The organism is Suttonella sp. R2A3, assembly GCF_021513215.1.
Classification (GTDB): domain Bacteria; phylum Pseudomonadota; class Gammaproteobacteria; order Cardiobacteriales; family Cardiobacteriaceae; genus JAHUUI01.
Genome location: NZ_CP090975.1, coordinates 57,672 through 112,500, shown reverse-complemented (window position 1 = coordinate 112,500; position 54,829 = coordinate 57,672). Strand labels below are relative to the sequence as shown.

The 54,829-nt window shown below is 48.8% G+C and carries 51 protein-coding genes and 2 pseudogenes (2 of these 53 only partly in view); 8 read left to right on the top strand and 45 right to left on the bottom strand.

Features of this window, described 5'->3' with window-relative positions; translation table 11 throughout:
• Together ftsH and rlmE are read right to left on the bottom strand one after the other, a co-directional pair.
• Positions 1 to 1,756, bottom strand: partial view of an ATP-dependent zinc metalloprotease FtsH gene (gene ftsH / locus L0B52_RS00560; protein ID WP_311195357.1) — the 5' portion only. 203 nt of this gene lie to the left of the window's left edge; only the first 1,756 of its 1,959 coding nucleotides appear in the window; the start codon lies at positions 1,754 to 1,756; its stop codon lies beyond the left edge, outside the window.
• A 39-nt stretch (positions 1,757 to 1,795) separates the two neighbouring features.
• A complete protein-coding gene (rlmE, locus tag L0B52_RS00555; protein ID WP_235064600.1) occupies positions 1,796 to 2,422 on the bottom strand; it encodes a 23S rRNA (uridine(2552)-2'-O)-methyltransferase RlmE in 627 nt (208 codons plus the stop codon).
• Positions 2,423 to 2,472: 50 nt separating this feature from the next.
• Between rlmE and L0B52_RS00550 the strand changes: the two genes are divergently transcribed.
• Positions 2,473 to 2,769: a YhbY family RNA-binding protein gene (locus L0B52_RS00550; protein WP_235064599.1), complete on the top strand. Its 297-nt coding sequence runs from the start codon at positions 2,473 to 2,475 to the stop codon at positions 2,767 to 2,769.
• 35 nt (positions 2,770 to 2,804) lie between these two features.
• Here the strand turns inward: L0B52_RS00550 and L0B52_RS00545 are convergent, their stop codons facing one another.
• From L0B52_RS00545 to folE2, 9 genes are all read right to left on the bottom strand, one after another.
• The gene (locus L0B52_RS00545) at positions 2,805 to 4,061 is read right to left on the bottom strand and encodes an aminotransferase class I/II-fold pyridoxal phosphate-dependent enzyme (RefSeq protein WP_235064598.1); all 1,257 of its coding nucleotides are present in this window, start codon (positions 4,059 to 4,061) and stop codon (positions 2,805 to 2,807) included.
• 62 nt (positions 4,062 to 4,123) lie between these two features.
• Entirely contained in the window at positions 4,124 to 4,645 is a 522-nt protein-coding gene (locus L0B52_RS00540; protein WP_235064597.1) for a GNAT family N-acetyltransferase, read from the bottom strand.
• Entirely contained in the window at positions 4,638 to 5,570 is a 933-nt protein-coding gene (locus tag L0B52_RS00535; RefSeq protein WP_235064596.1) for a DUF808 domain-containing protein, read from the bottom strand. Before L0B52_RS00535 ends, L0B52_RS00540 begins: the two co-directional genes overlap by 8 nt.
• Before the next feature lie 13 nt (positions 5,571 to 5,583).
• Complete coding sequence (gene ybeY / locus L0B52_RS00530) at positions 5,584 to 6,066, bottom strand: rRNA maturation RNase YbeY (protein ID WP_235064595.1); 483 nt, start codon at positions 6,064 to 6,066, stop codon at positions 5,584 to 5,586.
• Positions 6,066 to 7,046, bottom strand: coding sequence for a PhoH family protein (locus L0B52_RS00525; protein ID WP_235064594.1), 981 nt, complete (start codon positions 7,044 to 7,046; stop codon positions 6,066 to 6,068). Before L0B52_RS00525 ends, ybeY begins: the two co-directional genes overlap by 1 nt.
• Positions 7,047 to 7,126: 80 nt before the next feature.
• The gene (gene miaB / locus L0B52_RS00520) at positions 7,127 to 8,500 is read right to left on the bottom strand and encodes a tRNA (N6-isopentenyl adenosine(37)-C2)-methylthiotransferase MiaB (RefSeq protein ID WP_235064593.1); all 1,374 of its coding nucleotides are present in this window, start codon (positions 8,498 to 8,500) and stop codon (positions 7,127 to 7,129) included.
• A gap of 102 nt (positions 8,501 to 8,602) precedes the next feature.
• Positions 8,603 to 9,148, bottom strand: coding sequence for a tetratricopeptide repeat protein (locus tag L0B52_RS00515; RefSeq protein WP_235064592.1), 546 nt, complete (start codon positions 9,146 to 9,148; stop codon positions 8,603 to 8,605).
• A 2-nt stretch (positions 9,149 to 9,150) separates the two neighbouring features.
• Positions 9,151 to 9,831: a tRNA (guanosine(46)-N7)-methyltransferase TrmB gene (trmB, locus tag L0B52_RS00510; protein ID WP_235064591.1), complete on the bottom strand. Its 681-nt coding sequence runs from the start codon at positions 9,829 to 9,831 to the stop codon at positions 9,151 to 9,153.
• Complete coding sequence (folE2, locus tag L0B52_RS00505) at positions 9,828 to 10,625, bottom strand: GTP cyclohydrolase FolE2 (protein ID WP_235064590.1); 798 nt, start codon at positions 10,623 to 10,625, stop codon at positions 9,828 to 9,830. The genes trmB and folE2 overlap by 4 nt, the downstream gene beginning before the upstream one ends.
• A gap of 194 nt (positions 10,626 to 10,819) precedes the next feature.
• Here folE2 and L0B52_RS00500 point away from each other — a divergent pair, with 194 nt between their 5' ends.
• Positions 10,820 to 12,859 carry an FAD-dependent oxidoreductase gene (locus L0B52_RS00500; RefSeq protein WP_409202352.1) on the top strand — a complete coding sequence of 680 codons (2,040 nt, stop codon included), beginning with the start codon at positions 10,820 to 10,822 and terminating at the stop codon, positions 12,857 to 12,859.
• A gap of 24 nt (positions 12,860 to 12,883) precedes the next feature.
• A complete protein-coding gene (locus L0B52_RS00495) occupies positions 12,884 to 13,678 on the top strand; it encodes a crotonase/enoyl-CoA hydratase family protein (RefSeq protein ID WP_235064588.1) in 795 nt (264 codons plus the stop codon).
• Position 13,679: 1 nt separating this feature from the next.
• Here the strand turns inward: L0B52_RS00495 and L0B52_RS00490 are convergent, their stop codons facing one another.
• From L0B52_RS00490 to plsY, 4 genes are read right to left on the bottom strand one after another with little or no spacing between them, the layout of a single operon-like run.
• Positions 13,680 to 14,621, bottom strand: coding sequence for a MoxR family ATPase (locus L0B52_RS00490; protein WP_235064587.1), 942 nt, complete (start codon positions 14,619 to 14,621; stop codon positions 13,680 to 13,682).
• Positions 14,622 to 15,326 (bottom strand): glycerophosphodiester phosphodiesterase family protein, encoded by a 705-nt coding sequence (locus L0B52_RS00485; protein WP_235064586.1) that lies wholly within the window; start codon positions 15,324 to 15,326, stop codon positions 14,622 to 14,624.
• Positions 15,323 to 16,312: a tetraacyldisaccharide 4'-kinase gene (lpxK, locus tag L0B52_RS00480; protein WP_235064585.1), complete on the bottom strand. Its 990-nt coding sequence runs from the start codon at positions 16,310 to 16,312 to the stop codon at positions 15,323 to 15,325. The genes L0B52_RS00485 and lpxK overlap by 4 nt, the downstream gene beginning before the upstream one ends.
• Positions 16,312 to 16,914, bottom strand: a complete 603-nt coding sequence (plsY, locus tag L0B52_RS00475) for a glycerol-3-phosphate 1-O-acyltransferase PlsY (RefSeq protein ID WP_235064584.1) — start codon at positions 16,912 to 16,914, stop codon at positions 16,312 to 16,314. The genes lpxK and plsY overlap by 1 nt, the downstream gene beginning before the upstream one ends.
• A 91-nt stretch (positions 16,915 to 17,005) precedes the next feature.
• On the opposite strand from plsY, the gene folB reads away from it, so the two are divergent.
• On the top strand, positions 17,006 to 17,362 hold the full coding sequence (folB, locus tag L0B52_RS00470) for a dihydroneopterin aldolase (RefSeq protein WP_235064583.1): 357 nt from the start codon (positions 17,006 to 17,008) through the stop codon (positions 17,360 to 17,362).
• 6 nt (positions 17,363 to 17,368) lie between these two features.
• Here folB and L0B52_RS00465 read toward each other — a convergent pair whose 3' ends face one another.
• The 19 genes and pseudogenes from L0B52_RS00465 to rpsB all read right to left on the bottom strand — a co-directional run bounded on the left by L0B52_RS00465 (position 17,369) and on the right by rpsB (position 37,268).
• The gene (locus L0B52_RS00465; protein WP_235064582.1) at positions 17,369 to 18,166 is read right to left on the bottom strand and encodes a TatD family hydrolase; all 798 of its coding nucleotides are present in this window, start codon (positions 18,164 to 18,166) and stop codon (positions 17,369 to 17,371) included.
• 6 nt (positions 18,167 to 18,172) lie between these two features.
• Positions 18,173 to 19,675, bottom strand: a complete 1,503-nt coding sequence (gene lysS, locus L0B52_RS00460; RefSeq protein WP_235064581.1) for a lysine--tRNA ligase — start codon at positions 19,673 to 19,675, stop codon at positions 18,173 to 18,175.
• Positions 19,672 to 20,773 (bottom strand): peptide chain release factor 2 gene (gene prfB, locus L0B52_RS00455; protein WP_235064580.1). Its coding sequence is split into 2 segments (ribosomal slippage): positions 19,672 to 20,700 and positions 20,702 to 20,773, totalling 1,101 coding nucleotides; the frame shifts between segments, so codons are not numbered across the junction. Before prfB ends, lysS begins: the two co-directional genes overlap by 4 nt.
• Positions 20,774 to 20,842: 69 nt before the next feature.
• Positions 20,843 to 22,237, bottom strand: a complete 1,395-nt coding sequence (gene nhaC / locus L0B52_RS00450; RefSeq protein ID WP_235064579.1) for a Na+/H+ antiporter NhaC — start codon at positions 22,235 to 22,237, stop codon at positions 20,843 to 20,845.
• 11 nt (positions 22,238 to 22,248) lie between these two features.
• On the bottom strand, positions 22,249 to 23,097 hold the full coding sequence (locus L0B52_RS00445) for a metal ABC transporter permease (protein ID WP_235064578.1): 849 nt from the start codon (positions 23,095 to 23,097) through the stop codon (positions 22,249 to 22,251).
• Positions 23,090 to 23,947, bottom strand: coding sequence for a metal ABC transporter permease (locus L0B52_RS00440; RefSeq protein WP_235064577.1), 858 nt, complete (start codon positions 23,945 to 23,947; stop codon positions 23,090 to 23,092). The genes L0B52_RS00445 and L0B52_RS00440 overlap by 8 nt, the downstream gene beginning before the upstream one ends.
• A pseudogene (locus L0B52_RS00435) lies at positions 23,940 to 24,804 on the bottom strand (ATP-binding cassette domain-containing protein). Before L0B52_RS00435 ends, L0B52_RS00440 begins: the two are co-directional and overlap by 8 nt.
• Positions 24,805 to 24,920: 116 nt before the next feature.
• Positions 24,921 to 25,820 (bottom strand): metal ABC transporter substrate-binding protein, encoded by a 900-nt coding sequence (locus L0B52_RS00430; RefSeq protein ID WP_311195339.1) that lies wholly within the window; start codon positions 25,818 to 25,820, stop codon positions 24,921 to 24,923.
• Between the two features lie 72 nt (positions 25,821 to 25,892).
• A complete protein-coding gene (gene argE / locus L0B52_RS00425; protein WP_235064575.1) occupies positions 25,893 to 27,056 on the bottom strand; it encodes an acetylornithine deacetylase in 1,164 nt (387 codons plus the stop codon).
• Positions 27,056 to 27,862 (bottom strand): alpha/beta hydrolase, encoded by an 807-nt coding sequence (locus L0B52_RS00420; RefSeq protein WP_235064574.1) that lies wholly within the window; start codon positions 27,860 to 27,862, stop codon positions 27,056 to 27,058. The genes argE and L0B52_RS00420 overlap by 1 nt, the downstream gene beginning before the upstream one ends.
• Positions 27,859 to 28,665: an alpha/beta hydrolase gene (locus tag L0B52_RS00415; RefSeq protein WP_235064573.1), complete on the bottom strand. Its 807-nt coding sequence runs from the start codon at positions 28,663 to 28,665 to the stop codon at positions 27,859 to 27,861. Before L0B52_RS00415 ends, L0B52_RS00420 begins: the two co-directional genes overlap by 4 nt.
• Positions 28,662 to 30,833: a DNA helicase II gene (gene uvrD / locus L0B52_RS00410; RefSeq protein ID WP_235064572.1), complete on the bottom strand. Its 2,172-nt coding sequence runs from the start codon at positions 30,831 to 30,833 to the stop codon at positions 28,662 to 28,664. The genes L0B52_RS00415 and uvrD overlap by 4 nt, the downstream gene beginning before the upstream one ends.
• Positions 30,834 to 30,994: 161 nt before the next feature.
• Positions 30,995 to 32,344: an RIP metalloprotease RseP gene (rseP, locus tag L0B52_RS00405; protein WP_235064571.1), complete on the bottom strand. Its 1,350-nt coding sequence runs from the start codon at positions 32,342 to 32,344 to the stop codon at positions 30,995 to 30,997.
• A pseudogene (locus tag L0B52_RS00400) lies at positions 32,344 to 33,185 on the bottom strand (phosphatidate cytidylyltransferase). The gene rseP and the pseudogene L0B52_RS00400 overlap by 1 nt, the downstream one beginning before the upstream one ends.
• Positions 33,186 to 33,911, bottom strand: coding sequence for a polyprenyl diphosphate synthase (gene uppS, locus L0B52_RS00395; RefSeq protein ID WP_235064569.1), 726 nt, complete (start codon positions 33,909 to 33,911; stop codon positions 33,186 to 33,188).
• Positions 33,911 to 34,468, bottom strand: coding sequence for a ribosome recycling factor (gene frr / locus L0B52_RS00390; RefSeq protein ID WP_235064568.1), 558 nt, complete (start codon positions 34,466 to 34,468; stop codon positions 33,911 to 33,913). The genes uppS and frr overlap by 1 nt, the downstream gene beginning before the upstream one ends.
• A 9-nt stretch (positions 34,469 to 34,477) precedes the next feature.
• Positions 34,478 to 35,200: a UMP kinase gene (gene pyrH, locus L0B52_RS00385; RefSeq protein WP_260088642.1), complete on the bottom strand. Its 723-nt coding sequence runs from the start codon at positions 35,198 to 35,200 to the stop codon at positions 34,478 to 34,480.
• A gap of 279 nt (positions 35,201 to 35,479) precedes the next feature.
• Positions 35,480 to 36,361, bottom strand: coding sequence for a translation elongation factor Ts (tsf, locus tag L0B52_RS00380; protein ID WP_235064567.1), 882 nt, complete (start codon positions 36,359 to 36,361; stop codon positions 35,480 to 35,482).
• Positions 36,362 to 36,455: 94 nt separating this feature from the next.
• A complete protein-coding gene (gene rpsB, locus L0B52_RS00375; RefSeq protein ID WP_235064566.1) occupies positions 36,456 to 37,268 on the bottom strand; it encodes a 30S ribosomal protein S2 in 813 nt (270 codons plus the stop codon).
• A 234-nt stretch (positions 37,269 to 37,502) separates the two neighbouring features.
• Here rpsB and map point away from each other — a divergent pair, with 234 nt between their 5' ends.
• The 4 genes from map to L0B52_RS00355 all read left to right on the top strand — a co-directional run bounded on the left by map (position 37,503) and on the right by L0B52_RS00355 (position 42,093).
• A complete protein-coding gene (gene map / locus L0B52_RS00370) occupies positions 37,503 to 38,297 on the top strand; it encodes a type I methionyl aminopeptidase (RefSeq protein WP_235064565.1) in 795 nt (264 codons plus the stop codon).
• The gene (glnD, locus tag L0B52_RS00365) at positions 38,272 to 40,827 is read left to right on the top strand and encodes a [protein-PII] uridylyltransferase (protein WP_235064564.1); all 2,556 of its coding nucleotides are present in this window, start codon (positions 38,272 to 38,274) and stop codon (positions 40,825 to 40,827) included. Before map ends, glnD begins: the two co-directional genes overlap by 26 nt.
• A gap of 140 nt (positions 40,828 to 40,967) precedes the next feature.
• Positions 40,968 to 41,150: a hypothetical protein gene (locus tag L0B52_RS00360; protein ID WP_235064563.1), complete on the top strand. Its 183-nt coding sequence runs from the start codon at positions 40,968 to 40,970 to the stop codon at positions 41,148 to 41,150.
• Between the two features lie 13 nt (positions 41,151 to 41,163).
• Positions 41,164 to 42,093: an AEC family transporter gene (locus L0B52_RS00355; protein WP_235064562.1), complete on the top strand. Its 930-nt coding sequence runs from the start codon at positions 41,164 to 41,166 to the stop codon at positions 42,091 to 42,093.
• Positions 42,094 to 42,114: 21 nt separating this feature from the next.
• Here L0B52_RS00355 and L0B52_RS00350 read toward each other — a convergent pair whose 3' ends face one another.
• The 11 genes from L0B52_RS00350 to ftsA all read right to left on the bottom strand — a co-directional run.
• On the bottom strand, positions 42,115 to 45,762 hold the full coding sequence (locus tag L0B52_RS00350) for a UvrD-helicase domain-containing protein (RefSeq protein WP_235064561.1): 3,648 nt from the start codon (positions 45,760 to 45,762) through the stop codon (positions 42,115 to 42,117).
• A gap of 140 nt (positions 45,763 to 45,902) precedes the next feature.
• A complete protein-coding gene (locus L0B52_RS00345) occupies positions 45,903 to 46,496 on the bottom strand; it encodes a thermonuclease family protein (RefSeq protein ID WP_235064560.1) in 594 nt (197 codons plus the stop codon).
• A complete protein-coding gene (locus L0B52_RS00340) occupies positions 46,496 to 46,774 on the bottom strand; it encodes an integration host factor subunit beta (protein ID WP_235064559.1) in 279 nt (92 codons plus the stop codon). Before L0B52_RS00340 ends, L0B52_RS00345 begins: the two co-directional genes overlap by 1 nt.
• A 55-nt stretch (positions 46,775 to 46,829) precedes the next feature.
• Complete coding sequence (gene rpsA, locus L0B52_RS00335; protein WP_235064558.1) at positions 46,830 to 48,500, bottom strand: 30S ribosomal protein S1; 1,671 nt, start codon at positions 48,498 to 48,500, stop codon at positions 46,830 to 46,832.
• A 29-nt stretch (positions 48,501 to 48,529) separates the two neighbouring features.
• Positions 48,530 to 49,198, bottom strand: a complete 669-nt coding sequence (gene cmk, locus L0B52_RS00330) for a (d)CMP kinase (protein WP_311195356.1) — start codon at positions 49,196 to 49,198, stop codon at positions 48,530 to 48,532.
• Positions 49,191 to 50,507, bottom strand: a complete 1,317-nt coding sequence (gene aroA, locus L0B52_RS00325; protein WP_235064556.1) for a 3-phosphoshikimate 1-carboxyvinyltransferase — start codon at positions 50,505 to 50,507, stop codon at positions 49,191 to 49,193. The genes cmk and aroA overlap by 8 nt, the downstream gene beginning before the upstream one ends.
• 10 nt (positions 50,508 to 50,517) lie before the next feature.
• Positions 50,518 to 51,402 carry a prephenate dehydrogenase/arogenate dehydrogenase family protein gene (locus L0B52_RS00320; protein ID WP_235064555.1) on the bottom strand — a complete coding sequence of 295 codons (885 nt, stop codon included), beginning with the start codon at positions 51,400 to 51,402 and terminating at the stop codon, positions 50,518 to 50,520.
• A 62-nt stretch (positions 51,403 to 51,464) separates the two neighbouring features.
• A complete protein-coding gene (gene pheA / locus L0B52_RS00315) occupies positions 51,465 to 52,562 on the bottom strand; it encodes a prephenate dehydratase (RefSeq protein WP_235064554.1) in 1,098 nt (365 codons plus the stop codon).
• Positions 52,563 to 52,658: 96 nt separating this feature from the next.
• Positions 52,659 to 53,588 (bottom strand): UDP-3-O-acyl-N-acetylglucosamine deacetylase, encoded by a 930-nt coding sequence (gene lpxC, locus L0B52_RS00310; RefSeq protein ID WP_235064553.1) that lies wholly within the window; start codon positions 53,586 to 53,588, stop codon positions 52,659 to 52,661.
• 4 nt (positions 53,589 to 53,592) lie between these two features.
• Positions 53,593 to 54,663 (bottom strand): cell division protein FtsZ, encoded by a 1,071-nt coding sequence (gene ftsZ / locus L0B52_RS00305; protein WP_235064552.1) that lies wholly within the window; start codon positions 54,661 to 54,663, stop codon positions 53,593 to 53,595.
• A 21-nt stretch (positions 54,664 to 54,684) separates the two neighbouring features.
• A protein-coding gene (gene ftsA, locus L0B52_RS00300; RefSeq protein WP_235064551.1) for a cell division protein FtsA crosses the window boundary here: on the bottom strand, positions 54,685 to 54,829 show its final stretch. 1,064 nt of this gene lie beyond the right edge of the window; the window shows 145 of its 1,209 coding nt (coding positions 1,065-1,209); its start codon lies off the right edge, out of view; its stop codon occupies positions 54,685 to 54,687.

The following is a 54,829-nucleotide window of genomic DNA, read 5'->3' as shown; positions in this document are numbered from 1 at the left end:
TGACCAACGCTTTGGTCATGTCATGCAGAATATCGATATTGTCTTTAAGGATCTGCTCTGCACGATCGTAGTTGCGATCAATAATCGCGCGAATTTCTGTATCAATCAGGTTCGCGGTTTCATCAGACACATTTTTATGCTGAGTGACCGAGCGTCCTAAAAAGACTTCGTTCTCTTCTTCGCCATAGGCAAGTGGACCAAGCTTATCGGAGAGCCCCCATTGGGTGACCATATTGCGTGCGATAGCGGTTGCACGTTCGATATCATTCGAGGCACCAGTTGATACATGGTCGCGACCATAGATCAAATCTTCGGCGATTCGCCCACCGTACAGACTAGAAATCTGACTTTCCAAGCGCTCACGCGAATAACTATAGCGGTCTTGCTCAGGCAAGAACATAGTGACCCCTAGCGCGCGTCCACGTGGAATAATCGTGACTTTATAAACCGGATCATGCGAAGGTACCAAGCGGCCAACAATACAGTGCCCTGCTTCATGGTATGCGGTCATTTCTTTTTCCGCATCGCTCATCACCATCGAGCGGCGCTCTGCGCCCATCATAATTTTATCTTTGGCATCTTCCATATCTTGCATGGTGATTGTTTTACCGTCACGGCGTGCAGCAAACAGCGCCGCTTCGTTGACTAAGTTGGCTAAATCAGCGCCTGAAAAGCCCGGTGTACCACGCGCGATATCACGCGGCTTCACATCCTCATCAATTGGTTTTTTGCGCATATGCACTTTAAGAATCTGCTCACGGCCTTTGAGGTCTGGCAAACCGACCACGACCTGACGGTCGAAACGTCCTGGGCGAAGCAAAGCTGGATCAAGCACATCCGGACGGTTGGTTGCCGCAATGACAATCACCCCTTCATTGCCTTCAAAACCGTCCATTTCAACCAGCAACTGGTTCAAGGTTTGCTCGCGCTCATCGTGCCCACCACCTAAACCTGCGCCACGTTGGCGACCAACCGCGTCAATTTCATCGATAAAGATAATACATGGGGCGTGTTTTTTCGCTTGTTCAAACATATCACGAACCCGTGAAGCGCCAACCCCTACAAACATCTCAACAAAATCAGAACCGGAAATAGTGAAAAATGGCACTTTAGCTTCACCAGCAATCGCACGAGCAAGCAGTGTTTTACCAGTACCCGGAGGACCAACCATCAACACACCGCGTGGGATTTGCCCACCTAAATGGCTGAATTTCGTTGGGTCACGCAGGAACTCAACCATCTCGACAACATCTTCTTTAGCTTCTTCAGCACCAGCAACATCGGCAAACGTCACTTTGATTTTATCTTCAGGGATCAGCTTTGCCTTACTCTTACCAAAAGAGAATGCACCGCCTTTTCCGCCGCCACCCTGCATTTGTCGGCTGACGAATAAGAACAGCGCAATCAGGATAATGATCGGTAAAATATTGATCAAAATGCGCCCGAGCAAGCTTTCTTTTTCAATCGGGTTCGCTGTGATATTAACCCCATTTTTACGCAAATCACCAATCAACGCCATGGTGTTTGGCTCAGGGTTGTTTGTGATATAGCTCTTACCGGACTTATCGGTAAACTGGATCGTCATTTCCTGCAAATCAATTTTGGCCGAACGCACATCGCCATTTTCCACTTCATCGAGGAATTGCGAATAGCTGACGCTATTGGCACCATTATTCATTCCAAGATTATCGACTTCGCCGACTAAGAACAGGAACAGCAGAATCAGACCGCCCCAAATTAAAATCGATTTTCGCATATCGTTCAAAACACTTTCCTCTTCATAAAATCGTCAGGTTTAACGCTTTATCAAACCTTTTGCCAATAAATACGTTTCCTGGCTACGCTGGCGTGATGCGCTCGGTTTGCGCGTCAACACTTGCGTAAAATCATTCTTCAGTGAACGCATTAGTTTATCAAAACCTGGGCCGTGAAAAACTTTAGTTAATAAATTGCCATGCTCTTGTAAATGCTGCAAGGCAAAATCTACCGCCAATTCGACCAAGTACATGCTCTTCGCTTGATCAACGGATTTAATCCCTGAAGTATTGGGGGCCATATCAGAAATTACAAGGTCAATACCTGCATTCTCACCAATCAAGTCTTCTAATTGCGCTAAAACACTTTCTTCGCGAAAATCCCCCTGAATAAAGGTGACATCCGGCAAAGCGTCCATCGGCAAAATATCAAGGGCGAAAATATGACCTCGCCCCTGCAAACACTCAGCGGCATACTGCGACCAGCCACCAGGTGCGGCACCAAGCTCAACAATCGTCATGCCCGGCTTAATCAGCTTATCTTTAGCCTGAATTTCTTTGAGTTTATACACCGCACGCGAGCGATAGCCTTCTTCGCGCGCCTGCTGCACATACTTATCGTTGTGATGTTCTTTGAGCCACCGGTGTGAGCTTTTACTGCGAGCCATGAGTGATTTCTGCTATGCTATTTACAACTGAAACAATTAAGGATAACGCAATGTTAAGCAAAGCCCAAGTGCGATTTTTGAAATCTGCCGCCCATCACCTACAACCTGTTGTCTTGATTGGCGCTAATGGAATTACCAGTGGGGTCGATAAAGAGCTCGATTTAGCGCTCAATGTTCATGAGTTGATTAAAGTAAAACTCGGCAATCTTGACGATGACACACAACAGACGATGATTGAGCACATTAAGACCATACATAGCGCCGAATGCGTGCAAAAAATAGGCCATACCGCTATTTTCTTCCGTCGCAACCCCGAACAACCAAAAGTCGATTTACCAAAAAAATAATGCTTCGCGCCGTTGTCTAACAACGGCGCTTTTCTTTAAGCGCTCAGCTTGCGTTCGCCGCACACTTTTTGCACGACAGCCACTAACACATCCGCTGCCTTCTCTACATCTTCCAAGGTAGGAAAAGATGGTGCAATACGGATATTGGTATCGTACTCATCACGACCGTAAGGATAAGCCGATCCTGCCGGAGTGAGCTTCAAGCCTAAGCGCGCGCATTCGGCAACGACATTCTTAGCACAGCCTGGCAGTACATCTAAGCTTATGAAATAGCCGCCGGTTGGGTTTGTCCATTGAGCGAGACCAGTCCCAGCAAGCCCTTCTTCTAAGCGCTGCAATACCGCGTCAAAACGTGGTTTGAGAATCTCAGCATGATCGTTCATGTGATTTTCTAAGCCTACCTCGTTAAAAAAACGCACATGACGTAGCTGGTTGATTTTATCCGGCCCGATCATTTGGTAGCCAAAATGCTTCGTCAGCCAAGCAATATTCTCAGGGCTTGCGATAATCGCTGCCACACCAGCACCCGCAAAGGTGATTTTCGAGGTAGATGAGAACATCACCACCCGCTGCGGATGTTTAGCAGCCGCACATGCTTTGAAAATATCAGCGAGTTGGTCGCTATCCTGGCCAAGATGGTGCACACAATACGCATTGTCCCAAAAAATGCGGAAACCATCAGCCGCTGCGGTCATTTTTGCTAAACGCTCAATAACCTCATCGCTATAGGTAATCCCAGTTGGGTTAGAGTATTTCGGCACACACCACATGCCTTTGATGCTGTTATCTGAAGCAACCAATGCTTCTACTGCATCCATATCCGGACCATGCTCATCCATGCCGACCGCTATCATTTCCATCCCTAAATGCTCACATACCGCAAAATGGCGATCATAACCGGGCACTGGACAGATAAATTTTGCTTGCTGTTTTCCCCATGGTGGACGCTTTTCACCGGCCCCATAGCGCAGATAAATGGTCAGCGCATCATGCATCAGTTTTAAGCTGGAGTTACCACCAACCAGCACATCAACTTCTTCGCCCGTGCCGGTCATTTCCTTGAAAAAAGCTTTCATTTCAGGCAAACCATCTAAGCCACCGTAATTACGCACATCCGGTGAATATGCAGCGATGTCTTCAGCAGACAAATTATTGAGCAAGGGTAAAGCCAAATCGAGCTGTTCACTACTGGGCTTACCACGTGTGATGTCTAAATTCAGATCCGCATCTGCAAAAGCTTCTATTTTTTGACTTGCTTTCGCCACTAAGTGGGCTAAATCCGTTTGATTCATGTTATCTCTCAAAAAACTATAAAAATGCTATATTATCAGAACTTGGGCGCTGCTTGTATCGCTTAAGGGTTTATCTTTGTAAAATCATACGCCCAATAAGTGACGCTTAGCCAGCACCCTTGCTTGTACCCGACATTAGCAAAGCTGCCTTGGTGGGTAAAGCCTAATTTCTCATGTAAACGATCGCTCGCTGCATTACCAAGCGTTGGCACGCCAAACAGAATCCGTACATCCCCACGTTCGCGTAAACCATCAATGAGCGCTCGATACAACGCTGTTCCAAGCCCCTTGCATCGCTCTAGATCGCGATCATGAGCAAGATAGATGCTGCTTTCATAAGTATGCGCATACGCCGCCATTTTATGCCAGGGTTTGGCGTAAGCATACCCAACCACCGCACCATCTAATATGGCCACTAAATACGGGCTTAATGGTTCAATAGCCGCGCGACGAACGTGCATTTCAGCGTCACTCACCGCCTCGGTTTCAAAAGAGATATCGGTATGGCAGACGTAATAATTATAAATCTTGGTGATCGCCTGGATATCGGCGTCTTTAACCGCGCGAATACACCAATCACTCATTAGTCGCGTCCGATGCTCGCATGCGGCGCCATAGTTTTACTAACGGCGTAATAATCGCCACCGCGGCTAAACCGACTAAGACACCAACGCCAACATCGCCTAATGTGCTGACCAACCAGCCAACAACGCCTTGTAAATTGGCTGTCCATCCAGCAATGGCGTGGTGGATAAACGACAGGCCTTCAACCCAAATATGCCCACCGACAATAAACATCGCCGCGGTACCGACAATTGACAACGTTTTAAGCATGCGTGGGGCAAACCACAGCAGGCCACGGCCAATGGCATCTAACACACCTTCGTATTTCTCACGCCAATATAGCCCTACATCATCCATCTTCACGATAACCGCAACCGTACCATAGACCAACACAGTTATCAGTAACGCAATCACACTCAACGAAGCAATGCGAATCGCTTGCGAAAGGTCAAACTTCAATAACTCATTTAAGGCAATCACGACAATTTCAGCCGAAAGGATAAAATCAGTACGAATCGCCCCCTTAATTTTCTTGCGCTCAAAAGCGACCAAATCCACATTTTCGGCATTAGCGATTTTGTGTTCATTTTGACGTTCTTTTTCGTCTTCGTGAGGAAAAAGCAAATGCAGAACCTTCTCGGTCCCTTCGTAACACAAATACGCGCCACCAATCATCAGCATATACTTAACCGCCCAAGGCAAGAACGCCGCCATCAACAGCGCCACCGGCACCAAAATCAATTTATTGATCACCGAGCCCTTAGTCACCGCCCAAATGACCGGCAATTCGCGTTTCGCTTTTAATCCGGTCAACTGATAGGCATTGAGCGCGAGGTCATCACCAAGCACACCGGCAGTTTTTTTGGTTGCGACTTTTGTGAGCATCGCCACATCGTCCATCACCGAGGCGATATCATCAAATAACGCAAAAAAACTTACCGCCACGGCCTACCCTCCATTACTGCGTATCACAATCGACCCGATAAGGGTCAGGGAATCCTAGTTCTGCCAAAATATTACGCTCAGTTTGCTCCATTTTTTCAGCATCATCATCTTGAATATGATCATAACCCAGTAAATGCAGGAAACCATGAATGACAATATGTGCCCAATGTTGCTCCATGGTTTTTTTCTGCGCTTTCGCTTCATTATTGACCACGTTTACCGCAATCACAATATCACCCAGCAGACGGGGCTCTTCGGGCAAATCCCAATCGCAGGGAAACGCCAATACATTAGTCGGCTTTTCTTTATTGCGATATTCTTGGTTTAGCTCGGTAATTTCTTGATCATCAACCAAACGCACCGTTACTTCCAGCGCCTCATCATTTTTCAGCACGCTAAGCACTGTATCCAACCAGCGCTGCAGACGTTTCTCGCTCGGGTACAACCAATCCTCAGGGATATCCTCAACCTGATAATCAATCACTATTGGGTTCATCAACCGTTATCCTCATCATGTTTTTTATGCACATCATCATAAGCCTCAATAATGCGTTGTACCAAAGGATGACGCACCACATCTTGAGCTTCGAAATGTGTAAAAGAAATACCTTCAACATCTCGCAAGATGTCGCGGGCATGTTTTAATCCAGAATAGATCCCTTTCGGTAGATCAATTTGGGTGATGTCCCCGGTAATCACCGCGGTTGAGCCAAAGCCTTGGCGGGTCAGGAACATCTTCATTTGTTCAGTGGTTGTATTTTGCGCCTCATCAAGGATGATAAACGCATCATTGAGTGTGCGACCACGCATAAACGCCAATGGCGCAATCTCAATCACCCCACGCTCCATTAATTTGGTGACGCGTTCCGTGCCGAGCATGTCGTGCAACGCGTCATAAAGTGGCCGTAAATACGGATCGACTTTCTGCGTCATATCACCGGGCAAAAAACCCAAACGCTCACCCGCTTCAACCGCTGGCCGTACTAAAACCAGTTTACGCACCTTATCCTCGGCCAAATACGCCACCGCAGCCGCTACCGCAAGGTAGGTTTTCCCAGTACCAGCCGGACCAATACCAAAATTGACCGCATGCGAAAATACCCGGCGCAGATAACGGCGTTGATTTGAACCACGCCCGGAAATCGTGCCACGCTTGGTTTCGATAAAGATATCTTTACCTTCGCCTTTAGAGCTGAATTCACTAGAAAGCGTCGCACCGGCATCACGCAACGCTAGATGAACATCATCGGCGTTGAGTACACCTTCACCAGTTTGCTCATACAGTTTTTCTAAAACAAATCGGCCTTGTACCACGCGCCCTTCATCACCTTCAAGATGGAATAAATGGCCACGATTACTGATGTGGATACCCAGTTGATCTTCGATCAGACGCAGATGAGCGTCCATCTGCCCGTTCAACTCAGCTAAGCGTTGCTGATCTTGTGGGACAAGCTGGAAAGCGAGAGGATTTTGCATGCAGGCTCTACGGTTAAAATGATGTCTTTATTATGGCAAGTCTTGAAAGACTTGCAAGAAAAAATCAAGATGAGACGCTATCAAGCAGTTTGATACAACGCGGGTGCGACCATACCTTCCGCTTCAAGTAAACGTCCACGCAGAGAATTTTTGTACGCTGCAGTGATCTGTACTTTCGCAAAGCGACCAATCAAATCTTTTGGTCCCTGGAAATTCACCACCCGATTATTCTCGGTGCGTCCTGACACTTCCTGGGCGTTTTTCTTCGATACACGATCGACCAGCACCCACTGCTCGGTCCCGACCATCGACTCGGAAATATCAGCAGCCATTTCTAAGATTCGCGCCTGCAGGCGTGCTAGACGTTCTTTTTTAACCTCCATAGGAATCCGATCAGGCATGGCAGCAGCCGGTGTGCCCGGACGCGGGCTATAAATAAAGCTAAACGACGTATCGTAAAAAACGTCTTCAATCAGCTGCATGGTTGCTTCAAAATCTTCATCTTCTTCACCGGGAAAGCCGACAATGAAATCTGATGAAAAACTGATGCTCGGACGAAGCGCACGAATACGCGCTAGTTTTTCTTTATACATCGCCGCCTGGTGACCGCGCTTCATCAGCGCCAGAACCTTATCCGAACCACTTTGCACTGGTAAATGTAGGTGACTGACCAGCTGCGGTACGCGTGCATAAGCTTCAATCAAACTGTCAGAAAATTCCAGCGGGTGTGAGGTAGTAAAACGAATACGGTCGATACCATCGATCGCGGCGATGTATTCAATCAACAACGCAAGATCAGCGTTATCACCATCGTCCATCTCACCACGATAGGCGTTCACATTTTGACCGAGTAAATTAATCTCGCGCACACCTTGGGCAGCCAATGCCGCGCATTCAGCAATCACATCGTCAAAGGGACGACTTATCTCTTCACCGCGCGTATAAGGCACCACACAGAAGGTACAGTATTTAGAACATCCTTCCATCACTGACACATAGGCGCTTGGCCCTTCAGCACGCGGCTCTGGCAGGTGGTCAAATTTTTCAATTTCCGGGAAGCTCACATCCACCACACCATCGCGTTTTTGCTGTGCCTCAGAAATCAAATTTGGCAGGCGATGCAAAGTTTGCGGCCCAAAAACCACATCCACCACCGGCGCACGACGACGCAGTTCCTCACCTTCTTGTGAGGCCACACAACCACCCACACCAATGATAATATGGGGATTTTTCTCTTTAAGCGGTTTCCAGCGACCAATTTGCGAAAACACTTTATCTTGCGCTTTTTCACGAATCGAGCAGGTATTGAGCAGCAACACATCGGCGTCTTCTGCGCACTCAACTGGCTCCATGCCATGGGACACTTTCAACACAGCAAGCATCTTCGACGAATCGTATTCGTTCATCTGGCAGCCATGGGTAGCGATAAAGACTTTTTTTAGGGTTTGCGTCATGATGTGTTGGTTTGTAGGTATAAATCGACCGAGCATTATAACGAAATTAAGCGCAACAAAAAAGCCGCCAAAAGGCGGCTTTCTCATCATTAATGAAGCTTTTTATTGACCTTGCAGCGCTTTAACTGCCGGTTCAAAACCTTGGGCTGCTGCTGCTTCGATCAGCTGAATACCCGCTGCTTCATTTTTCTGCACGCCGTCGCCACGAACAGACATCACACCCAAATTAAATTGCGCTGGTGCATAGCCTTGTTCGGCAGCTGCTTGCATCAATGGCGCTGCTTGTGCTGGATCACCTTGTTGTAAGTAGAAGCTACCCATATCATAGACAGCCGGCACATAGCCTTGCTCAGCAGATTTCGCTAACCAACCCATTGCTTTATCAGGATTCGCTCCAACCCCATCACCGGTACGATACACCACTGACAAATTATGTTGCGCAGCAGCATTCCCTGCATTAGCCGCAGCTTCCCATGTCGCAATAGCCGCAGCTTTGTCACCACTTTGGAAGGCTTGTTGTGCTTGTTCCATAGCCGATTGCTGCGCTTCTGGTGTGGTCATGTCTACTTTGCCAGCATCGCTACCACCGGTGGTACATGCCGCAAGCAACATAGCGCCAGATGCGATCAATAAGGTTTTCTTCATCATATTTATGACTCCATTTTATTGGCTTGATAACGTAAATCCCAAACCCCGTGGCCCTTATTCAGCCCACGTTGTTCAAACTTGGTCAGCGGTCGCCATTCGGGTCTTGGCGCAAATCCATCTGATCCGCCTAGGTTAACCCATTTTGACTCATTCGCAAACACCTCTTGCATCCACTCGGCATAATTCTCCCAGTCGGTTGCGCAGTGCAACTCGCCGCCTGTGCGTAACTTACGATACAGTAAATCGGTGAAGGGTTTTTGAATAATCCGGCGTTTGTGGTGCCGCGCCTTTGGCCACGGATCTGGAAAATAAATCTGCACACGCGAGAGTGTGTCATCAGCCATATGATCACGCACCACCACTGCAGCGTCATGACAAATCAAGCGAACATTGGTGAGGCCTCGTTCAGCAATGCCGAGTAGCGCATGCCCCACACCAGGACGATGCACTTCAATCCCGATAAACCCTTTTTCAGGCGCTGCTTCGGCCATATCTAGAAAAGATTCACCATTGCCAAAACCAATTTCCAACACCAATTCGCGATCATCCCCAAAAATAGCCCGGCTATTGAGGTTTGTCTCAGCGGTGATATCAATGCCCCAACTTGGCCAATAATCGCTAAACGCACGCTCCTGGCCTGCCGTCATCCGACCTTGGCGTAAGACAAAACTACGAATGGTCATGCGTCGCGTTTGTCGTGTTCAATGACAGCGTAGGCTGAATGATTATGGATCGACTCGAAGTTCTCTGATGAAACGCGATACGCTTTAACACGCGCGTCTTGATTGAGCATCGCGGCCGCGTCACGCACAATATCTTCAACAAATTTGGGATTCTCATACGCACGTTCAGTAACGTATTTTTCATCCGGACGCTTGAGCGTTGACCATAGTGGGCACGAGCCACTCTCTTCACCAATCACAATCAGCTCTTCTTCGCTGATTGGCTGATCAGGATCAAGCAAAGCCGTGATAATCACATGCGAGCGTTGGTTATGCGCACCATACTTAGAAATTTCTTTCGAACACGGACAGAGGCTTGTTACCGGAACCGTAACCTCAATGCTGGTTTCTGAAGCCTCTCGTGATCCATCGACCACCCAACATACTTCGTATTCAAGTAAGCTTTCGACTTTGCTCACCGGTGCCGTTTTACGCACAAAAAACGGAAAACGCAATTCAATGGTCGCCTCTTCGGCATCGAGCAATTCGAGCATATCGATATGTAGTGAGGCCAGATCTTCTGACGACAACGCCTGACGGTGATTGAGCAGATGAATAAAGCGCGACATATGCGTGCCTTTTTGCTCGTGTGGTAAAGCAACCGTCAGCTCAGCTGACGCTATGGTATGCTGTTCGCCTTGAGCGCTGCGTACCGCAAGTGGTACACGAATTTCACGCACACCCACACGATTAATCGCAATATGGCGTGCGTCGGGGCTACCTTGTACATCAGGTATTGAATGATGTTGTGTCATATGTTCTAACCCATGAAAAATGCGACGCATTATAACCAACGCCCAGCAATAATCCTAGCAACATCCCTTAATCTTTCTTCAGCAATACCATTAATGGTTTTGTTTTTTTAATACCCGAACACTTTACAGGCTAATTCTTTTCAAACAACTGATTGACGGCTAGAATGGGCCAATAAATAACATCATTGAGGCTTATCATGTCCGCTTATCCACATCTTTTAAAACCGCTTGATCTCGGCTTTACGACCTTAAAAAATCGTGTCTTGATGGGATCAATGCATACTGGTTTGGAAGATCGCTTTTGGAATTATCCAAAACTCGCCGCGTATTTTGCTGAGCGCGCGCGCGGCGGTGTTGGCTTAATCGTGACTGGTGGGATTTGCCCGAACCGTCGCGGTTGGTTAGCGCCATTTGCTGGCACCATGAACACCCCTTTGGATGTGTTTAATCACCGTAAAGTCACCCGCGCAGTGCACGATGAAGATGGCAAAATATGCATGCAAATCTTACACGCCGGACGCTACGGCTACCACCCTTTTACCGTCGCCCCTTCAGCAATCAAATCACCGATTAGCCCATTTAAACCCAAAGCGCTGAGCGAGCAAGGCATCGAAAAACAGATCCGCGCGTTTGTGCGCGCTGCAAAACTGGCGAAAAAAGCCGGCTATGATGGCGTTGAAGTCATGGGTTCTGAAGGCTATTTGATCAACCAGTTTCTCTGCACACGCACCAATAAACGCAGCGATCGCTGGGGCGGCAGTTTCGAAAACCGCATGCGTTTACCAGTCGAGATCGTTAAGCGCGTACGTGCAGCGGTTGGTGATTCATTCATCATTATTTACCGCCTATCGATGCTCGATTTAGTCGAAGAAGGCCATCAATGGCAGGAAGTGGTACAACTTGGCAAAGCGATTGAGCAAGCTGGTGCAACCTTAATCAATACCGGCATCGGCTGGCATGAAGCACGTGTACCAACCATTGTCACCTCTGTGCCACGCGGTGCCTTCAGTGAAGTGACGGCTAAGTTCCGCGAACACGTCTCTATCCCGGTGATTACTACCAACCGGATTAATATGCCGCAGGTCGCTGAGGATATTCTTGCCAGCGGTGCAGCGGATATGGTGTCGATGGCGCGTCCTTTCCTCGCTGACCCGTATTTTGTGCAAAAAGCAGCTAATAACGACGCCGAGGCGATCAATACCTGCATCGCTTGTAACCAGGCGTGCTTAGACCATGTCTTTAATAATCAGCGCGCCAGCTGTTTGGTTAATCCGCGTGCAGCCTATGAATCTGAGCTGCCGATGAAACAGAGCCAAGCGCCTAAACGCATTGCGGTGGTCGGCGCTGGGGTGGCTGGTTTATCGGCAGCCGTGACCTTAGCTGAGCGCGGTCATCAAGTCACCTTATTTGAAGCGGGCAATAAGATCGGCGGACAGTTCCACATGGCTGCGCGTATTCCTGGCAAAGAAGAATTCATCGAAACCCTGCGCTATTTCCGCACCATGATTGAACGACACCAAGTGGATTTACGCTTAAATACACCTGCCGATGCGGATTTACTCGAGGCTGGTGGTTTTGCGCATATTATTATTGCCAGTGGTGTCGCGCCACGTCAGCTCTCTCTGCCAGGCATTGACCACTCTAAAGTGATTTATTACAACGAATTACTGCTCAAGGAAAAAAACGCCGGACAACGCGTCGCAATCATTGGCGCTGGAGGGATTGGTTATGATGTTGCAGAATTCTTGGTCCACAGCGGTCCATCACCGCAACCCATTCCCTCTTGGCAAAGCCAATGGGGGGTGGACCCACAATTTGAAGCACGCGGTGGTCTGGTTGAGCGTGAAGCGCCTGAAAGTACACGTGAAGTGATTATGCTCCAGCGAAAAGACGAACGATTTGGGAAAACGCTCGGTAAAACCAGCGGCTGGGTGCATCGCGCAACCATCAAACAACACGGGGTTAAAACCTTAGGTGGTGTGAGCTACGAGCGGATTGATGATCAAGGCTTACACATCACTACCAGCAAAGGTGCAGAGTGTCTGGATGTTGATAGCATCATCATTTGCGCTGGACAAGTCTCGCGCAACACACTCTATGAAACGCTTCAATCTCGCAAAGATGAGCTCAGCGAATATCAGCTACACCTGATTGGTGGCGCTGAACACGCTGGTGAGCTCGATGCCAAACGCGCCATTCGCCAAGGCACAGAGCTCGGTTTGTCACTTGCTTGATTTTACGCACAACACGCTACAACCATGAACACATTTAGCACATTAGAACTCACTCAAAACGACGGCATTGCCACCCTCACCCTATCGCGCCCTAAAACCAAAAATGCGATGAGTTTTACGATGATGCGCGAATTGGTTCGTGCGGCTAATCAGCTTAAACAAAACCGCTCGATTCGCGCGGTTATCTTGCGTGGTGATGGGGTAACTTTTTGTAGTGGTATTGATCTAAGCGATCTCAACCAAGCTTCAAAAAGCTGGATTGTCTGGCAATTACTCAAGCCAGGGTTGAGCCTATTCCAAGCAGCGTGTTTGGCGTGGCATAAGTTACCAATCCCGGTTATTGCTGCTGTGGAAGGTCATTGTCTTGGTGCGGGCACACAATTAGCACTTGCTGCTGATTATGTGATTGCCACCGCTGATAGCGAGTGGTCGGTACGTGAAGCACATTGGGGGATTGTTCCGGACATGGGGATTAGCGTCACTGCTTTGGGTAAAATCCATCAATCCACTTTACTCGATGCAACCTACAGCGCACGATTATTTAGCGGCGAACATGCTGTATCGGCTGGTTTTGCACAAGAACTTAATGGTACGCCCTACATAGCGGCCCAACGATTGGCCAAAGAATGGGCACAACGCTCTCCCGATGCGCTGCTTGGTAGCAAACGGGTCATTAAAGGCATGTTAGGCGCATCACGCCTGGCCTTATATCGCGAAAAATGGTGGCAAATAAAATTGCTGTTGGGCAAAAACCAACGGATTGCCGTGCGCAAAGGTCAAGGTAAAGACGCGACATTCAAACCCCGCCAATACCGTTAAACTATAACGGCACTGCTACCTCATCGAGCACACGTTGAAGATGCTCTTGATGTTGCATATTGTCGTGCTCATGGCCGTGCAGGCGATGCCAGGCAACGCCAAAAAATACCGCTTGAATATGTTGCGGGAAGACTGCCTGTTCCCCGCCAATCAACGCATAAGCTTGGGCTGCAGCAATCAGCGCCAAGCCAGCGCGGGTCGACAACCCGTGCCTAAAAACTGATTGTTGGCGTGTGTAGGCTAATAGATGCTGCACATACTGTGCCACGGCTTGCGATACAAATACCGTTTGCGCGGCTTCCTGCAACGCCAAAATATCCTGTGCTGAGAGTTGCGCTTGCCTATCAGCGAGCATCGCCGTTCTTGGCTGGCCCCGTAAAATCGCTGTCTCGCTGTCGGCCTCAGGATAACCTAAGCTCAAGCGCATCAAAAACCGATCAATTTGTGATTCTGGTAAAGCAAACGTCCCAACCTGTTCACGTGGGTTTTGCGTGGCGATGACAAAAAACAGCGGGTCAAGCGCGTGCGTTTCATGATCGATACTGATTTGCCGCTCTTCCATCGCTTCAAGTAACGCTGATTGGCTTTTTGGCGATGCACGGTTAATCTCGTCAGCGAGTAAGAGTTGGGTAAAAACCGGTCCGCGGTAAAAGCGTAGTTCTTGGGTATGGGTTTGCATCATCGAAAAACCCAACACATCTGCAGGCAATAAATCTGCGGTAAACTGAATACGGCGAAAATCCAGACCAAGCGTTGCAGCGAAGGCCTTAGCTAAAGTTGTTTTCCCTGAACCGGGTAAGTCTTCAAGCAGAAGATGACCGCGCGCGAGTAAACAGACTAACGATAAACGAACCACCGTTTCTTTACCGACCACGATTTGATTGATTTGCGTGACAGCCCGATCAAATCGTTGTCGTAATCCTTCATCGAGCATTGCAGGCATTTATGACCCCTGTTGGTGTGCGTTATCGCTGGCGATCATATCAACGCCAAACGTGGCAAGCGTGTGTTTACGTGACGCATCATTGACCGTCCAAACCCCGAGTATCAGCCCATGGGCATGAGCATTGTGGACATAATCTTGATCAACCACCACCTCATTGACATCAATCCCGCTAAAGCGCTGCTCTTTGGCCAATTCAAATACCGTAGCGGTACGTGCTTCCGCCTCATCAATGACCCAAAGTGTTGGTAAATCCGGCACCAATGCCGCCAATTTACACAATACCTGTTGGTTAAAGCTGATCATATAAATCGTTACATCGCGGCGCGCCTCGTTTAGCACCTTGGCAATCGCCGCTAGATTCTCCACATCGGGTTTAATTTCTACTTGGATGATTTTGCCCACCGGCATCATCGCAATCACTTCAGCAAGCCGTGGCAGTCGTTGACCAGCAAACTCTGGGGCAAACCAACTGCCGACATCAGCCGTATCAAGCGTTACAGCATCGCTGTCAGCAAGGTTTAGATCTTGGCCAGCAGTACGCAGCAATGATTCATCATGATGAACATACACCACCCCATCACGACTTACCTGTACATCGAGCTCGATGCCATCACAATCATGCGCCCAGGCCAATTCAAACGCCGCCCAGGTATTTTCAGGCGCTACCGCTGATAAACCACGGTGGGCAATCCACTGACTCATATCCGCTCCTCAATATCTGCTATTAATTCATGTGGAATCTGTATTGTATAATCAAGCACATATACCCGCTCACGCAATTCTTTAGGCCACTCGGTAATTTTTACCGCATCTTTAGCAGTCATCAAAATAATCCCGTCAGCCGCAAAATCCGCAACTTCTGCTGCTAATGGCGCATGATCGGGGAAAAACCGGTAATCAGCAAGTGTGCCCCCCTGCGCGGCAATACTCGCGAACAAACGCTCAGGTCGTGCAATCGCTGAAATTAAATACAGTGGTTGTGCATCAGCCAACGTCTGTAACGCTATGTTTTCACCAGATAACAGATGTACAGCGCCTTGTGCCTGACTCATGAACTGAATTTGGCGAACTGAGACTGGTGCGTTGATTGATTTAGTGGATAATAATGCATCGACAGAAGACAAACGCGATACAGGCTCACGTAATGGCCCTGCCGGCAGCAAAAAACGATTACCAAAGACAAAATCTGTTGCAGCGACCACCCACTCGATATCCCGCGCTAACGCGTAATGCTGCAGGCCATCATCGCTAATAATCACTTGTGTCTCGGGATAAGCAGCCATCACAGCTGCTGCTACTTGTGCGCGACGTCGCCCAACAAAAACTGGCACCCCACTTTGCTCGGCAATCATCACCGGTTCATCACCCACTTGTGCGGCCGTTGAGTCAGTACGTACTTGCGCAACGCCCTGCTGATTCCCGCCATAACCGCGACTAATCACCACACACGCCACACCGCGCGCTTTTAACGCCCGTGCTAAAGCGATCACCAATGGCGATTTATTATTACCACCGACGGTAATATTGCCAATCACCACCACACAGGCAGATGCGCGATAGCGCTTAAGAACCCCAGCCCGGTATAGCCAAGCGCGAATACGTACAACGCCGCCAAAAATCCAAGAAAGGGGTAATAGTATCCAGGACTGCCAGCGTCGTTCTCGCCACCACTGCGGAACCGCTTGCATTAAGATTTACGCTTAAACGCCGCTTCTTCACCGCTGCGCAGACGCGCAATATTTTCTCGATGGCGATAAATGAGTAGTGCGACCATCGCGAGCACCATCATCGGCTGTTGTTTGTCATTCATCATAAAAAAAGCGAGCCACGGTGCGCAAAAAGCAGCAATCAGCGCTGAAAGTGAAGAAACGCGTGTCCAGAGAAACACCGCTAACCAGATCGCAATACAGCTTAGCGCCAGCCAAACATGCCAGGCCAGTAGCACGCCAATCGCGGTCGCCACCCCTTTGCCGCCTTGAAATGCGAAAAACACCGGCCATAAATGCCCGATAAATGCCCCCAAGCCAACCAGTAACCAGGCCATTTCGGCTTCTGGCCAAAGTAGCTTAACCAAAAGTACAGGCAACAAACCTTTCAATAGGTCACCGACCAAGGTAATGATTGCCGGCAATTTGCCACCAACACGCATCACATTAGTTGCCCCAGGGTTGCCTGAGCCTTGCGTGCGCGGATCGGGCAGGCCAAATAATTTACAGACAATCACAGCCGAAGACAGCGATCCACATAAATAACCAAATATTCCCGCCAGTAGCGCGATAATAAAACTCATAAGCTTTTCCTCTGTGGATTTTGTGTGCTCATCATACCAATTTGACAGCAAACAACGTTATCATAAACAACCTATTTTATAGGATTTGACCATGAACGATTGTATTTTCATTGAACAACTACACATTGATACACTAATCGGCGTACTGCCTCACGAGCGCGTACGCAAACAACGTTTGATTATTGATATTGAATTAGCCACCGATTTTAGTGCCGCTGCAGCCAGCGATAAGGTTAGCGATGCGATTAACTACGCAGCTGTGGCTGATCACATTGCAGCCTTTGCCGATCAGGCAGAATTTGGCCTACTCGAAGCGTTTGCTAGCGCGCTGATCAATAGTGTATTTGCTGCGTATCCAGCAACCACGATCACACTCACTATCAAAAAACCTGGTGCGATTGCCGCTACGCGTGAGCTCGGCATACGCCTGCAGCGTCAACGACCATAAGACAGCTTACTGAGCATTTAAGCCAAAAAACTGGCGCGCATTCGTGGTCGTTATTGAGGCAATATGCTCAGGCGTTTGCCCACGGCATTGGGCAAGCATGCTCACCACTTCTCCAAGATATTTCGGTTCGTTGGTGCGTGGCGTGGGCTGTAAGGTTTTTGGGGTCAAATACGGTGCGTCAGTTTCAACCATCAGCCGATCATCTGGGATGACTTTAACCTGCTCACGAAGCGCCTCACCTCGAACCGGATCACAAATCCAACCGGTAATGCCAATATACAGCCCTAAATCAAGCACCGTTTCCAGCGCTTCACTACTGCCGGTAAAACAATGCCACACCGCGCCCGGTAACTCAGGTAACATCGGCCGCAAGATGGCAATAAAATCCTCATACGCATCACGCTCGTGTAAAAACACCGGCTTACCCACCGTCGCCGCCACAGCCAGTTGATCGCGAAAACAGCGCCGCTGATTGACGGGTTTAGCGAAATTACGGTGATAGTCTAATCCCATTTCGCCAACCGCCACCACACGATCCATACGCGCGATGGCTTGTAAAGCGGCCGGATGAGAATTTGGCTGCCAATCGTTGGCATGATGGGGATGATGCCCAGCTGTGGCGAATAAATCGGCGTGTTGCTCGGCGAGTTCTAGTGACGCTGCATTACTTGTCGGATCGGTTCCGGTGAGAACCTGTTGGGTAACACCCGCTGCGCGCGCCTCACGCAACACACGATCGAGATCGCGCATTAAACGTGGGCTGGTTAGATTACAACCAATATCGACAAGCGCAGCAGGTCTCATATTCGCTTAATGTTGCTCCGGACGCATATGCGGGAACAGCAGCACATCACGAATCGACGGGCTGTCGGTAAGCAACATCACCAGACGGTCAATGCCGATACCTTCGCCGGCAGTTGGTGGCATGCCGTATTCCAGCGCACGGACATAATCGCCATCGTAGTGCATCGCCTCGTCATCGCCAGCATCTTTCGCCGCCACTTGCGCGCGAAAACGCTCGGCCTGGTCTTCGGCATCGTTTAGCTCGGAAAAGCCGTTGGCCATCTCTCGACCACCAATAAAGAGTTCAAAGCGATCGGTAAGCGCCGGATTGTCATCGCTACGCCGTGATAATGGCGACACTTCCCAAGGATAAGCAGTGATAAAGGTCGGCTGGATAAGCTGATGTTCCACAGCCTCTTCAAAAAGCAGGGTTTGCAGATTACCCAATGCATCTTCTGTGGTCACTTTCTGCTGATACTCTTCTCGCAATACTTGTGCCAGCGCCACATGGTCATGCACAATCGCCGCGTGCTGCGGCGCGTATTGCACAATCGCTTCGACCATACTCAAGCGCGCAAAAGGTTTCGCGAAATCAATTTCTTGCCCCTGATAGGTGAATTGCGTGCTGCCGATAACCGCCTCACTCAGTCCGCGCAACAACGTTTCGCTCAAATCCATCAAGTCGTGATAATCGGCATACGCCTGATAGAATTCAAGCATTGTGAATTCCGGATTATGTCGTGTGGAAACCCCTTCGTTACGGAAGCTGCGGTTGATTTCAAACACCCGCTCAAAACCACCAACCACCAAACGCTTCAAATACAATTCCGGCGCGATGCGTAGAAACAACGCCATATCAAGCGCGTTATGGTGGGTCGCAAAAGGTTTCGCGGTCGCACCACCGGGGATAGGATGCATCATCGGCGTTTCGACTTCCATAAAATCATGGTCTTCAAAGAAGTGGCGGATATAGCGCAACACTTTGACCCGCGTTTTAAAGACTTCGCGGCTTTCTGCATTCATAATCAGATCAACATAGCGCTGACGATAGCGTGTTTCTTGATCAGACAGGCCATGGAATTTCTCTGGTAAGGGACGCAGCGATTTGGTTAATAATTCAATCTCGCTGGCATGCACCGTGAGTTCCCCTGTGCGGGTGCGGAACAACGTTCCTTTGATGCTGATAATATCGCCCACATCCCATTTTTTGAATTGCGCATAGACCCCTTCAGCGAGTTCATCACGCGCAATATAGACCTGCATACGCACGCCACTACCATCTTGGATTTGCGCAAAACTCGCCTTACCCATCACGCGTTTACCCATCATACGTCCAGCGAGCAGTACCTCTCCTACTGCAGCTAATGCCTCGCTATCTTCTTCGCTTGCGTAGCGTTCATGCAGCATGGCGGCTTGGTGGGTCGGACGCGTATGATTTGGAAACGCGATCGCTTGTTGTTCACGGATAGCAGCAAGTTTTTGGCGACGCTCAGCGATGAGTTTATTATCGTCTTGGTTTGCCTCGCTCATAAAGATACTCCTTGTTTTAAACTTTCTTGTAAAAAGGCGTCGAGATCGCCATCGAGCACCGCTTGGGTATTGCTCGTTTCATAACCGGTGCGCAGGTCTTTAATACGTTGTGAATCCAATACATAAGAACGAATTTGACTACCCCAGCCAATATCAGACTTACTGTCTTCAAGCGCCTGGCTTTCTGCGCTGCGCTTCTGCATTTCCAGCTCATAAAGCTTGGCACGAAGCTGTTTCATACAGGTATCTTTGTTTTGGTGCTGTGAGCGGCTGTTTTGCGATTGCACGACAATCCCGGTTGGGTTGTGGGTGATACGTACCGCTGATTCAGTCCGGTTGACGTGCTGTCCACCAGCGCCAGACGCGCGATACACATCAATCCGCAAATCCGCCGGATTAATGTCGATATCAACATTGTCATCAATCTCCGGCGAAACAAACACCGCAGCAAACGAGGTATGACGGCGGTTGCCGCTATCAAATGGCGATTTACGCACCAAGCGGTGCACGCCGATCTCTGTACGCAACCAACCAAAGGCGTATTCGCCACTAAACTGAATGGTTGCTGATTTAATCCCGGCGACTTCGCCCGGTGACTCTTCGATGAGTTCTGTTTTAAACCCTTTAGCCTCACCCCAGCGCAAATACATCCGCAACAGCATTGACGCCCAATCTTGCGCCTCTGTACCGCCAGAGCCTGCTTGAATGTCTAAAAATGCGTTATTTTCATCGAGTTCCCCGTCAAACATGCGGCGAAACTCGTAATCTTCGATTTGTTTGGTGAAGCGATCAACATCTTTCATCGTCGCCGCGACCGTTTCTTCATCATCTTCTGCTTCAGCAAGCTCAATCAGCTCTTCGCTATCATGCAAGCCTTGCTTGAGCGCATCCAAGCCGTGTACGATTTTCTCAAGCATCAAGCGCTCTTGGTTAAGCATAGCGGCCACATCGGGTTTATCCCAAACTGAAGGCTGCTCTAGCTCGCGCGTGACCTCATCGAGGCGTTCAGCTTTGAGCTCGTAGTCAAAGATACCCCCTAAGCGCCGCCTCACGCTCAAGCAAGTCGGTGATGTGTTCGTAGGTACTGTTGAGTTCCATAAATTAAATCCGCGCAAAACGCGTCATTATAAAAAAAAATAGCGCAAAAATGTAGTGACCGCGCTTTATTTAACCTTTCGCGCGGCGAAACAGACCAATCCCTAAATAGGCAAACACAATACCGACCAATGGATTGAGCAAATTCATCCACGCGTACGGCAGATAATCGATCACCGAAACGCCTAACGTGGTTGCAAAAAACGCCCCTGCCGTTGTCCAAGGAATCAGCGGTGCGGTCAGCGTTGCGCCCTCTTCCAAAGAACGAGAGAGCACCGCACGATCCACCTCTGCTTGATCATAGGCGTTACTATAGAGCTGTCCACCAAGGATAATGCTCATATACGCCTCACCCATACTCATATTACCGACCCAGCATGAGAGTATCGTCGCACTCACCAATCCGCCCACATGCTTCGCACGAGAAATAATTCCGGTGATTAACACGCGCAAAAAGCCGAACTCGTGCAAAATACCACCGAGCGCTAGGGCTTGTAACGATAGAAACAGCGTCCAGCCCATCGACTCAATACCGCCGCGACTCAACAGGCCATCCAGGCTTTCCACCCCGGTTTGTGGGTGCCCACCGGACCAGAGCGCATTGAGCACTCGTGTTGGTTCAGCGCCTTGGAAGGCAATCGCAAGCACCACAGCGACCAATGCGGAGAAAAACATCGAAGGCTCAGGCGCCACGCGCGCCATACTCAAGACCAACAAAACAATCAGCGGCAACAACGCAATCCAGGAAACCTGATATTGTAGCTCAATCGCTGCGAACAGTTCATTAAGCTCAGCGTGCGGCATGGTGTTCGCGCCGTACTGTTGGCCAACCACTGCGAAGGCAATCAAGGTGATGATATACGCAGGCCCTGTGGTGTAGAGCATACTTTGAATATGACGGTATAAATTGGTTTGCGAGGCCATCGCCGCCAAGTTTGTTGTATCGGAAATCGGCGACATCTTATCGCCGAAACACGCCCCACAAACGATCATGCCCGCGACAATCGGCAAGGGAATATCCATCGCCCCACCGACACCAATCAGCACCACACCGGCCGTCCCTACCGTTCCCCAGCTGGTACCGGTCGCCACCGACATCAAGCTGCACAACAGCAATCCAGCCGGTAAAAACCAACCCGGCGAAATCACTGCTAAGCCGTAATAAATCAGCGTGGCGACCGTGCCGCTTTGAATAAACGCGGCAATCAACACCCCGATTAAGATGAAAATATAAATCGCTGACATCGCCCGAGCAATTCCAGAGCTCATCGCCTCACGAATCGGCAAAAACGCACCACGATAGAGCGACCAGGCACTCGCACCGACCACCAGTAAAGCAACCAACATCAAGCTGTGCAGACCAATATCGAGCACAAACAGGCCCATCCCTATGATCAGCACTACCGCAAAAAAGGTTAGTGCGGCATGAATAAAGGAAGGGGTTCTTATGGTTTGAGTCTCAGACATAAACATCCTGGTTAAATAGCGGTTTGCCGGAAGCGATAGATCACACTGAGGCGTTGCCAAATCAGCGCAAGCACAAACAACGCCGCTTGAGTGAGAACAATACAAGCGCTGGTTGAGGCGTCAAAATGAAAACTTAAAATCACCCCAAGAACGCCTGCACAAACCGAAACAGCACAGGCTACCACCAACATCCAACCAAAGCGTCGACACACCAATTGCGCTGTGATTCCCGGGGCAATCAGCATTGCCACAACCAAAACCACTCCAACCGCTTGAATCGCCGCAACTGAAGTGAGCGCAAGCAAGACCAACAGTCCATAATGTAGCCAACGGGTTGGCAAGCCGGCAATGCGTGCGTGTGAGGGATCAAAAATAAACAATAATAGGTCGCGCCATTTGAGCGCCATCACAGTGATCACAAAGCCGCTGATAATCAGCACCTGCCATAAATCATCACGCTCAATACCCAAAATATTACCAAAGAGAATATGGCTTAAATGCTGCTCGGTATCCATCGAGGTAAACATCAATATGCCAAGGGCAAACATGCCGGCAAAAATAATCCCGAGCACCGTATCTTCACGCACTCGGCTATTGCTGTGAATATAGCCGGTGGTAAGCGCACAAAGCAGGCCTGAGAAAAATGCCCCAACACTCAGCGGTAATCCGACAACACTTGCCAACACAACCCCAGGCAGAATCGCGTGCGATATCGCATCACCCATCAACGACCAGCCTCTAAGGACGAGAAAACACGACAGCAACGCACAGACCACGCCAACGACCACCGCGACCAGCAACGCCTGCTGCATAAAGCCATATTTTAATGGTGTGACCAAAATAGCCAGTAAACTATCCATGAGCCACCGCCTTTTTTTGTCGCCACTGTCGCGCCAACACCCCATATTTTGGTGAGAACGCAAACACCAACAGGAAAATCACTGTTTGTAACACAACAATAATCGCCCCTGTAACACCATCAATAAAGTAGCTTAAATACGCTCCGCCCAGGCTGGTAACAAAACCAATCACCATCGCGATAATTAACACCCGCCCAAAACGATCACTGATTAGATAAGCGGTAGCTCCAGGGGTAATCACCAAGGCAATCACCAAAATTGCACCCACCGCCTGCAAAGAAGCAACGATTGCCGCACTCAGCATCGCAAAAAAGATAACCTTCCAGCGATTCACCGCCAAGCCACTGGCTACCGCCTGGGTTTCATCAAAAAAGAGCAGCATGAAGTCACGCCATTTCAACGCTATAATCAGCAAAGTCAGCGCCGAGATCGCAATGATCTGCCATAAATCGGCATCACTCATCCCTAAAATATTGCCATAAATAATTGCGGTAATATTAATCGAGGTCGGGTTGAGCGAAATCAGCAGCAACCCGGCAGCAAAAAACGATGAAAAAACAAACCCGATTACCGCATCTTGTTTGAGTCGTGCAATCTGATTCAGCGCAAGAATCGCGGTGGCAGCGAGAAAACCGGTAAAAAACGCGCCGACCGTGTAGGGTAAACCCAATGCGTACGCACCAGCAACCCCTGGGACCACAGCATGTGATAGCGCATCACCAATCAATGACCAGCCTTTGAGCATCAAAAATACCGATAACAGCGCACATACTGTGCCCACCAAGGCACTCGCAGCCATCGCTTTAACCATATAGTTGTAGGTAAATGGTTCGCTTAATAACTCAATCATCGTCTGAGTCCTGCGTATGATAATTGGCTGGGTGATGGCGTTTACCCAAAAAGACCGCCGGACGTTCGTCATCGGTAACGATCGTAACCGCATTCGCTTGATCGCTGCTGTCATCAATACGGATATGCTTCAAGATACCACCAAAGGTCTTTTCTGAGATTTTCATGTGTGTAGGTGGTCGATGTGGGGCCAGCCGCAATAACGGTGCGGTTAATCATCACCACCTCATTACAATAATCGGGCACGGTGCCGAGGTTATGGGTGGACACCAAAATAAGATAACCTTCATCACGCAGCGCTTGTAACAGCGCCATGATCGCGTGTTCGGTTTTGACATCAACCCCGGTAAATGGTTCATCTAATAAAATAATGCGGCTTTCCTGGGCTAACGCGCGTGCTAAAAACACCCGTTTTTTCTGCCCTCCGGAGAGCTCACCAATTTGTCGGTGGGCGAGTTGACTTACACCAAGGCGCGCCATTGCTGCATCAACTGCTTGTTCGTCGCGTTTTTGTGCGCGACGCAGAAATCCCATATGCCCGTAGCGCCCTTGCATAACGACATCACGTACTAAAATTGGAAATTGCCAATCGATATTTTCTGATTGTGGGACATACGCCACGCCGTTGTGTTTAACGGCTTCGGCTGCCGGCACGCCAGTCAGGCAAATTTCACCAGTTTGCGGGCGAACAATCCCCATAATCGAATTAAACAACGTCGATTTGCCGCTACCATTGACGCCAACCAGTGCACACACAGTGCCCCCTGCTAACGATAAGTTGATATCGTGAATGGCGGTATAGCCATTGGCATAGGTGACGCGCACTTCCTGCGCGGTTAAAGAAACGTTCTCTTGCATAGTTCCTCAAATAAATTTTGCATGATTGAACCCACTATAACCCGAGCAATCAGTATAGCTGAACCGGCCCTATCAATGCCGACTCAGGGTTCAGTCCAGAATAGTTGTAAGCAAACTTAACGTTCTAAAGCCTGCTGAAAGCCGTCAATAATGGTTTGCGTGGTCACATCGAGCAGGTCAAGATAGGTTGGTACCACACCACCTGCCTCAGACAATGAATCAACATAGAGCACACCACCATAAATCGCATCGGTTTCTTTAGCAACTTGTTTGGCTGGTTTATCGGAAATGGTACTCTCACTAAACACCACCGGGATATCATTGTCACGCACCGTTTCGATCAATGCACTCACCTGCTGCGGCGAGCCCTGTTGTTCGGCATTAATCGGCCACAGGTAGGCTTCTTTTAAGTCATAGTCGCGTGCCAGATACGAAAACGCGCCTTCACTGGTCACCAACCAACGCTGCGCTTCAGGAATCGTCTCGAGTCCTTCACGGATACGCTGGTCCATCACCTCAATTTGTGCCTTATACGCCGCTGCGTTAGCCGCATAGTCCGCAGCGTGTTCAGGATCATATTGGCTGAGCGCTTGTTCAATATTATCGATATAGATTTTCGCACTGCTTGCTGACATCCAGGCATGCGGATTGGGTTTGCCATCGTACTCACCACCGCTAATCGACATTGGCTCTACGCCCTCACTGACCACCACCGAAGGTACACCGTCAATAGAAGCAAAGAATTTTTCAAACCAACGCTCGAGATACATGCCATTCCACAAAATCAAATCTGCTTCCTGGGCACGCACAATATCTTTCGGGGTGGGTTCATAGCCATGAATTTCTGCCCCAGGTTTGGTGATTGATACCACAGTCGCCTGTTCACCAGCCACATTCTGCGCCATATCGGCAATTATCGTAAACGTCGTGGCTACAGTAAACTTATCTGCGGCGTAGCCAACTATCGACACGCTTAATAAGCCCAACAATCCTAGTTGTCGTAAAGACACGGTCATAAATGACTCCATAAATTAAAAAGGTCCGCATAAACTACAATAGATGAGAACAATTCTCAATAAATAAATGCTCTATGCGTTAATGCAATAATCGTTGATCAGATGGCGTAATAAGTGAACGCATTGCTCGAGCTGTGCACATTCCACCCACTCATCGGCTTGATGCGCTTGTCTAATACACCCTGGCCCGAGAATGACCGCAGGAAAACCGCCTTGTTGGAAAATACCCGCCTCAGTCGCATAAGCGACTGTTTGTACGGCCATGTCGGGCAAATGACGGCTCAATAAATCGAGTAAGGTTCCTTGATCTCTAGCGGCTAATGCCGGCACGGTCTCGATGAGACGTTGGTGCTCAATACGCAAACCCGGTTGCTGTTCGATTAATGCCTTGCCAGCAGCTGCTATGTGATCAATCAAGATTTGAGCATCATCTTGCGGCAAGTGGCGTAATTCCCAATCAAATTGGCAGCTTGCCGCGTTAATATTCACCGCCTCCCCACCATGGACTGTGCCAACATGCAGCGATGAAAACGGAATCGCAAATTGCCCATCAAGTCGCCCTTCTTGCTGCCATTGCCCCATCATCGCCTCAATCGCGACAATCAGCTTTGCTGCTTCGTGTACCGCGGAAATCCCTTGGCCAATTTGACTCGAATGCGCCGGTTTGCCATAAACGGTGGTGCGTAAATTTGTGATCCCTTTTTGTGCAACCACAGGTTCTAGTAATGTCGGTTCACCAATCACTGCGAGCGCCCCTTGAGCGCCCCAGTTTTGCAAACCTTCAATAATCTGTGGTGCACCCAAACAGCCGATTTCTTCATCATAACTGATCGCCACAATAACTGGCCGTGCTAAATTTTGCTCAGCCAGCCACGGCATCAGACTGAGCACGCAGGCAATAAAGCCTTTCATATCCGCAACACCTCGCCCGTAATAGCGCCCATCAGCTTTGTGCAAATCAAACGGATCGCTGTGCCAGTCTTGTCCTACAACTGGCACCACATCGCTGTGTCCAGAAAAAACAAGTCCACCCTCGCCATGGCCAAAGCGCAACAACAATCCCGCTTTATCACCAGTTTCATTAGGTAATATGGCGATGTCATCAGCATACGACGCAGCCAGTGCTGCAACCTCGTCAATCAATGCTCGATTGGGTTCACTAGAAACACTTGGATGAGCGATTAACCGTTGCAATAGCGATTCAACCGAATAATCAGTCACGACGGGTTTTTTCATCAAACATCAGCCTCGTCTCTTTGTTGTAAGCGGTTTCTATGCGCGCCAAGCCAGTGTTCAAGCGCTGTATAGAATTCAGTAGTATCGGGTTCGTGGTGTAGTTCATGATAAGCCTCAGGAAAACACACACCCCGAACCTTATCTTTTGATGCGCGCTCTAAAAAATCACCACTTCCCGTTGGATCAACCAATTGATCCGCACCCGCATAAAGCAGTAAGGTCGGCAGTTGCCAATGCTGTGCTGCTTTGAGCACACGCGCACCCGCGTTGAGTATATAGTGCGCTAACGTGGGTGTAATTCGATCATGAACGAGTGGATCCTGTGCATACGCTGCTACCACCGCCGGATCATGACTGATGCCTGATGGTGGCAACATGGTGGGTAGAGAGATATTGGGCAGAATGCGGCGCAATACCGGCAATAACCAACGCTGCAATGGGTTAGCCGTAACACGAATGGCCGGCGATAAAGCAATCACACCAGAAATACCTTCGCCATCACTCAATGCTGCGTCAAGAACAATCAAACCACCCATACTGTGACCGAGTAACAACAAGGGTTCGTGATAACGCTCAGCTAACGCTCGAACATGGCAGAGTAAATCCTCACGCAACTGCGTTTGGTACTCGATACTGCCGCGCTTTCCGCTTGCCTGACCATGACCATAATGATCATAGCGACACACCCGTAAACCTTGCTTAGCCAACCATTCACTGAGCGCTTGATAGCGGCCGCTATGTTCACCGATCCCATGGACCACAATAATGGTTGCCCAAGCAGACTGGCTCGGTTCAAGAATATTCATGGTGCGCTTGCCTTATGAGGGAGTGTGTCTAAAAATGCGTTTAGCGTCTGATGATAGTCGACTTGCTCGGGAATCTCTGCGTGTGCACACGAAAACCCCACCCGTTGCTTGATCGATGCCACACTGGCTTTCAACAAAGCGCTCGAATGCCACGGGCGGATCAAAGCATCGTCTTTAGCGTATAAGATCAGGGTAGGCACAGAGATGGTACTAATCCGTCGACCATTTTCTAAATGGCTGCGCCAAGTCCAAAATAAATCGGCATAAATACGAAACGCATCCCACATCGGCACTTCAAGGATCATCGCACGCAACGGCTGTTTACGGTTGGTAATCAATGTGGCATTGCTGCTGCCTAGCGACCGTCCGTAAACGATCACATTAGTTGCCTTATAACCTTGCTGAATCAGATAATCCCAGGCAAGTAACGCGTCCTGTTGCATATTAGCCAACGTCGCACGTCCATCGCTATAGCCATAACCGCGATATTCATAGGCAAACACCGCCATTTGCGTGATCTCGCTTAAATAGTGTAGGCGCGGGTGAATATCGCTCAATAATTCAGCGTTGCCGTGCTGGTAAAAAATTACTCCATGATCAGCGCGCTCACGTGCAAACCAACACACTTCAATACGCGCGCCATTTTCATGAGTCAGCCAGAACGTATCCTCACCAACCGCTTGACTGATCGGTGGCGGACGAAAAGACAGACGCGGCGCCAAGTAGTAATAGGCGATCAGCCATACCAGCGCGTAAAGCGCGAGCGCAATGAGTAACAGATAGAGTATCCACCACCAAGTCATGCGCGCTCTAGCTTAGCAAACGCTAGCACCAGCCATTTTTCACCTACCGAAGCAAAATTGACCAAGGCACGGGCATGCGCCCCATCGCCTTCAAGCAGCATTACGCACCCTTCACCGTATTTAGGATGGCGCACCATTTCACCATGCCTGAACGTCCCATGCTCATCGTTCACGGTGGCCATGGTTTGAGCTGACCCTCGCGCCGCACTGATACCAGCAAAAACCATCGGACGCACCGAATGCACTAAATCTTCAGGGATTTCATGGATAAATCGAGAAGGTTGTGGGTAGGTATCCATCCCTTGCCAACGCCGCCGCTCCGCAAAACACAGGGTTAAGCATTGCTCAGCACGGGTCATCCCGACATACGCCAGGCGCCGTTCTTCTTCCAAGCGTTGTGGGTTCTCAATCGAGCGGAAACTCGGGAAAATATTCTCTTCCATCCCGACGATAAACACATTAGGAAACTCCAACCCTTTCGCGCTGTGCAAGGTCATCATCTGGATGCTATCGCTGCCCTCTTCTGCCTGATCATCGCCAGCATCAAGCGCAGCATCAGCGAGAAAATCCATCAGCCGATCGCTATCAGGGTCTGTACTCATATCCGCATAGCTTCCTGCGTTGATTAATTCATCAAGGTTATCTTTACGCGCCTCGGCTTCTTCTTTGCCGCTGGTTTCGTGCATGGTATATAAACCACTATCATGAACCGCGATTTGTAGCGCTTTTTTGACGCTGCGCTCATCAGTCAACCGACTTTGCATCTCACTCATTAAATCAACAAAATTTGCTAATGCAGATTGCGCGCGAGACGTAAAATGGCGCTGACGCAGCTCGGGGTTGGCGATAATCGACCACATCGAGCAAGTGCCTTGTCTTGCTAAATCCCGCACCTGAGCGACTGTTTTCGCGCCAATACCACGTGTCGGTGTATTAATCACCCGTTCCAACGCGCCATCATCATCGCTGTGCTGGCTTAAGCGCAGATACGCCAGTGCGTCTTTAACCTCTGCGCGCTCAAAAAAGCGCAAGCCCCCATAGACGCGATACGGCAATTGATTTTGCACCAGCACCTCTTCAAATACCCGTGACTGGGCATTTGAGCGATACAAAATCGCACACTCGCTATAACGACCACCGCCATTTACCCATGACTGAATCTGATCGGCCACATAACGTGCTTCATCGTATTCATTAATTGCGGGATAAATTTTGACCGCTTCACCTTCTGCTCCGGCACTCCAAAGCGTTTTACCTAAGCGTGCGGTATTTTTTGCAATTACTGCATTCGCCGCACTTAAAATGGTTTGCGTCGAGCGGTAATTTTGTTCTAACCGTACGGTATGCAATTCAGGAAAATCTTGCTCAAGCGAGAGGATATTCTCAACCCGTGCACCACGCCAGCCGTAAATCGATTGATCATCATCGCCAACCACGAACAATTGCGCGCCACCGGCACTCAGTAGTTCAACCAAACGAAATTGTAGGGTATTGCTGTCTTGAAACTCATCGACGAGCACCGCTTGAAAACGGCGTTGATAATCCGCGCGCACATCGTCATGCTGCTGAAGTAACTCGACGGTGAGTAGCAACAGTTCGGCAAAATCCATCGTGCCTTGCGCCACACAAGTGCGTTCATAATCTTGATAGAATTCACGGATCGCCATATCGATCGGATAGGTAGAGATCGGCACATCATCAGCGCGTAAGCCTTCTTCTTTATACGCGTTAATCTGCCAGGCCATTTCTTTAGGCTTTTTAACTGATTCATCCCAATCACGCGCACGCATCATGCGACGTATCATCCGTATTTGATCATCGCTATCCATAATCACAAATTGTGCGGGCCAATTCATACGTGGCGCGTGACGACGCAGGATTCGGTGACAAATACTATGGAACGTGCCCATCCACAGCTGGCCTAAAGGTCGACCGAGGGAGGTTTCGAGACGCTGGCGCATCTCGCGCGCCGCTTTATTGGTAAAGGTTAACGCGAGTAACCCATAAGGCGAAAGCCCATCAACGGCCATCAACCACTGCATGCGCTGCACCAGTACCCGTGTTTTACCACTGCCCGCACCAGCAATCACCCGAATGGCACGGTTTTCGCTGGTTACCGCCTCGCGCTGTGCATCGTTTAAACCGTCTAAAATCTCGCTAACATCCACGCTGATCTCTTACCTTTTGCCAATAGCATCTTAGGGTTTGTTTGAAGGTGCATGATAGCAAGAAAACCGCGTAATGTAAGTGAGCCTGACAAGAGAGAAGCAAGCTGATGCTTGCTAATCACGATACAGCGTGGATAAATCCTGACTGTTAGGAAATTATATTAAAATAAGTAGCGGTGGAAATCATTGATAATCACAAACGCCATAAACCCAAGCACCACGAATTTACCGACATTCATCACCCAAGTCATCGCGCGTTCGCTAAGCGGTTTGCCACGAACCATTTCGATCGCACTGAGCAGCATATGCCCGCCATCAAGCATCGGAATGGGTAATAAGTTGATTGCGGCTAACGACAGACTAACAATCCCTAAAAAGTTCAAAAACACATCCCAGCCGTATTGCAAGGTTTTACCTGCCGCATCACCAATCGTCAGCGGCCCTCCGATATTATCGATCGAGACTTGTCCTTTGATCAAACGAGCAAACATATTAAAAGTGAGTTGTGTGTAATACAGCGTTTTATCAACCCCTTTGCCTAACGCACTCACAAACCCATAACGTTCGGTTGTCCGATACTCGGAAAAATCCGGACTCAACCAGCGAATACCTAGAAATCCAACTGCGTCACCATCTTGAGTTTGCTGCCCCAGCTGTCCTGAAAGCGTTTGAGATTGACCATTGTGTAAGATAACAAGGCGTACATCAGCATCAGGATGCGCACCAATCCAGCGATGGGCGCTGAGTAAATCCATGGGGCCATCGTCGTTAATCGAGATAATTTGATCTCCTGCTTGTAACCCAATCACATCTGCTGGTGAATTTTCTACCACCTCTCCAACGGTTGCCGGGAACCACTCATCAACCAAATAGAGCCCTGTTGCATTCGCCATATCGAGTTCATCACCAGCACGCAATGAGCTTAGATCAAGGGTTGCCTGGCCTGGTTGACCCTCTGCACCAAGGTACTCTAACGTGACAAGTTCGCGTGGCGCACCCACCAGTGCAACATGTGCATCAATACCGAGCTTAACCGTTTTGCCATCGATTGCGGTTAATACGTCGCCTGTTTGCAATCCAGATTCCGCGGCAAGTGTATTTTCAGCAATATGTGCTACTTGCGGACGAATACCATCGACACCGACCATAAACAGCGCCGCAAAGGCGAGCACAGCAAAAATCAGGTTAACAGCAGGGCCAGCAAAAGCAATGAGAAAGCGTTGCCATGGCGCTTTGCTGGCAAAAGTGCGGTGTCGGTCGGCTTCATTAACTGATTTGTCGTCTTCCTCATCATACATCTGCACAAAGCCACCAAGCGGAATCGGCGCAAGCGTATACAGCGTGCCATCGCGTTTTCCACGCCAACTTAATAGTGGCTTACCAAAACCAAGAGAAAAACGCAGGATTTTGACATCAAAACGGCGCGCAACCCAGAAATGACCATATTCATGAATCACCACCAACAGACCGATGGTGATGATAAAACCGAGTATGCCAAAAAATACGGTCATTATTGGCTGCCCAGCAAAATTGCCCAAAACACCAAACTCGGCAGCCAGCTATCGATCCGATCGAGCAGACCACCATGGCTGGGCAGGATGCGACCACTGTCTTTGACCCTGCTTGGCGTTTTAGTGTACTTTCCCATAGATCCCCGATGGGGGCAAAAGCAAGCACCAAAGCGCTGAAGACGACAAACGACACCAAGCCAATAGGCAGGTTAAACACAAAAACTGGCAGGTTAAATATTAGCGCGTAAATAACCGCGCAGATCATACTGAATACCCAGCCGCCAATGAAGCCTTCAAGGGTTTTATTGGGGCTGATCGCTTTAGCAAGCGAGTGTTTACCTAAATATTTGCCGGCAAAATAGGCGCCAATATCGTTACACCACACTAGAACAAACAAACCTAGCAGCTTCAATCCGCCGATCTCGCGCCAACACATCGCCACCGCAAAAGCAAAAGCACAGAAAAAGATGGTGTTGAGCAACGCCAAAGGCTCTTCCGACAAACTTAAGCGGCCCTTTTGGGCGTAGACGCTTAATTGCCAAGGCACCACGCTCAACCAAAGCAACGCTGCAAACCACAGTAGCAGTTGAAAGAAGGTATAAAGCTTTGTGTTTGGATGATACAAGCCTATCGCGATAGCCAACAACGCCAGCAGTGCATTGATGGCAACAAAACCCAAGCGCTGTTTATCCACTAAAGGCACTAGCCGTGCGGTTTCATACGCTGCCAGCGATATTAATGCCGCCCAGAACACCATCCACACACTATGATGGACCAACAAATTAACCGCAATAAAAAGCAAACCGGCGATAAGCGCGGTTATGATCCGTTGTTTGAGCATTTAATTCTCCTGCTGCGGTAGGCAGCCAAAACGTCGCTCGCGTGCATGATAAGCAGCAAATGCATCGTGTAACGTCTGGGCGTCAAAGTCCGGCCACAACGTGTCCGTAAAATAAAGTTCAGCGTAAGCCAGTTCCCAGAGCAGGAAATTACTGATACGTTGTTCACCACTGGTACGGATCAACAAATCGACCGGTGGCAAATGAGGTTTGGGCAAATACGCCGCAAACGCAGCTTCATCAAGTTCACCCAGTGTTTGATCATCGAGCCTGGCTTGCGCCAAATTCACCGCTGCCTGATGTAACGCCCAATGACCACTATAATTGAGCGCTAATACCAAACGCATCTTTTGACCCTGCGCTGTCTTTTCTTCGGCAGCATCAATTTGCGCACACAACGTTTGTGAAAGCCCTTCACGTGCACCAAGCACTTCGAGCGCCACGCCGTGATCAATCAGCTTTGGCACATACTCACGCAGCGCCTTACCCATGAGTTCCATCAAAACAGAGACTTCAGAAGCAGGTCGCCGCCAATTTTCGGTTGAAAAAGCAAACAGGGTCAGCGTGTTAACGCCCGCCTCGACACACGCTTCGATACTACGATCCACCGCATCACGTCCGGCACGATGGCCAAAAACACGCGGTCGTTTGCGCGCCTTTGCCCAACGGCCATTGCCATCCATGATAATAGCCACATGGCTCGGCGCTATCACAGCATCCCCGACCATTAAACTTCCATCAATTCCTGTTCTTTTTCATCGAGCAACGCATCGATTTTATCGATGTGTTGATCGGTGAGCTTTTGAATATCTGCTTCAGCACGACGCTCGTCATCTTCAGAAATTTCTTTATCAGCAACCAGTTGCTTAATGTGTTGGTTAGCATCACGACGAATATTACGCACCGCGACTTTTCCTTGTTCGCCTTCATGACGGACAATTTTCACCATTTCTTTACGACGCTCTTCAGTCAAAGGCGGCAAATTGATGTGAATATTTTGCCCAGCGGTATTCGGTGTGAGGCCTAGATCAGAGTTGATTAACGCCTTCTCGATCACTTTCACCATATCTTTTTCCCAGATTTGGATGATCAAAGTGCGGTAATCAGCCACTGAGACATTCGCTGCCTGTGACAAAGGCACCATCGCGCCATAATATTCCACTTCGACATGATCCAATAAACTGGTATGCGCCCGTCCGGTGCGGATTTTGCTCAAGTCGTTTTCTAGCGAAGCAACCGATTTATCCATACGGCTCGCAGCATCTTTTTGAATTTCCTGTAACATTTTTTCTCCTTAAGCGTGTACGACTGTGCCAACGTCTTCATCGAATACGGCACGTACAATTTCATCGGGCTGGGTCATATCAAACACCACCAACGGCATTTGATTATCACGACACATCACAATCGAGGTCGCATCCATAACTTGTAAACCATCAGTGAGTACTTGCTGATAGCTTAAACGGTCATATTTTACCGCATCAACATGTTGTTTGGGGTCTTTGGAATAAATACCATCGACTTTTGTCGCTTTAAGCATCGCATCAACTTCTAACTCAATCGCACGCAAACTGGCCGCGGAATCGGTGGTGAAAAACGGGTTGCCCGTGCCGGCAGCACAAATAACCACTCGTTTTTTCTCTAGATGGCGAATCGCGCGACGGCGGATAAAACGTTCACACACTTGATCAATACGCAATGCCGACATCACACGCACGTCCATATGAATCTGCTCCATCGCATCTTGTAACGCCAGTGCATTCATGACTGTCGCGAGCATACCCATATTATCGCCGGTGACGCGTTCCATACCTAAAGCGGCCAATTGCGCGCCACGGAACAAATTCCCACCACCGATGACGATTGCCACTTCCACACCGGCCTGATTGAGCGTTTTGACCTCTTTGGCAATACGCCCCACCACCTTAGCATCTAAGCCAAACGACTGCTCGCCCATCAGCGCTTCGCCACTCATTTTCAAGAGAATGCGCTGATACCTTGCTTGCTGCTGTTGCATGATGATTCCTCTTAATTCAATTGGGCGTATTATACCTTTGCCGGCTTAAAAATGCGTGTACGATATCGCCTCATTTCTTACTTTTTGCCGAAAAAATTTAGCACCAAGTAACTTAAACACCTAGCACAAGCCTGTTAACGCACTTTAGCAATCATTTTCTAAGTCAGATTACCGTGCAATACATCCTGATTCATCGCTTAAAACACTTCACACACAAACCCAACCCCAAGGCATAAAAAAACCGCCGATAAACGGCGGTTTTTCAAGATGGGCAAAAGGTTAATTGCCTTTTGCTTGCGCCATCACTTCAGCAACGAAATCAGATGATTCTTTTTCGATGCCTTCGCCAAGTTCAAAACGCACAAAACGCACCACAGTAGCGCCTTTTTCTTTGAGCAATTGTTCAATACTTTGGTCAGGATTCTTGACGAATTTTTGACCCAGTAAAGTAACTTCACTAAAAAGTTTTTTCATCGCGCCTTCCACCATTTTTTCAATGATGTTAGCCGGCTTACCACTTTGTTCTGCTTTTGCGCGGTGGATGTCGTTTTCTTTGTCGATAAAATCTTGTGGCAGTGACGCTCCGTCCACAGCAATCGGATTGCTCGCGGCGATGTGCATCGCCAAATCACGCGCCAATTCCAGATCGTCGTTGCTGATTTCCACTAATACGCCGATTTTCTGCCCGTGCAGGTATGAACCAATCACACCACCACTTGCATTCAACGCTTCAAAACGGCGCACGTTCATGTTTTCACCAATTTTGGCAATCAATTCACGACGTTTTTCATCAACGCTGACGCCAGCGTCAAATTCAGCCGCATTAAGCGCATCCACATCAGCAATACCTTGGGTGCGCACCATATCAGCCAAACGGTTAGCAAAGGCAGTAAAGTCATCACCCATTGCGACAAAATCGGTTTCGCAGTTTGCTTCTAAAATGGTGACTTGTTTGGCATCATCGCTGCTAGAGACAACTAACGCGCCTTCAGCGGCAACACGTCCCGCTTTTTTCTCAGCCTTGGCCAAGCCAGTTTTACGCATGTGCTCAATAGCAGCTTCAATATCGCCACCGGTTTCGGTGAGTGCTTTTTTACACTCCATCATGCCTGCGCCGGTACGTTCGCGCAGTTCTTTTACCATTTGTGCGGTAATCGCCATAATTCTTCTCTCCTGTTTTATTCGCAACCTTAACAGTCACGCAATTAAGCATTCATGAGATCCTGTCAGCACAGCGCACTGACAGGATGGGGTTTTATTCAGCTTTAGGTGCTTCTTCAGCGGATTGTTTTTCCGCTGATGCTTCTTGACTTAGCTGTTCTTCACTCTGTGTTGCTTCAACGTTTTCCGCCAATTCAGCTTCAGCATCGTCGCCACCAGTGGTTACTGAGCGTTTTGCTTCTTCAACGGCATCAGCAACTGCTTCAACATAGAGGCGAATCGCGCGTACAGAGTCATCGTTGCCAGGAATAATGTAGTCCACACCTTCCGTTTTACCGTTGGTATCAACCACGCCAACCACAGGAATACCCAATTTGTTAGCTTCTTTAATCGCGATGTGCTCGTGACCCACATCAACCACAAACAACACATCTGGCAATTGACGCATGTTGCGGATACCGGCCAATGAACGCTCTAATTTATCACGCTCACGACCCAACATAATGACTTCTTTTTTGCCTAATTTCTCAAAAGTCCCGTCGTTTGACATATTCTCGATTTCTTCCAAACGGCGAATCGATTGGCGGATGGTTTTGAAGTTCGTCATCATCCCGCCTAACCAACGGAAGTTAACGTACGGCATACCGCAACGTGAAGCGGCTTTTTGAATCGACTCGGTCGCGCTGCGCTTGGTACCAACAAACATGACACGTCCGCCGTTAGCAACCACTGTGCCAAGGAAATTCAGGGCATCGTTGAGCATCGGAACAGTTTGCTCAAGATCGATGATATGAATGTCACCACGCTTGCCATAAATATAAGGGGCCATTTTTGGGTTCCAAAAACGGGTGCGGTGACCAAAGTGTGCGCCTGCTTCGAACAGGTCGCGCATACTAACTGTACTCATTATAAATTACTCCAAATAACGGAAATATTCGTCAAAGCAGCGTTCACATTAAACATCGCTGTTTTTTCGCAGTATTTCCTAGGGTTTAGCCTCCAAACACCCCACGATTACACTGGTTTAACATCCGTTAAACACAGCACCCGAAATCGTGTGTCGGTATTTGTGTGTTTTTTTATTTGCCTTCCGGCGGTGGGCTTTATACCATAGACAGCTTGTTTTTACCAATAAAAGTTTATGTCGATTATTAAAAAAAGCGCCGAAGATTTAGTCCATATGCGTACCGCAGGCCGGTTTGCAGCCGATGTTTTGGATATGATTACGCCCTATGTTCAACCGGGTGTGAGCACAAGCGAGCTCGATCAACGCTGCCACAGCTATATCACGGATGTGCAAGGTTGCGTACCGGCGTGCTTAGGTTATGGTGATCCACCCTTTCCTGCAGCGACGTGTATTTCAGTCAATCACGTGATCTGTCACGGCATTCCGTCTGAGAAGAAACTTAAAAATGGCGATATCGTCAATATTGATGTCACGGTGATTGAACCTAATGGTTTTCATGGTGACACCAGTCGGATGTTCATCGTTGGTGAAGGAAGCGTACTAGCCAAACGCTTGGTCGATATCACCTACCAAGCAATGTGGCGTGGCATTGAGATCGTGAAACCCGGCACCACCTTGGGCGACATCGGACACGCCATTCAAAGCTTTGCCGAAAAAGAGCGTTTTTCTGTGGTACGCGAATTTTGTGGTCATGGCATTGGCCAACAATTTCATGAAGACCCACAAGTCTTACACTATGGCAGAGCGGGTGAAGGTTTAGTACTCGAAGAAGGCATGACCTTTACGATTGAACCGATGATCAACGCTGGTAAGCGACAACTGAAAATCCTTGGCGACCAATGGACCGCGGTCACCCGCGACCGTTCACTATCCGCACAATGGGAACATATGTTGGCGGTTACCGCTGACGGCTATGAAATCTTTACCTTGAGTGCCAAAGAACGTGAATCTACCGACCTTTCATCCTGAAAACCAAGCAAGCGGTGAAGCGATCGCCAACGCCGCTTGTGAGTTTTTACACGCCCTTGCTGAGGCACAACGCCCATTAATGGCACGACATTTTGATGTCTGTGCCTTATTAGAGCATCAATGCACACAAATCGACACCATCATCAGCGCACTATTTGACCGTGCTTTAGCAGACTATCCGGTCAGTGTAGTCGCCCTTGGTGGTTACGGTCGAAAAGAGCTCTTTCCAGGATCAGACATTGATCTATTGATTTTAGTCGATGAAACAAGCAATGACGCACGCGATCAAGCGATCAGCACCTTCATTCACCTACTCTGGCAATTAGGCCATGACATCGCGCAACATGTCTGCACCGCACAACAATGTTTGGATGATGCTCGTGACGATTTAGACCACCTGACCGCCCTACTCGAAGCACGACTGATCGCTGGTGATGCAGCTGAATTAAACACGGTTATGACCCACCTGCGCGAGCAATGTAGCGCCGCCGATTTCATTCAAGCCAAACTCGATGAGCGCCGCTATCGCGACAGTAAGCAAGAACAAATGGGTCGCTTAGAACCTAATATCAAAATCGCCCCGGGTGGTCTGCGCGATATTCACATGATCGGTTGGATAAACGCCTTTTGCTATCGCAGCCATAGCCATGCCAACCTCATCGACCAAGGGATTTTAACCCAAGAAGAATACGCCGAATTAATAAAATGCCGCGAACGTTTATGGCGTATTCGCTACGCCCTACATTTATTCAGTAAAGGACAAAAAGACCGCCTGTCGTTTGAGCAACAAAAACTGATTGCCAAGCTTTTTGCCTACCAAGACCTGCCCGGCAATCAAGCGATCGAGCAGTTTATGCGCTTTTATTACCGCAACAGCCGTCGTATTCGTCGCATCAACCGTTTGGTTGTAAAAATAATCGAAATCGCGCACGAAAAAGCCGATCCTGGGACGATTATCGACAATTGGTTTTGTTATAAACACCGGCGACTCACTTTGCGTCGCCCCGATGATTTACAAAAACATCCCGAGTTATTGTGGCGTATTTTCCAACGGCTACAAGAGCATCCCAATATAAACGGCTTACATCCTGACCTCGCGCGACAGATCCACCGTGAACGCGACCTAATCATCACTCAAGAATTCCGCCACGATAACGATATCCGTCGTGCCTTTTTGGCAATCTTCAATCACAGCGGCGATGTGCATAAGCAGTTGCGCCGCATGCTGCGCTTTGGGATTTTATACCGCTATATTCCAACGTTCTGGCATACCGTCGGGCGGATGCAATATGATTTATTTCATCAGTTCACCGTCGACCAACACACCCTCCATCTCATTCGTGTGCTAGATAGCTTTAAAGAACCACAAGAGGACTACCCGCAAGCGCACGAACTACTCACTAACTTCCGCGAGCCAGCAACGCTCTATCTCGCCGCATTGTTTCATGATATTGGCAAAGGCTATCACGGTGATCATAGCGATATAGGCGCCGAAATGGCAGCCAATTTTGCCGCTGAAAATGACGCCCTAAACCTTGAGGAGCGCGATTTACTGGTTTTCCTCGTCCGAGAACATCTGAGCTTATCGCTCACTGCCCAGAAAAAAGACCTTACCGATCCTGAAGTGATCAGCGAATTTGCCCGCAAATTCCCTGATCGACGTTATTTAGATGCGCTATATCTCCTAACTATGGCCGATATTACCGCGACCAGTCCGACGCTATGGAACAGCTGGCGTGCCAATCTCCTCTTTACCCTCTACCGGCTTAGCGTCAACGCACTTAAAAACACCCCACCGGATATTGCCGCGCAAATTACCCACGCACAAAACGAGACCTTGGCAGTGCTTGATGCAGACCCTACCGATATCCGTCGCTGCTGGGATAACTTACCAGAGGCATTTTTCTTAAACGAAGAACCGGTGGTGATTGCCGCGAAAACTGTGCATTTACTCGAGCATGGCGTACAACCTGCGGTCAGCCAAACCTTATCCAGTCCACCAAGGCTGTTTATCAGCGCACCAAGCGCCAGTGATATACTCTTTGCCCGCGCCACACACTGTATGGAACGTCACGATCTGGATATCGTCGAAGCCCGCTTATATCGTAGCGAAGATGGTACACTCGCCATCCAGCAATACACCTTAAACGAACAATTCCCGCTCACCGAGAGCCACGTCAGTGCACTGCAACACTTCATCATTAATCAGGAAGCGCCTAAGCCGCTTGGTAAACGCCTCAGTCGCACGCCACTGCAGCATTTCAACACCCACACCAAAATCGACATTGAGCAGGACGCTCAGCACGACCGCACCATTTTGCACTTAACGTGCAAAGACCGTCATGGTCTGCTCTCACTCATCAGTCGCGTCTTTTTAGAACAAGGCATCCATCTTGCGCATGCGAAAATCGCCACCTTAGGTGAGAAAGTCGAAGATACGTTTTACCTTACTGATGCCAATCATCAAGCAATCACGGATACCACCACCCTGCAACAACTCCGAGATCGCTTGCATGAGCTGCTCGATTAGCGTGATGTGAGAATCGGCAAATCAGCCTATCAACGTGGGTTGTGTTAGTTTTATAATAGGCAAAATCACGCAACCAAGCTCGGATCGATTGAATCGCCACCTTGGTTATGTCAACTGGAAAAAGATTTTTAGGAGTGCTTATGAACTGGGGTAGCATTGGCGCGGCTGCGGTCGCTGTATTTTTTATTTGGATGATTTACCGCAACCGTGGCGGCATTAAAGAAATGATGCAACGCAGTAAAGAAGCGCCGCAATATTGGGGGACATTTGCGCTCTTAATGGCTGGCGTGATTGCCTTGGTTTATGTGTTAATCAAGCTCTAAGCACGCAACTATCATGGGATTAGTCGTCGCCACCATTCTGCCAATTTGTTTGGTACTTATTCTCGGACAAGTCTTACGTCGCCTGGATTTTTTGCCGCTAACCTTTTGGGCTGCCAGCGATAAGCTGATTTATTTTGTCCTCTTTCCAGCCTTACTGATTGGCAAAATTGCCGTAGTCGATTTAGCGCAAGTGCCTTGGCAGTCGGTGTTATGGTTCTTACTCGGCTATTTTGTCTTTACCGCCATTTTGGTGGTCGCTTTTGTACGCTTTACAGGCGCAGACTCCAGCGCTCAGAGCAGCGTTTATCAGGCCTTGGTTCGCTTTAACAGCTATGTGTATTTCATCATTATTGCCGCCCTTTGGTCAAATGACACACTGGCGCTGGCTGCGGTCTTTGCCGGACTCGTCATCCCACTGATCAACGTATGCAGCGTCTTAAGCTTTTTCACCCGTCGTGGCGCGCGTATCCCATTAGGCAATATTGCCCATTCATTAATCACCAACCCGTTAATTCTTGGCACATTAGCCGGCTTTCTGTTCAACATTATCGGCATCTCATCGATTTTGCTCGATACCGCTGAACTGCTTGCGCGCCCAGCATTGCCTTTAGCGCTACTATCCATTGGCGCCAATGTGCGCCTAAAATTACTGGTTGAATATTGGGCGCGTGGACAGATTACCTTACTCACTGGCGCCACCCTACTGCGCTTAATTATCGTGCCAGCGCTGGCCTGGCTCCTCGCTTGGGTTATCGGCATTGAGGGTGCGTTGTTAATTGTAGTGATGGTTTTTGCTGCCACACCAACCGCTACCTCGAGCTATATTCTCAGCAAACAGCTTGGTGGTGATGCCGATTTAATGGCGGCAGTGATTAGCCTCCAAACGATTTTGTCGATGCTTACCCTCGCCGGATGGCTGATGCTACTTGAAGTCGCCGCTTAGGCGACTTATCACTCAAGCTGATTAAGAGGCTTGCCGATAAGCCAGTAAACCATCCAGGGCCACGACCAATTCTGTGGGAATATCCACACGTAGATGCCCTAAAGTCGGGTCATCTGCCCCTGCGGCACGAATAAAGAAATATTCTGCCGGCCCAAGATGTTTCTCTGGGTCATAACCTTCAAGACGTGTGCGCAGTAAACGGTGCAACGCCAGCTGATAAATCACGGCTTGCAGCCAATAATGATGCTCATCCATCGCTTCAATCATTTTGGCTTCACAATAATCGCTGGCCTCATAACCTAGATGGTTGGATTTGTAATCCACCACATGATAACGCCCGTTATGGCGATAGACTAAATCGATTTCTCCGCGTAAAAATCCGTATAAACGCTGGTCGTTGGCATTGAGTTGAACCGGCTTACCCCACTGGGCAAAAAGCGCATTAATCTCTCTAATCGGCAGTCGATCACGTGAATTGAGTGATAACGAAAAGCCTAACTCACGCTGTTGGTCAGCCTTTGCCAACTGCGCCAAGCTTAACCCACCAATTAATCGGCTATCCACCAACTGCTTAAGCCAGCTTTCTAAGCCAGTAATCTCTGACTCATACATACTGAGCAAATGATATTTATCCAGCAATCGCGTGAGCAATACTGACCAATGCGCGGCATATTGCCCATCGACCTTTTCTAACACTTCATGCAAAAACGAACCTGCCTCAGTACCGCGTGCAAAGCGAAATGGGAGCGCAACATTGTCATACTCAGCCGCCTCTTGCGTTTCACCATGTAGTTCAAAAGCGCGGTCATCGTACACGGCCAATGCCTCATCACGTACCAGCAAGCGATTGAGCGCACTAAAGCTGGTTTTACGCCAACCGCTCGCCTTGGGCTCTTGGAGAGGATTAAGCAGAGGCTCGACAACTTCTTGCGCAACATTGCTTTCTAAAGGCTGGTCTTGACTGATACACCCAGCAAGCGTTTCTTCATCAGCGCGCAGTGCGTAGCTTGCCTGCTCACTTGTTGCTGCTAAATCTGTAATCGCATCAATGCTCCTGTCTTGATACACCACCACCAATAAATCTTCAGCACGGGTGAGCGAGACATAGATTAAACGCTGCTGCTCAGCTTTCGCTTCTTGCTCAATCTGTGGCGCATACCGTGGATCTTTAGGTGTCGCGCTTAGATAGAGCGTATTGTCTTGATGCAATGTGCCAACCGAAAACTGGTTTGATCGATTAGAGGGATTGGGCGCAACCACAATCACCACCGGCGCCTGTAAGCCTTTAGCCTTATGGATGGTCATCAACCGCACCGCATCAACGCCTGGCAGTGGTGGGCATAATGCCCATTCATTGTTGGGTGGTTCATCGAGCCGCTCACGCCACCAATCAATAAATTGGCGCGGACGCAACCGCTGCTCATGATCAGCAATCACCTGCTGTAATGCGCGCAAATCCAATAAATCGCGAAAACATTGCGGTGCTTGTTGCGCAGCAAGCTGCGTCCACACACTACGTCCAAGGTGATTTTTTTGTGGAAGCAACGATTGTAGCGCACTCAATAAACCATGCTCCCGCCAGATAGCGCCCGCTTCTTGGAAACGCTGCCGTAAATCATCCCAGCGCCAATGTTTACTGGTATCGCTTTCTAAGGCATAAAGCTCATGATAATCGAGCCCATATAATGGCCCACAGAGCACGCGACGTAATAAGCCGCTGTGTTCGGAAGAAAGCATCGCCTGCATCAATGCTAGTAACTCCTCAGCCATCGTTTGCTCAAATAAATTATGATCCGCTTGACGTTCGGTCGCAATATGATTAGCGTTGAGTAACGCTTCAATTTCTTTGAGCTTATTATTACCACTGGCCAGAATCAAAATATCCTGACCCCGAATTGTGGTAAGCGTTCCGTCTTCATTTTGACGGATATACTGGCTATGCGGATCAGTAAGACGTTGTACCACCTCAAGCACCTGTTCAAGCGCTTGCCCAGCATCCTTACTCTTTAACCATAATAGTGGCGCTTGAATATTCCCACCTTCACGGTTGAGTATAGCTCGCAGACGATCATTGCTATGCTTCGCCTGCATCTTCTGATAGCTAATATCTTCACCAAGGGCATCTGTTGCTGTGTGCGCATAGGCTTCATTGAGCGCTTCGATCAAGCGATGGGCAGAACGAAAGTTGGTATCAAGTGTATAACGCTGCGCCGGATCAATTTTATTGCGTAACTGACGAAAGTTCGCCACATCGCTGCCCCGAAAACCATAAATCGCCTGCTTGGGGTCACCCACCATCAAGAAAAAGCCCGAGACGTTATCGCGAAAATACACGCGCTCTAATAAAGCGCTCTGTTCTGCGTTCAAATCTTGCGCTTCATCGACCAGGATCACTGGGTAACGCTGTGCAATATAGGCAACCAACGCCTCACCTTGTTTACCATGAAGCGCAGCGCTGAGCTGATCACGTAACGCGTCAAAGGTAGTTTCACCGGCTTGTTGTAATACATCGGGCAAATGTTCACGTACATACTGCACATTATCGATAACGCTTTGTGCCTGCAAAATATCCGCTGCTTGTTCAAGCTGTTGCTGTTGTTCGACAAAAGCACGCAAAGTAACCAGCAACCGATGTTCACTAATCCTCTTACGGTAGTCATCTGGAGCAGCTTTGTTGAATACGCTACTTTCTGGGTCGGTGGCATTTATAATATTTCTCGCCAGCCCTTTGAATGTAACAACAACTAAACCTTGCTGAGCATCACAGAACAAATTGGGCAGCTCATGGTAATAGCTAGCCAACGAACCATTACGACCACTCAACCATTTCTGCCGCTTACCGTCATCAAGTAACATCACCAATTCAGCGACATCGTTCTCATCAAAGCGTTGCAATGCGTCAATGCTCGAGCGCCATACCTCACGGTCAAAGTCCTGCTTAGGGACCCGTAAAAACGGTGCATAGCCATAACCGAGGGCACTTTTGCTGGTATCGGTGTATTTGTCGAGTGCTAAGGTGTTTTTCTGATCTAAATGATTCAGTAATTCAGGATTCTCTCTCGCCTGCTGCTGATAAAATTGGCGAAGATGGTGATGGGTGAGTTGCTCTAATGCTTGAGTTTCGGTATTGATTTGAATACGGCTTACGCCACTTTCTAACGCCAGCTCTCGCAACCAACGTTGAAATAAACTATCAAGCGTCCCAATAAAGAGCTTATCCACATCAACCAATGCTAATGAGCAATAGGTATAGGCCTCAATCAGCCCATGGATACCTTGATTGGCTGCGTTGATTAATAAATGTCGATTAATATGGTCTTCGGCAGCCTGTTGCTGATCACCTGCCTGAAGGACAAGCTGATCTAAATAGGCCTCGATTCGTGCGCTCAGCCCGTCATCGCCTAAAAAAGTGTTGTCTTGCTGATAGTTTAAAAAGATCGAAACCAACAAGCCTCGCAAATGTGCCAACCGTTCAGCCACGCGCGTTTGCATCTCACTTGCGGCCGCTCTAGTAAAAGTAGTGGCAATAATTTCTCGCGGTTCACGCTTATCTTCAACCAATAAACGCAATAATATCCCACTTAGCGTCCAGGTTTTCCCAGTCCCAGCTGATGCTTCAATAAGGGCTTTACCTTTTAGAGCAATGTTTAGAGCGGGAATCTGCGTCATAAGGTATTACTCGCCTGTGCTATTTCGTTAAATAATCGGTACTGTTAGCTTATCGCTTTGTTTGTGAGCTAACCGTGCACTGAGCCTGTAAGTCTAGCACGCTCATTGCTTTAAATGATCATCGATTTTGCTACAGATCACTATAAATGATAGCGCCGCCAACGCTTGGGATCTTGCTGCTCACCAGGCTGCCCCCAAATGCCAAGTTTTTGTGCTTTAGCGATCCGCTCAGCAGAGTAATACGCATCAGGGGTATCGTCGCCTCTATAGGCGACTGCTGCACCACGGGTAATCATTAGTAAATTAATATCTTGCTCACCGACATACACCGTAGCCAGCACCCGCTGATACACATCAAGTCCATGAGTGCGCAAGGTCAGTTCATCACTAAGTAGCTCAGTTAATACGTCTTTGCTACGTGCACCCCAAGGTGCTTGCCCCATCTCAGGCGCATCAATACCGAGCAAACGTACCCGCCACTGCTCTTGATCGCAACGAACATGAATACTGTCGCCATCATCAATCCATAATAAACGACAATCATATTGTGTATTAATGCCCACTTTTGGTGGTAAAACTGACGCATCAAAATCCGCCAGTAATCCACGATCCCAGGCATAAGCGGCAATCAGAATCAACAACACGCCGCTAACCAGCAGCACAAATCCGCTGCCGGCAAATGAAAACAGCGCCCTAAGGCGCTGTTTGATCGATCGAAACCGATAGTTCGTCATTAGAAATCAACGCGTTCGCGCAATTCTTTACCCGCACGGAAATACGGGATAGATTTTGCTGGCACCTTGACCGATTCACCGGTTTTCGGATTTCGCCCGACTCGAGCATCGCGATAATGCAATGAAAAACTGCCAAAACCGCGAATCTCAACACGATCACCTTTTTCTAAGGTTTGACAGATTTTTTCGATGATGAGTTTCACCGATTCTTCCACATCTTGCGCACGCATCTCAGGATAACGCAAAGTCAAACGTTCGATAAGTTCTGATTTAGTCATAGTGGAATCTCCTTGCAGACAGGTAAAGGTGGCGAGCGAGTCGCCACCACAATCATTAATCGTCAGCGTTTAATTCTTTGAAAATATCGCCGAGCGAGGTGCCTGATTGGCTGTCTTTACGGGTATAGTCTTGAATCGCTGCTTTCTCTTCTGCCACATCTTTCGCACGGATAGAGAGGCTGAAGTTCTTATGCTTACGATCAACATTAATGACTTTCGCTTCCACTTCATCACCAACGCTTAAGATTTTGCTCAAATCTTCAACACGTTCGATCGCTGCTTCTGCGGCTTTCAATGTACCGGTAATCTCATCGGTAAGCTGGATAACTGCTTGACGCTCATCCACTTCAACCACATGACCAGTAACCAATGAACCACGGCCATTAGCGCTGGCAAATTGTGAGAAGGTGTCTTGGGTGAGTTGTTTTACACCGAGTGAAATACGCTCACGCTCGGCATCAATTGCCAAGATAACCGCTTCGATATCCTGACCTTTTTGATACGCACGAACCGCTTCTTCACCAGCCTCATCCCAAGAAAGGTCAGACAAGTGAATCAAACCGTCGATACCGCCATCTAAACCGATGAATACACCGAAGTCAGTAATCGACTTAATTTGACCGTTTACATGATCGCCTTTGTTGAAATTCTTCTCAAACTCTTGCCAAGGGTTCGCTTGACACTGCTTCATACCGAGTGAAATACGACGACGTTCACCATCGATTTCCAAGATCATCACTTCAACTTCTTGGCCAACGGCTACAAATTTACGTGGGTTAACGTTTTTGTTCGTCCAATCCATTTCAGACACGTGAACTAAGCCTTCCACGCCGTCTTCGATTTCAACAAACGCACCGTAATCCGCGATATTGGTGACTTTACCGCTGGTTTTGCTATCCATTGGATAACGCTCAGCGATGTCACCCCAAGGATCCGCACCAAGCTGTTTCAAGCCGAGTGATACACGAGCGCGCTCACGATCGAACTTCAATACTTTAACTTCTACTTCGTCGCCGATGTTAACGACTTCTGATGGGTACTTAATACGCTTCCACGCCATATCGGTAATGTGCAACAAGCCGTCCACACCACCAAGATCCAAGAATGCGCCGTAGTCAGTGAGGTTTTTAACCACTGCTTTGACCACATCACCTTCTTGCAAGTTTTTAAGGATTTCTTCGCGCTCAGCACGGTATTCATGCTCAAGCACCGCGCGACGTGAAATCACGATATTATTACGGCGTTGATCAAGCTTAATCACCTTAAACTCAATCTCTTTGCCTTCGATTTGTCCTGGATCTTTAACCGGACGTACGTCAACCAAAGAACCTGGCAAGAACGCTTTAACGCCTTCCACATCCACAGTAAAGCCGCCTTTAACGCGACCAGACACCAAGCCAGTAACGGTTTCTTCATCGTTGAATTTTTGCTCCAACACTTCCCAAGTACGGATGCGTTGTGCTTTTTCGTGTGAAATACGGGTTTCACCGAAACCATCTTCAAGGGCTTCTAATGCCACTTCCACTTCATCACCAACCGCGATGGTCATCTCGCCTTGATCATTAGTGAATTGTTCTAAAGGAATGAAGCCTTCTGATTTTAGGCCTGCGTTGAGAACAACGAAATCTTTTCCGATTTCAACAACTTCTGCCTTAATAATTGAACCCGGCTTGAGTTCTGTGTTTTCGATACTTTTTTCAAAAAGTTCTGCAAATGTTTCTGCCATGAATAAAAATCTCTGGTTGAATAAATAAATTAACGAATAAACTCGCTCACCAAGCTTTTCACCTTGCTGAGCACACTTTCAATCGACAAAGCACCCGTGTCGATGACCACCGCATCCGAAGCTGGTTTGAGCGGCGCGACTGCCCGGTTAGAATCACGCGCATCACGCGCGGCAATCTCGGCAGTCAGGCGCGATAAATTAACACAATCACCTTTTTCTTTCAACTGCTTATAGCGTCTTTGCGCGCGAACCTCTGCTGAAGCGGTGAGATAAATCTTGAGTGGGGCTTGCGGAAAGACCACAGTCCCCATATCGCGGCCATCAGCAACCAGAGGTTCATCAGCAGCAAAATCACGCTGTTTATCGAGTAACGCCGCACGAATTTCGGGTTTTGCTGCCAATTCAGAAGCCATCGCCGCACAGTCTTCATTACGCAACGCACTGGTCACATCCTCACCATTGAGTAACACGGCCACGCCAGTATCAGTGGTGGCAAAATCAATTGACAGACGCGCCAATAAATCGGTTTGTGCCTGTGTATCACCGTCACGCAGATCTTCGCGTAATACCGCTAAAGCCAACAATCGATAGAGCGCGCCACTGTCTAAATACGCCCAGCCCAAATCGCGCGCTAAGGCTTGACACAACGTACCCTTGCCAACCCCACTTGGGCCATCAACGGTAATCACTTTACGCATCATTCACCTCGATGTGCATCCCCAACGAAACCGCGAGTTCGCGAAAATTCGGGAAAGAAGATGCGACTGTGGCGCAGTTGTTAATCGTAATCGGCTCACGCGCAACTACCCCGGCAACCGCAAAACTCATCGCAATACGATGATCACCATCGCTATCGATCGTTGCCCCACCAAGTAATCCTCCACCTTCGATCGTCAAGCTAGATTCACCTTCATCACAGCGTACACCGCACGCCTGTAATCCAGCAGCCATAACCGCCAAACGATCACTTTCTTTTACCCGCAGCTCGGCCAAATCAGTCGCGCGCGTCACCCCTTGTGCACACGCTGCCGCAACAAAAATCACTGGAAACTCATCGATGGCGATCGGCACAAGGCGCGGATCAATGGTAATACCGCGCAGTTGCGAAGATTTAACCCGTAAATCCGCTACCGGTTCACCACCACTTTCACGCGCATTAAGTATGGTAATATCGCCACCCATTGCCTGCAAAATATCAATCACAGCGGCGCGGGTTGGGTTCATCCCGACATTGTGAATGAGCACATCCGCTTGTGGGGCAATCAACGCTGCAACGATGAAAAACGCCGCCGATGAGACATCGCCCGGCACAACCACTTCTCTGCCGCGCAAACGCTGTCCACCTTCAATACCAATCGTTGTCCCATCAATAATTAAATCGACACCAAAACCCTGTAGCATGCGTTCGCTATGATCTCGGCTCACCCCGCAATCGTGCAGCATCGTTCGCCCTTGCGCATATAAGCCCGCAAACAGTAAACACGATTTTAATTGCGCACTGGCGACTGGCAAAGCATAGTCAATACCGCGTAACTGTGCTGCTTGAATGGCAATAGGCGCGGTACCGGTTTCACTGGTGTGGATACGTGCACCCATTTTGTTTAGAGGTTCAGTCACCCGAGCCATCGGGCGGCGCATTAATGAATGATCACCGACTAATACGCTATCAAAAGCTTGTCCGGCAAGAACCCCTGCCATCAAGCGCATACTGGTACCGGAATTACCCACGTCCAACGCCTGATCAGGTGCTTCTAAACCCTGCAAACCCTGACCCTCGATCGTCACTTTGCCTTCACCATGGTGATGAATCGGCACGCCCATCGCTTGAAAAGCGTGCATGGTGGCGAGACAGTCTTCACCTTCGAGAAAACCGCTCACTTCGCTCACCCCTTCAGCCAACGCACCGAGCATAATCGCGCGATGAGAAATCGATTTATCCCCTGGCACAGTGATCTCACCATTAAGCGCATCCGCCGGCGCTGTGCGCCAACAATTGTTTGCCGTCATCGTCTTCCCTTTATGATTCGTTGTCTAACTGATAATGTGCATCACGCGCACGTTTAGCCGCGAGAAACAGCGCCTCGATACGCTCGCCATCGCCATCGTCGAGCAACTGTTCAAAGGCGACCAGACGGCTACGGTAATTCGCGATTAGGCGCTTTAGAACCTCTGGATTATGTAAACACACATCGCGCCACATCACCGGACTACTTGAGGCAATACGCGTAAAATCACGAAAGCCTCCCGCCGCGTAAGAAAATATCTCTTCATGGTGTAAATCTTTTTTGAGCATATCGACCAACAGATAGGCCAACACATGCGGTAGATGACTGGTCGCCCCTAACACCTCATCATGATCATCGATAGATAGGAAGCTCACGAGTGCACCAGTCGCGTGCCACATACGACTCACCACACCTAAAGCCGCATCATCGGTTTCGGGCAATGTGGTCACAATGACTTTGTGCTGATGAAACAAGTCAGCGGCCGCGGCGCCAACCCCGCTTCGTTCACGTCCAGCGATCGGATGACCCGGCACAAACCACGCTGGCACCTCACCATAAGCCTCACGCATCGCTGCTAACACAGAACCTTTGGTGCTACCAACATCCGTAACCACCACCCCTGCACGCAAATCCAAATCATGTAAGCCCTGACACACGCTAAATAGCGCATCAACCGGTGTGGCTAAAACAATCACATCCGCACGCGTTAAGTCAGACCACTCACCAATCTCATCAATAACGCCTAAATCAAGCGCTTGATGCAATGCACCACGACTTTGATCCACGCCAATCACTGCATCCACCACAGCAGCTTTTTTTAACGCCAGCGCTAATGATCCACCGATCAAACCGACGCCAACGATCGCTACGGTGCCTAATGAAGCTTGTTCACTCATGAGAGACTCCTAACCAAGCGGATAACCATCAATGTTATGCTGAAATCAACCATCGTATCGACTTAGGTCAGCACCGAAGTTGGGTAAGAACCAAGCACCTTAAACAAACTCGCCTCACCACGAAGTTCTTCAAACAATGCAGCCAAATTGGGCTGGTCACGATGGCCTTCCAAATCGATGAAAAAAACATACTCCCACATTCCTTTGCGACTTGGGCGAGATTCAATCCGTGTCATATTGACGCCGTGGCGTGAAATCGGCTCAAGCAAGCGGAACAATAAGCCTGGCTGGTTATGTGAAGAAACTAAAATCGTGGTTTTATCTTTACCGGATGCTTCAATCGTCTGCCGGCCAATGACAATAAAGCGTGTGGTGTTGTTATCATCGTCTTCGATGCTCGTAAAAAGAATCGGCATCTCGTAGCGCTCTGCCGCCATTTTGCCGGCTATCGCTGCCGCTTTGGTATCCGTCTTAGCCAGTTTTGCCGCCTCAGCATTACTCGATACCTGAATTTGCTCGGCATTGGGCAGGTGCTCGTTGAGCCAGGCGCGACATTGCGCGATCGATTGCCCATGTGAATAGACACGCTCAATCTCCGCTGGATCCTGGGCAAACGTGAGTAAATTCTGGCTAATACGCAACTGAACTTCGCCACAAATATCCAACGAAGAATGGACGAACATATCAAGCGTATGGGTAACCATTCCTTCGGTGGAATTTTCAACTGGCACAATCCCATAATGGCAATCGCCGTGCTCAACTGCTTTAAACACATCCCCAATACTGCGTTTGGGTTGCGTGCACACACTATGGCCAAATTGTTTGAGTGCGGCAGATTCGGTAAACGTGCCTTCAGGACCAAGGTAAGCGATTTGTAGTGGTTGCTCAAGCGCCAGGCATGCGGACATTATTTCGCGGAATAACCGTGCCACTTCTTGATCAGATAAAGGCCCTTGGTTGAGCATTTGGATCCGCTCAAGGACTTGTCGCTCACGCTCAGGACGATAAAAGACAATCTGCTCGCCTTCATTAACCCGCTTTACTTCACCAACCTGCTGCGCACAGCGCGCTCGTGCTGATAACGCGTTTAAAATCTCTGCATCAAGTGCGTTGATTTTTTCGCGCAACGTTTCTAAAGAGGGTTTGGCGTTGTCTGTCATATCGTCTCTCTCAAGGCTTTCTTTTTGGCATTAACATTATAATCAAAACGATTAAGCCCCTGTGACCTTAAAATGACAGCCACCGACGTTCAATGATTAGCGGTAATGTAATTGCCCATTAAGTAATGGATCAACCGATGTATCTGATGCACCTTCAGCGCCATCAACTTCTCGCCAACGCCAAGCATCGGTGCGCTCAAGCATCGCTAAAGCAAGTTTATTATTCAAATCATGCCCAGATTTATAGCCAACATACCAACCGCGAATTGGCGCACCTATGAGGTACAGATCACCCATGGCATCGAGCAATTTATGACGGGCGAATTCATCATCGTAGCGCAGGCCACGTTCGTTCATCACCCGAAATTCATCGACCACAACCGCATTATCTAAGCTGCCACCAAGCGCCAATCCATTACTGTGTAAATATTCAATATCTTGCAAAAAGCCAAAGGTTCGCGCGCGACTAATTTCATGCACGTAGTCTTGGGTATTCACATCTAAACGAATATGCGCGTTGCGATAACGGAACACCGGATGGGTAAAATCAATCGTGAAATCAAAACGCATGCCATTAAACGGCACTAAACGCGCCCATTTATCACCATCGCGCACTTCAATCGGCTCGAGAATCTCCATGAAGCGTTTAGCCGCATCTTGTTCTTGAATGCCGGCTTGCTGCAATAAATAGACAAAAGGCGCAGCAGAGCCGTCCATAATCGGAATTTCCGGCGCACTGACTTCGATGATAATATTATCAATGCCCAAACCATAGAGCGCAGACATAAGGTGTTCGATGGTGGCCACGCGGACGTTATCAGCATTAACCAACGCGGTACACAGCATCGTATCGCGCACCAAATCGGCATTTGCTGGAATCTCAACCGCCGGGGTCAAATCACTGCGACGAAAAACAATTCCGCTATCAATCGGCGCTGGTAATAAGCGCATATCGACACGGTTTCCGCTATGTAAACCAATACCCGAACCGTCTACCGGACGGCGAATGGTTTTTTGTCTGAGCATCGATTTAAACCTTAGTCCGTAAAATAGCCGGGATATTCAGATTAATGTAATCATCGTCATCGGCTGGCTCGCTAATCGCATTACCATCAGAACCCTCATCCACCGGATCACTACCAATCCCAGTAGCAACCACGGTCACGCGGAAGGTATCACCAAGCTCTTCATCAATCATCAAGCCGAGCTTCACGTTGACCAAGTCTTCATCAATCAAGCTATTGATCAACTCACCAACGGCAATATATTCGCTTTTCTTCATCGAGGCATTCGCGCTGACGTTCACCAACAAGCCGCGTGCGCGCGACAAATCGATATTTTCCAACAGTGGTGAAGAAATGGCTTTCTCAGTCGCCGCCCGTGCACGGTCTTCACCTTCAGCCTCACCAGTGCCCATCATTGCGATCCCACGTTCGCTCATAATGGTTTTCACGTCTTCAAGGTCCATATTGATCAGACCATCGCGCTGAATCACGTTCGCCAAGCTTAGAACGCCGTTTTTCAACACATCATCAACGGTTTTAAACGAATCCAATAATGGCGCATCATCATCCATCACTGCGGAAATTCGATCGTTCGGGATCACAATCAAACAATCGACGGATTTTTTCAACTGCTCTAAGCCGGCTTCAGCTTTCTGCATCCGCTTAGCGCCTTCAAAGTGGAACGGTTTGGTGACGATCGCTACAGTTAGAATCCCCATATCGCGAGCAATTTCACCAATTACAGGTGCGGCACCAGTCCCGGTACCACCACCCATACCCGCCGCAACGAACACCATATCGGCACCAGCTAAGACTTCTTGAATGCGTTCGCGGTCTTCTTCTGCCGCACGGCGACCTACTTCGGGTTTAGAGCCTGCACCCAAGCCGCGGGTGGTTTGCACGCCAAGTTGTAATTTGGTTTGAATCGGGCTTTTTTGCAGCACTTGCATATCGGTATTCGCGCTGATCAATTCAACGCCTTCAAAGTCAAAATCCATCATTTGCCGAACTGCGTTACAGCCGCCACCGCCAACGCCGATGACTTTAATCAGCACATGACGCATATTTTCTTGTTCATCCATTAATTCAAAAGCCATAGAGTCCTCTGCGCACCGTTGTTACTTTAATAATTCCATAATCTTGTCGATTATACCTTTTTTACGCCTCTCTAACCAGATGCCTTGCGCATAAGGATGATAAAGTTCATCCGCCATCGCCATACAGTTATTCCAATGACCAAGCGCGCGTTCTTGGGCGTCTAGC

Bases quoted from the DNA above. Each gene is read 5' to 3' on its own strand.
- rpsA (WP_235064558.1), bottom strand. From the start codon at position 48,500: ATGGCAGAAACATTTGCAGAACTTTTTGAAAAAAGTATCGAAAACACA.
- trmB (WP_235064591.1), bottom strand. From the start codon at position 9,831: ATGACCATTCGTAGTTTTGTCTTACGCCAAGGTCGGATGACGGCAGGC.
- frr (WP_235064568.1), bottom strand. From the start codon at position 34,468: ATGTTACAGGAAATTCAAAAAGATGCTGCGAGCCGTATGGATAAATCG.
- L0B52_RS00440 (WP_235064577.1), bottom strand. From the start codon at position 23,947: ATGATTGAGTTATTAAGCGAACCATTTACCTACAACTATATGGTTAAA.
- argE (WP_235064575.1), bottom strand. From the start codon at position 27,056: ATGAAAAAACCCGTCGTGACTGATTATTCGGTTGAATCGCTATTGCAA.
- folE2 (WP_235064590.1), bottom strand. From the start codon at position 10,625: ATGACACAACATCATTCAATACCTGATGTACAAGGTAGCCCCGACGCA.
- L0B52_RS00340 (WP_235064559.1), bottom strand. From the start codon at position 46,774: ATGACTAAATCAGAACTTATCGAACGTTTGACTTTGCGTTATCCTGAG.
- L0B52_RS00490 (WP_235064587.1), bottom strand. From the start codon at position 14,621: ATGCCTGCAATGCTCGATGAAGGATTACGACAACGATTTGATCGGGCT.
- L0B52_RS00465 (WP_235064582.1), bottom strand. From the start codon at position 18,166: ATGAGACCTGCTGCGCTTGTCGATATTGGTTGTAATCTAACCAGCCCA.
- L0B52_RS00445 (WP_235064578.1), bottom strand. From the start codon at position 23,097: ATGGATAGTTTACTGGCTATTTTGGTCACACCATTAAAATATGGCTTT.
- L0B52_RS00360 (WP_235064563.1), top strand. From the start codon at position 40,968: ATGAACTGGGGTAGCATTGGCGCGGCTGCGGTCGCTGTATTTTTTATT.
- L0B52_RS00355 (WP_235064562.1), top strand. From the start codon at position 41,164: ATGGGATTAGTCGTCGCCACCATTCTGCCAATTTGTTTGGTACTTATT.
- L0B52_RS00495 (WP_235064588.1), top strand. From the start codon at position 12,884: ATGAACACATTTAGCACATTAGAACTCACTCAAAACGACGGCATTGCC.
- L0B52_RS00420 (WP_235064574.1), bottom strand. From the start codon at position 27,862: ATGAATATTCTTGAACCGAGCCAGTCTGCTTGGGCAACCATTATTGTG.
- L0B52_RS00345 (WP_235064560.1), bottom strand. From the start codon at position 46,496: ATGACGAACTATCGGTTTCGATCGATCAAACAGCGCCTTAGGGCGCTG.
- plsY (WP_235064584.1), bottom strand. From the start codon at position 16,914: ATGAGTTTTATTATCGCGCTACTGGCGGGAATATTTGGTTATTTATGT.
- L0B52_RS00545 (WP_235064598.1), bottom strand. From the start codon at position 4,061: ATGAATCAAACGGATTTAGCCCACTTAGTGGCGAAAGCAAGTCAAAAA.
- L0B52_RS00550 (WP_235064599.1), top strand. From the start codon at position 2,473: ATGTTAAGCAAAGCCCAAGTGCGATTTTTGAAATCTGCCGCCCATCAC.
- pheA (WP_235064554.1), bottom strand. From the start codon at position 52,562: ATGACAGACAACGCCAAACCCTCTTTAGAAACGTTGCGCGAAAAAATC.
- rpsB (WP_235064566.1), bottom strand. From the start codon at position 37,268: ATGAGTACAGTTAGTATGCGCGACCTGTTCGAAGCAGGCGCACACTTT.
- rseP (WP_235064571.1), bottom strand. From the start codon at position 32,344: ATGACCGTATTTTTTGGCATACTCGGTTTTATCATCACCATCGGTCTG.
- L0B52_RS00415 (WP_235064573.1), bottom strand. From the start codon at position 28,665: ATGACTTGGTGGTGGATACTCTATCTGTTACTCATTGCGCTCGCGCTT.
- L0B52_RS00485 (WP_235064586.1), bottom strand. From the start codon at position 15,326: ATGAGTCAGTGGATTGCCCACCGTGGTTTATCAGCGGTAGCGCCTGAA.
- miaB (WP_235064593.1), bottom strand. From the start codon at position 8,500: ATGACGCAAACCCTAAAAAAAGTCTTTATCGCTACCCATGGCTGCCAG.
- lysS (WP_235064581.1), bottom strand. From the start codon at position 19,675: ATGAGCGAGGCAAACCAAGACGATAATAAACTCATCGCTGAGCGTCGC.
- tsf (WP_235064567.1), bottom strand. From the start codon at position 36,361: ATGGCGATTACCGCACAAATGGTAAAAGAACTGCGCGAACGTACCGGC.
- L0B52_RS00515 (WP_235064592.1), bottom strand. From the start codon at position 9,148: ATGATGAAGAAAACCTTATTGATCGCATCTGGCGCTATGTTGCTTGCG.
- folB (WP_235064583.1), top strand. From the start codon at position 17,006: ATGAACGATTGTATTTTCATTGAACAACTACACATTGATACACTAATC.
- aroA (WP_235064556.1), bottom strand. From the start codon at position 50,507: ATGACGGCAAACAATTGTTGGCGCACAGCGCCGGCGGATGCGCTTAAT.
- uppS (WP_235064569.1), bottom strand. From the start codon at position 33,911: ATGGTCGGGGATGCTGTGATAGCGCCGAGCCATGTGGCTATTATCATG.
- L0B52_RS00320 (WP_235064555.1), bottom strand. From the start codon at position 51,402: ATGAGTGAACAAGCTTCATTAGGCACCGTAGCGATCGTTGGCGTCGGT.
- ybeY (WP_235064595.1), bottom strand. From the start codon at position 6,066: ATGAACCCAATAGTGATTGATTATCAGGTTGAGGATATCCCTGAGGAT.
- L0B52_RS00540 (WP_235064597.1), bottom strand. From the start codon at position 4,645: ATGAGTGATTGGTGTATTCGCGCGGTTAAAGACGCCGATATCCAGGCG.
- L0B52_RS00525 (WP_235064594.1), bottom strand. From the start codon at position 7,046: ATGCAAAATCCTCTCGCTTTCCAGCTTGTCCCACAAGATCAGCAACGC.
- rlmE (WP_235064600.1), bottom strand. From the start codon at position 2,422: ATGGCTCGCAGTAAAAGCTCACACCGGTGGCTCAAAGAACATCACAAC.
- nhaC (WP_235064579.1), bottom strand. From the start codon at position 22,237: ATGTCTGAGACTCAAACCATAAGAACCCCTTCCTTTATTCATGCCGCA.
- lpxC (WP_235064553.1), bottom strand. From the start codon at position 53,588: ATGCTCAGACAAAAAACCATTCGCCGTCCGGTAGACGGTTCGGGTATT.
- ftsZ (WP_235064552.1), bottom strand. From the start codon at position 54,663: ATGGCTTTTGAATTAATGGATGAACAAGAAAATATGCGTCATGTGCTG.
- map (WP_235064565.1), top strand. From the start codon at position 37,503: ATGTCGATTATTAAAAAAAGCGCCGAAGATTTAGTCCATATGCGTACC.
- L0B52_RS00350 (WP_235064561.1), bottom strand. From the start codon at position 45,762: ATGACGCAGATTCCCGCTCTAAACATTGCTCTAAAAGGTAAAGCCCTT.
- lpxK (WP_235064585.1), bottom strand. From the start codon at position 16,312: ATGCAAGCGGTTCCGCAGTGGTGGCGAGAACGACGCTGGCAGTCCTGG.
- cmk (WP_311195356.1), bottom strand. From the start codon at position 49,198: ATGCGTAAAGTGATTACCGTTGATGGCCCAAGTGGGGTTGGCAAGGGT.
- pyrH (WP_260088642.1), bottom strand. From the start codon at position 35,200: ATGCAACAGCAGCAAGCAAGGTATCAGCGCATTCTCTTGAAAATGAGT.
- L0B52_RS00430 (WP_311195339.1), bottom strand. From the start codon at position 25,820: ATGACCGTGTCTTTACGACAACTAGGATTGTTGGGCTTATTAAGCGTG.